We start from the raw sequence: 50,851 nt of genomic DNA on the forward strand, positions 1-50,851 counted from the left end.
CCGGAGGATGCGGCAGAGCGCATTGGCTGTCTGACTCTGTATACAGACGGAGTGGGCGGAGAGACCTGCTATCTGCAGAAAATCCCGTCTGCCGGGGAGAACGGAGGAGAAAGTCCGGGAAGCAGCCAGAATGCAGAGACGAGAGCAGCGGGTGCCCCGGAGGCGGATGCAGCGGCAGAACCGGCAAAATGGGAGATCGGCATCGACTTTAATGATGCGATGACGGAAAATGGAAGGTTCCGTGACCAGACAGAGACAGCGCGGATGCTTGTTCGCCTGTACGGGCAGATTCTGGAACAGGAAGATCCGGCGCGGTATCGGGATTCCTTTGAGGCAGAGACGGCCGGAAGTGTCCAGACGGAGGCCCAACAGGGACTTAAAATCGGGGAGGCGCCGGGAGATTTCACTGAGGAACTGCCGCCGCCCCCGGATTTTGAGGACAGTTTCTGGATGTATGTGCTCACGGACTGGCAGAAGGAGAACGAATCGGCGGAGGCTGAGGGCGGACCGACGAGAGAGGTGCCCCAGACAGATCTCTGGGAGAAACGGATCCGGTATTTTGACCGTTTTCCGGAGCTTTCGGCGTACCGCAGACATGTGCGCACGGCGCTGAAACTGGATCTGACGGAGGAAGGCGTAAGTCAGGGTTTGGCGGAAGAAAACGGGAATACCGGAGAGACCGAGAGCGGGAAAAGCGGGGAATAAAAACGCAGAGAGTAAGAGTGCAAAGGGTATGGTGGAATAACGGAACAACCAGAATAAACCAGAATGTTATGCGGTCAGAGTGTGAGATGTGAGATCAGAAGGGAGAAACGGAATGCTGGAAAAGATTGATCTGTACAGAAGTGTGGAGAAAGCGGTTTACCGTCAGGAGCATGAGGAGTATCAGGAACGTCTCGGAGCGGTGCAGCGCAGGTTGAAAGAGGCGGGAATTCCGGTCATCATTCTTTTTGAGGGACTCGGTGCAGCGGGAAAGGGCGTTCAGATCAACCGGCTGATCCAGGCACTTGACCCGAGAGGGTTTGATGTGTATGCGAGCAGCAGGCCGACGGAGGAGGAGGCGATGCGCCCATTCCTCTGGCGGTTCTGGACGAGAACACCGGAGAAGGGGCGGATTGCAGTCTTTGATCGAAGCTGGTACCGCCGTGTCCAGATTGACCGTTTTGACGGCATCACGAAGAAGAGTGAACTGCCGGAGGCATACCGCGACATCTGTTCGTTTGAGAAACAGCTGACGGATGACGGGGCTGTGATCATCAAACTCTTTCTTCTGATTTCGCAGAAAGAGCAGAAGCATCGCTTTAAGAGGCTGGAAGACTCGGAGGAGACTTCCTGGCGTGTGACAGAGGGAGACTGGCGCAGAAACCGTGAGTATGATGCCTATCTGAAAATCAATGAGGAGATGATTGAGAAGACGGATACTGGATATGCGCCGTGGAATATCATTGAGGCGACAGACAAGAATTATGCGACGCTCAAGATCATCCGCTGCGTGACAGAGACGCTTGAGCAGGCACTTGAGGCTCACGGTGCTCACGGTGACAAGAACTGCGTCAAGGCGGCACCGGGGGATACGTCAGATACGGCAGAAAAAGAAGCAGATGAGGAAAAGGCCGAGACAGGTTTTGATCAGCGCTACCAGAATGGAGTGCTCTCCGGCGTGGATTTGACAAAGACTCTCGACCGCGATACCTACAAGCAGAAGATCGATCAGCTGCAGAAGAGGCTTGAGATCTTGCACAGTGAGATTTACCGGCTGAGAATCCCGGTGGTTTTGGGATTTGAAGGCTGGGATGCGGCGGGAAAGGGCGGTGCGATCCGCCGCCTGACGAGTCATCTCGACCCGCGCGGTTATCAGGTCTGCCCGACTGCGGCTCCGAATGATATTGAAAAGCGTCACCACTATCTGTGGCGGTTCTGGAACCATATGCCGAAGGAAGGCCATATCGCTGTCTTTGACCGGACCTGGTATGGCAGGGTTATGGTGGAGAGAATCGAGGGATTCTGTACGCAGGAGGAATGGCGCAGGGCGTATCAGGAGATCAATGAGATGGAGGCCCATCTTGTCAGCTCTGGTGCCGTTGTGCTGAAATTCTGGCTTCACATCGATAAGGATGAGCAGGAGCGCCGTTTCCGTGAGAGGATGGAAAATCCTGACAAACAGTGGAAAATCACGGATGAGGACTGGAGAAACCGCGAGAAGTGGGACCAGTATGAGCTTGCAGTCAATGAGATGCTTGTGCGCACGTCGACGACATATGCGCCGTGGATTGTTGTTGAGGGAAACAGTAAGTACTATGCGCGTGTGAAAGTGCTTGAGACGGTTGTCGAGGCACTTGAGAGAAAGATCCGGGAAGTGAAAGAGAAAAAGCAGTAAAAAAATGCGCTGCAGAATATGAAAAATGCGAAAGCATGAAAAGAAAGATGAGAGATAAAAAGATGGAGGACGAACGATGAGCCGTGTGGCAGTAATCGGAGGCGGTGCGGCCGGAATGATGGCGGCGATTGCCGCGGCAGAGGCCGGGCATGAGGTGAGCCTGTTTGAGAAGAATGAGAAACTGGGAAAAAAGCTGTTTATCACAGGAAAGGGACGCTGCAACGTCACGAATGCCTGTGCGACTGAGGAACTGTTTGACCATGTCGTCACAAATCCCAAGTTCCTTTATAGCAGTTTTTACGGATTTACGAATTATGACATCATGGACAAAGTGGAACAGTGGGGCTGTTCACTCAAGACGGAGAGGGGAGAGCGCGTTTTTCCGGTTTCGGACAAATCTTCTGACGTGATTCGGGCATTCAGCTCTCATCTGCGCGATGTGGGAGTGTCGGTTCATCTCTATGCGGAGATAGAAGGAATCGACGTGAGAGACGGGCATGTGAGCGGGGTCCGCTTAAAGAAGGAGAGACGGACTGTTCCGGCAGATGCCGTGATTGTCGCAACCGGCGGAATGTCTTATCCGACGACGGGATCGACCGGGGACGGATATGAATTTGCGAAGAGGGCAGGTCACAAGGTGACGGAACTTTCCCCGGCTCTCGTGCCGTTTGTCGTCAAAGAACAGCAGACAGTCAAGCAGCTTCAGGGACTTTCTCTGAAAAATGTGAATGTCTCGATTCAAAAAGGGGAAAAATCCATCTATGAGGAATTCGGCGAGATGCTCTTTACGCATTTTGGTGTCAGTGGACCGGTGCTTCTGTCAGCGAGCAGTTACGTTGCAAAGACCTTGAAAAAAATGCCGCTTGTGCTCTCAATCGATTTAAAACCGGCGCTCTCGAGGGAACAGCTCGATGCGAGAATTCTGCGCGATTTTGATGAGATCAAGAACAAGCAGTTCAAGAATGCCTTAGTTCACCTTCTGCCGAGCAAGCTTGTTCCGGTGATTGTGGAGAGAAGCGGAATTTCTCCGGAAAAGCAGGTCAACGAGATCACGCGCGCGGAGCGCGAGCAGATCGTGGAGGCAATGAAGAATTTCTGCCTGACACTGACCGGACTGCGCGATTTCAAGGAGGCGATCATCACGCAGGGAGGAGTCAGCGTCAAGGAGATCAATCCGTCGACGATGGAGTCCAAACTGGTTGGCGGTCTCTATTTTGCCGGGGAGGTCTTGGACCTCGATGCCGTCACGGGAGGATTCAATCTGCAGATTGCGTGGTCGACCGGACATCTTGCAGGCATCTCGATCGAGTAAAAGTGGGAATAAAATGAAATGAGAGGAAAGGGAAAGGAAGATAGAAAAAATGGAAAATACAAAGGCATTTAATATTGCGATTGACGGACCGGCAGGTGCGGGAAAGAGCACAATCGCACGCTTGGCGGCAGAAAAGCTGGGATTCGTCTATGTCGATACCGGGGCAATGTACCGTGCAATCGCGCTGTATATGCTCAGAAACGGGGTGGAAGCGACGGATAAGGAGAAGGTGGCGGCAGCGGTCAAGGACGTTGCCATCACGATTCGCTATGAGGAGGGCTCCCAGCGTGTTCTTCTTAACGGTGAGGATGTGTCGGGCCTGATCCGCACGGAAGAGGTCGGAAATACCGCTTCTCTGGTCAGTGCGGTTCCGGCTGTGCGCGAGCATCTCTTAAAGCTTCAGCGCGAGCTCGCCGCTTCCACCAATGTGATTATGGACGGCAGAGACATCGGCACCTGCATCCTGCCGAATGCGGATGTAAAGATCTTTCTGAGTGCAAGCTCAGCCGTGCGCGCGAGACGCCGCTATAAGGAGCTGACCGAGAAGGGAGAGGTGTGTAATCTCGAGAAAATTGAGCAGGATATTATCAAGCGCGATGAGCAGGATGCAAACCGCCCGATCGCCCCGCTAAAGAAGGCGGAGGATGCAGTCCTGATCGACAGCTCAGAGATGACGATTGCCGAGGTGACGGGGGCAATTTTTGCCGAGGCACAGAAGAAGGGACTCAGACTGCCGGAAGGAGTGCTCGAGAAATGAACCTGACAGTGGCAAAGACAGCGGGCTTCTGCTTCGGGGTCAAGCGCGCCGTGGACCGCGTGTACGAGCAGATTGAGACGGCGGATAAGCAGGTCTACACGTTCGGCCCGATCATTCACAATGAGATGGTTGTCGAAGATCTTGCGAGACATGGTGTGAAGGTCATCGACTCGGAGGAGGAGCTTCGCAAACTTGATGACGGTGTGGTTGTGATCCGCTCACACGGAGTCGGAAAACGGGTCTACGACATCCTGAATGAGAGAAATGTCACGATCGTGGATGCAACCTGCCCGTTTGTGAAGAAGATCCATCTGATTGTCCAGAAGCAGAATGCCGAGGGACGCCGCGTGCTGATCATCGGAAATCCGACTCACCCGGAGGTCGAAGGCATCCGCGGATGGGGCGCAGAGGACACTCTGGTCGCAGAAAATGCGGAAGAACTTGAGAATCTGCCCTTAAAAACAGGCGAAAAACTGTGTGTCGTAGCCCAGACGACATTTAATTACAATAAATTTCAAGATTTAGTTGAAAAATTGACAAAAAAGGGTTATGATATACTTGTTTTAAATACGATTTGCAATGCAACACAGGAAAGACAAGTGGAGGCTAGGCGTATTGCTTCTGAGGTTGACGCTATGATTGTCATAGGAGGCAGGAATAGTTCCAATACACAGAAATTGTACGAAATATGCCAAAAGGAATGTAAGAACACTTACTTTATCCAGTCACTCGGCGATTTCAATCCTGAATGTGTGAATTCTGTGAGCAGCGTAGGTATTACAGCAGGGGCTTCGACCCCAAATCAAATAATTGAGGAATTGAGGAGGTTCATACTAATGCCAGAATTAAGTTTTGAGCAAATGTTGGAGGAGTCTTTAAAGACAATCCGGACAGGAGAAATCGTCACCGGTAAAGTGATTGACGTAAAAGAAGATGAGATTGTCTTAAATATAGGCTATAAGTCCGATGGTATCATCCCGAGAAGCGAGTATACCAACGAGGCAAATGTGGATCTGCGCACCCTGGTTCAGGTTGGCGACGAGATGGAAGCAAAGGTCGTTAAGGTAAACGACGGTGAGGGTCAGGTTGCTCTGTCCTACAAGAGACTTGCTGCTGATAAGGGCAACAAGAGACTGGAAGAGGCTTTTGAGAACCATGAGGTTCTGACTGCAAAGGTAGCACAGGTTCTCGACGGTGGTCTGAGCGTTGTTGTTGATGAGGCTAGAGTCTTCATCCCGGCAAGCCTGGTATCCGATACTTACGAGAAGGATCTGAGCAAGTACGCTGGTCAGGAGATCGAGTTCGTTATCACCGAGTTCAATCCGAAGAGAAGACGTATCATCGGCGACAGAAAGCAGCTGATGGTTGCTAAGAAGGCTGAGATGCAGAAAGAGCTGTTCGAGCGCATCCACGTTGGCGATACCGTTGAAGGTACTGTAAAGAACGTTACCGATTTCGGTGCATTCATCGATCTGGGTGGCGCTGATGGTCTTCTGCACATCTCCGAGATGTCTTGGGGCCGTGTAGAGAACCCGAAGAAGGTATTCCACTCTGGCGATAAGGTAACCGCTCTGATCAAGGATATCAGCGGTGAGAAGATCGCTCTGAGCTTAAAGTTCCCGGAGCAGAATCCGTGGGTAAACGCAGCTGAGAAGTATGCAATCGGCAACGTTGTTGAGGGCCGTGTTGCACGTATGACCGATTTCGGCGCATTCGTTGAGCTGGAGCCGGGCGTAGATGCACTGCTTCATGTATCCCAGATCTCCAGAGATCACGTTGACAAGCCGTCTGATGTTCTGAAGATTGGTCAGGAGATTCAGGCAAAGGTTGTTGATTTCAACGGCGAAGACAGAAAGATCAGCCTGAGCATCAAGGCTCTGCAGGCAGATCATCAGGATGATACCGACGCAGCAGATCAGAACTAAGAATAAACACGTTTCAGGATGAATGGCATAGGGCATCGGACCGTAAGGTCCGGTGCCTTTTTATTGCGTACTTGGCGCAAAATAGCAACTATGTAAAAACATAGTATTGCATTCCGGATAAAACGCGTTATAATCGGTATATACCGGAAATAAAAAGGAGGGGGAGGAAAGATGCCAAGACCACAGCGGTGCAGGAGAATCTGCTGTGAACCGGAGACAGACGGATTTGTCCCGGAGGGGAAGGCGGATGGAACACCGATCGTGCTGACTCTGGATGAGTACGAGGTGATCCGTCTTGTCGATCTGGAGAAGAAGACGCATGAACAGTGTGCGGTGCAGATGGATATCTCGCGCTCTACCGTGCAGGAAATCTATGAGAGTGCCCGTGAAAAGATTGCGGCGTGCATCGTTCACGGGCGGAAGCTGTTGATTGCCGGTGGAAATTATCGCGTCTGTGGAGAGCAGGAGGAGCGTCGCTGTGCTTTCTGCTGGAAACAGAATCAGGAGGCAGCTCTCCCTGAGAAAAGCACTCATCTTATCAAGAATGGAAAAGGAGAAGGAACAATGAAACTTGCAGTAACTTATGAGAATGGACAGATTTTTCAGCATTTTGGCCACACAGCCCAGTTTAAGATCTATGAGGTTGAGAATGGAGCGGTTGTGAAGAGCGAGGTAGTTGACACAAACGGAAGCGGACATGGCGCACTTGCCGGATTTCTGATGCAGCGCGGTGTGGACACCCTGATTTGCGGCGGAATCGGCGGAGGCGCGCAGATGGCGCTTGCCGAGGCAGGAATCAAGCTTTATGGCGGCGTCAGCGGAGATGCAGACGAGGCAGTGAAGGCACTGCTTGCCGGAAATCTGGGTTATGATCCGGATGTCCACTGCAATCATCACGACCATGAGCACGGAGAGGGTGCACATGCCTGCGGAAATCATGGGTGTGGAGAACACAGCTGCCACTAGAAAAATTAAGTCGGTCTGAAAAGAAAAACAGAAGAAAAAATGAAAAAAGAGAAATCTGCTGCGTGTGTCTGCGGGCGGATTTCTCTTTTTTATGCATACATTTCACGCGGCGAAAAATTTCTTGACAGCGCATATTATATGATGTATAGTATAAACAGAAACAATATTATATATCATATAATATTAATTCAAAAATAAGATACGACAGAGTACGGGAAGAAATGGGGAGGGTGAGACAGAGATGGTATTTAATACCGGAGCTGCACTTCTCGATGCGATCGTTCTGGCAGTTGTTTCCCGCGAAGCGCAGGGAACTTATGGATACAAGATCACACAGGATGTCCGGGAAGTGCTTGAGATTTCAGAATCGACTCTGTATCCGGTGCTTCGCCGTCTGCAAAAAGATGACTGTCTGGAGACGTATGATCTCGCGATTGACGGCAGAAATCGAAGATATTACCGGATCACAGAGAGCGGCAGAGCTCAGTTGAATCTGTATCGCGGAGAATGGAGCAATTACGTGCAGAAAATATGCAGGATATTGGAGGATGAGACATGACGCGGAGAGAATTTTTGAAACAGCTCGAATATCTGCTTCAGGACATCCCGGATGAAGAGCGGGAAGAGGCCATCGCTTACTACCGGGATTATCTCGAGGAGGCCGGGGACGACGGCGAGGAAGAAGCCCTGAGGGAGTTTGGAAGCCCGGAGCGGGTTGCAGCGATTATTCGCAGTGATCTGAATGGAAATCTTGAGGATGGAGGAAGTTTTACGGAGAGCGGGTATGAGGATGAGCGCTTTCGTGACCCGAACACCCAGATGACAGAGCGCAAGGATCTGCCGGATGCAATTGATGTGGAGTGGACGGAGCATCAGGGAGAAGAGAGGCAGGATGCCGGATCAGAGGCTTATGACAATATGAGATTCCATGACTTTTCGGATCTCAATGAGGACAAGGAGACGGGGGCGGAGGATTCCGTATCGCCGAAAGAGCGGAGACAGCGCTTCTTGAAGGTGGGAATTCTGATTGCGATTCTTGCGGTGCTCTCCCCGATGATTCTGGAAATCGGAAATGTTTTCTGGAGGGTGGTGTTTGCAGCTGTGATGTCAGTTTTGGTGGTTCTCATCGGAGTTGGAATTTTGACAGCTTCCGTATTTGTCGGGGCAGTGATCTGTTTTGTAGGAGGAATCGGAACGGGATTCTTTCATCTCGGAGCCGGAATGCTGATTGTTGGAACCGGAATTTTCCTTTTAGGACTTGGACTGATCGGATTTGTGGTCTCATGGCTGATGTATATGCGTTTTCTGCCATGGTGCCTGCGCGGATTTGTAAATGTTGTCAGCCGGTTCCTTCACAGGGAAGGGAGAAGAGTGAGCAGATGAAGATGAGCAGATGGATGAAGTGGATGATGATTGCAGGGGTTGCCTGCTGCCTGATTGGGGTTGGCATTATGACCTGCGGGGTGATGATGGGTGGCTTTCAGCATGCGGGGATTTTGTTGCATAAGGTGATCTAAACTGTGATCGGAACAAAGAAAAACAGCCGACAAGACAAGAAAGGAATAGATATGGACATGAATCGGAAATTATATCGGTCTTCAACAAACAGAATGATTTGCGGAGTCTGTGGAGGAATCGGGGAGTACCTCGGTGTGGATGCGACTCTGGTGCGACTGCTCTGGGCAATTATTGCCTGTTCCGGAACAGGACTGCTCGCCTACATTGTGGCGGCAGTGATCATTCCGGAGCGTCCGGGAAGCGGATATTAAAAGGAATCTCATGGAACAGTCACGAATAGAGTTGCAAGAAAGCGGGCATACTCCAAGCGAAAGGAGTGTGTCCGTTTTTTATGTCGAAAAAAAAGAAACAGGAAAAAAATATATTTGATCCGGAAAAGATGACACAGGAAGAACTGCTGAAATTTGAGATCGCGGAAGAACTGGGACTAAAGGAGAGGGTTCTCTCCGGAGGCTGGAAGGCACTTACCTCGAAGGAGAGCGGGCGAATCGGGGGGCTGATGACGAAGCGAAAGAGACAGCTCAGAGAAGAAAGTCTCCGAAAAGAGGAAGAGGCGGGGGAGAAATGAGGACGCTGCCCGGACTCTGGTGCCGCTTGCGGATCGGAAGTTTTGAAACGGAAAATCCCGAGTTTTCTTGCAAAAAGGAGTAAAATTCCTTATAATAGAGCCAGTAAAAAAGCGGAGGACGATATGGGAGAGAAGAGACTGCGGAGCGGATTTACCACAGGGGCATGTGCGACGGCTGCGGCAAAGGCTGCAGCCGTTTTTCTATTGAGCGGAAAACTGCCGCAACAGGTGGAAGTGGTACTTCCGGAAGGCCAACATGCTGTCTGGAAACCGGAGTATCAGGAAGAAGAACCCTGTCAGGGATATGTGCGCGTCCAGAAAGATGCCGGTGATGACCCGGACGTGACGCACGGCTCCTGGGTCTATGCGCGCGTGCAGGTGCTTGAGGAGACAGAGCTTGAGGAGAAAAGACAGACGGGAAGCGGGTACTGGCTGGAAGAGGAGCCGCAAGTCTACCTCGATGGCGGAGTTGGAATCGGAATTGTGACAAAACCGGGGCTTTCCTGTCCGGTCGGCCATTACGCGATCAATCCGGTTCCAAGAAAAATGATTCTCTCTGCGGTGGAAGAAGAGCGGGTCCGGCTGGGATTTCGCGGTTGTCTGGGAGTTCAGATTGCGATTCCGAGCGGAGTGGAACTTGCGGCAAAGACTTTCAATCCGAAACTTGGAATTCAGGGAGGCATCTCGGTTCTCGGGACAACGGGAATCGTAAAGCCGATGAGCGAGGAAGCGCTTCTTGCGACGATCCGCCTCGACATCCATATGAAAGCCGTTGCGGGCGATGGAGCCCTTCTGATGGCACCCGGAAACTATGGGGAGACTTTTTTGCGGGAGACGATGGGAATCCCGATGGGCGAGGCGGTTCTCAGCAGCAACTTTGTCGCGGATGCGATGCAGATGCTGAGGGAGGAAAACGTCAAAGAGGTGCTGTTTGTGAGCCATATCGGAAAGCTGATCAAGGTCTCCGCCGGAATCCCGAATACGCATTCCAAGTATGGGGATGGCAGGATGGAGGAGATGGCGCGCCTGACGGCTCTGAGACTGGAAAAGCATGGAGGTGCGCAGAAAACGGAAGATCTGCTTGAACAAATTCTGGGATCAAATACGACCGATGAGGCTCTTGAATATCTTGACAAGGCGAAAAAGGGACTTGCAGAGCAGATCCTCACCGACGCCGCAGAATCCGCAAAAGTGCATTTGGAGAGCTGGGCGGGCGGAGCACTCCATGTGGAGGTTGTAACATTCTCCACAGCGCTTCAAATTACCGGAAAGAGCCGTGGCGCAGATAGCCTGTTTGAGAAGTGGAAGAGTGACAGAAAAACATGCATATGACAGTGTGGCACAGCACAGATAAAGGAAAGCGCTTAAATACATAGAAAACATAGATAAAGCAGAACAGAAATGGAATCGGGAAGAGAGAAATGAGAGTTGCAGGGATCAGTTTTACGAGGGCGGGCAGTGAGCAGTTGCGAAAAATCCTTGGTGGGTTGCAGAATGATGGCGAAGAGTGTAAAGGTTACATAGCAGAACGTTTTCTTACAGAGCCAGAGGCACCATGGATTTATGCGAGGGATGGTTCTGTCGGAGCCTGGACGGCAGATCATTTCGAGCGTGCAGATGCGCTGATCTATGTCGGGGCAGTGGGGATTGCAGTCCGGGCGATTGCTCCCTGTCTGAAAGATAAGATGACAGATCCGGCAGTGCTTGCAGTCGATGAGCAGGGACATTTTGTGATCTCACTCTTGTCCGGCCATGTCGGCGGTGCAAACCGTCTGACAGAGAGAATCGCAGACATGATAGGCGCACAGCCGGTTGTCACGACGGCATCGGATGTACAGGGAAAGACGGCGATAGATGAGTGGGCGAAAGAGAGGAATCTTGTGATCTCAGACCGGGAGCTTGCAAAGGAAATTGCAGGCGCAATCGTGGATGGAGAAAAGGTTGGATTTTTCAGCGATTTTCCGGTTGAAGGAGGATGTCCGGATGGGTATGAAAACCAGATTGAGTGTAAGAGAAATGTCTGGGTGACGGATCATGTAAATCAAACTTGCACGCCTCATTTAAATCCAGTTTCCACGCTTCGCCTGATTCCGCGGTTTGTGACGCTCGGAATCGGATGCCGGAGAGGGACGCCGCTTGAGGCGATCCGGACGGCGGTGACACAGACTTTACAGGAGGAGAATCTTGATCTTTGCAGTGTCATGCAGATCGCAAGCATTGATTTAAAGAGCGGGGAGGAAGGGCTGCTTGCGTTTGCAGGAGAGCAGAAGATTCCGTTTGTCACCTATTCGGCTGAGGAACTCTTGGGCGTCGAGGGGGATTTTTCAGAATCCGCCTTTGTGCGTCAGGTGACCGGAGTCGGAAATGTCTGCGAGCGCTCTGCAATTCTTGGTGCAAGCCGGTTTGCCAAAGCTGTGGAATCTCAAAATAAAAAACGGGAAAATCAGGAAGACAGCAGAGAAGGCAGGCACGATGATCAAGGAAAAGCGGAGCTTGTGATTCGCAAGACCGCGTGTCATGGGGTGACGGTCGCAGCCGCCAGAGCAGAGCTGCCGATTCTGACTGTGTGCAGGTAGAAAATAAGAGGCGAAAGGATTCGTTTTTGTATGGATTGTATGGAAAAAAACGGAAGAATTGTGATATTCGGAGGGACTTCGGAAGGACGGGAACTTGCAGAGGTGGCGCAGAACAGTCGGGTACCGGTTCTTGTCAGCGTGGTTTCTGAGTACGGAGAGAGTCTTTTGACGGAAAGTGAATGGGTTGAGGTTCATCAGGGAGCTCTCGATGCAGATGGAATGAGAGCGTTGCTCAAAGACGAGAATCCTCCGTTTGTGCTCGATGCGACGCATCCGTATGCGAAGGTTGTGACGGCACAGGTTCAGGCGGTCTGTGAGGAACTTCATCTCACCTGCTATCGCGTGCTCCGGGAAGAAGAACAGATGGAGGACGGAATGTACCGCGTGGCGTCGGCGAAGGAGGCGGCAGATTTTCTTGAGAGACAGGATGGGAATGTTCTGCTCACGACAGGAAGCCGGGAACTTCACGTGTTTGCCGAAAAAGAAACTCTGCTTGCGCGCCTTTTTGCAAGAGTGCTTCCGGACAGTAAAGTTCTCGCCCAGTGCGAGGAGATGGGCATTAACGGTTTTCATTTGATCGCAATGCAGGGGCCGTTTTCGGTCGAGATGAATCAGGCGCTTCTGCATCAGACGGGCGCTGCGTGGATGGTGACGAAAGAATCCGGTGCGCGGGGCGGGTTTCAGGAAAAATGGCAGGCATCAAAGAAATGTGGGGTAAAATTTCTTGTGATCAGCCGTCCGGAAGACGAGAAGGGGATCTCACTCGCCGAGGCAAAACAACTGTTGGAGAAGAATGCGGATCTGAAAAATACGACAGCGCAGGTTTCTCAGAGTGATCGGACTGCCGGTGAATTATTTCTGATCGGAATGGGAATGGGTGGTGGATTAGACCTGACAGTCAGGGCAGTTCGGGCACTTGAGAGCTGTGAGGTGGTCTTTGGTGCGCCGCGAATGTTGCAGGATGTGGAAACGTATGCAGTTCGGGCAGAGAAAATTCCGCTTTTTCAGGCATCTGCGATCGCTGACTGGCTCTCTAAGCACGCAGAATGCGGAAATGTGGCAATCAAAAAGGCGGCAGTGATTCTCTCCGGCGATACCGGGTTTTACAGCGGAAGCAGTGCGCTTGTGGAGCAGTTTTCTGAGAGCAGATGGAAGATCTGTGTGCTTGCCGGAATTTCTTCTCCGTCAGCGCTGGCGTCCCGTATGCAGACGAGCTGGGAGAACTGGTATCTGTCGAGTGTGCACGGGCGAAGCTACGAGGCGGAAGATTTGAGAGAGATGCTGGGTGTCCATGAAAAAGTATTTCTGCTTCTCGGCGGAACGGGAAGCTTTCTCCATGAAGTCTGCAAGAAACTGGTGGAAGTCGGCTATGCGCAGGCACGGATCACGGCAGGCATCCGCATGGGATACGAGGATGAACGTCTGATTTCGGGGAGTGCAGAGGAACTTCAGACTCAGGAGATCAGGGAGTTAGCTGCCGCGTTGATTGAGCGATAAGAAAAGAAAAATTGAGAGAGAAAATAAATGGAACCAGAGATGATGGGGAAAGGAAATACGAAGAATCGATGAGAGACGAATGGTTTGTGCGCGGAAAGATTCCGATGACAAAGGAAGAAGTGAGAGCAGTCTCGATTGCAAAACTGGAACTGAAAGAAGACAGTGTGATCTACGATATTGGTGCGGGAACCGGATCTGTCACGGTGGAAGCGATCTGCATGGCAGGCAGAGGGCAGATCTATGCGTTTGAGCAGAAGGCGGAAGGCTGTGAGCTGATCCGTGAGAATTTGGAGCGTGCCAAGATCCCGGCGCAAAGGGCAGTTGTCGTGGAGGGAAGGGCACCGGAATGTCTTGCAGGTTATCCGGCACCAGACCGGGTCTTCATCGGCGGCAGTGGAGGAAACCTCCCGGAAATTCTCGATCTCTTATTTGAGAAGAATCCTTCCGTGCGCATTGTCATCAACATGATTGCACTTGAGAGCCTCAACCAGGTGACGGAGTACTGTGCGCGCCGGGGACTGATTCCCGATGTAACCTGTATTCAGGCATCCCGTGCAAAACAGCTCGGCGCTTATCATCTGATGCAGGGAATGAATCCGGTCTATGTGATCACGCTTGACGGGAGAGAGCAAAGAGCAAAGAAGCGGGAGGGGATTCCGAGACTTCTTCTTGCGGCCCCGTCGAGCGGCAGCGGAAAGACCGTTATCACCTCGGGACTTCTCGCGCTGTTTTCGAGAATGGGAATCTCCTGCGTCTCATTCAAGTGCGGGCCGGACTATATTGATCCGATGTTTCACCGGTATGTGCTCGGAATTCCCGGAAGCAATCTCGACAGTTTTTTCCTCGACGAGGATGGAGTCAGACAGCTCTTTGAGGAGCGAAGTGATGGCCATGAACTTGCGCTGATTGAGGGCGTGATGGGGTATTATGACGGGGTGGCGGGAACCTCGTTTCAGGCTTCAAGCTACGAGATCGCAAAAATCACGGACACACCGGTTATCCTTGTCGTCGACGGAAAGAAGAGCAGCCGCTCGATCGCTGCGCTGATCAAGGGATTTTTGGAGTATCAGAGGGACAGCAGGATTGTCGGCGTCATCTTAAACCGGACTTCCCCGATGATGAGAGAACGCTTGAGGCCGTTGATTGAGGATCTGGGAGCAAAGCTGATCGGTACTGTGCCGGAGTGCCCGGAGGCACGGCTTGAGAGCCGCCATCTCGGACTCACACTGCCAGATGAACAGGAGAAACTTCGCAGCCATATGGAGGCACTCGCAGACCGTCTTTGGCAGTGTCTGGACATTCCAAAACTGCTCTCCCTTGCCGGAATCAGAATCGAGGAAGAAACAACGATGGAGAACCATCCAGTGAGCGGGATGGAGAGAGCGGCAGAGTCCGGTGGAAAGACAGATTTTTCTGAAAAGCTTTTTGAAAGACCGGGGAGAACTTCCCGCCGGATCGGGGTGGCGCAGGATGAAGCATTCTGCTTTTATTATCAGGAAAATATGGAACTGCTCAGACAAAGTGGCTGGGAGATCGTGAGGTTCAGTCCTCTGCATGATGCGGCTCTTCCGGAAAATCTCGATGCGCTTCTTCTTGGCGGCGGGTATCCGGAGCTGTATGCGAGAGAACTTTCCGAAAACCGCTCGATGCTTGAGAGCATCCGAAGTGCAAGTGCAGGCGGAATCCGGATTCTGGCGGAGTGCGGAGGTTTTCTCTATCTGCACCGGACATTAGAAGATCCGGACGGCAGAAAATGGCAGATGGCAGGACTTCTCGATGCCGATGCATTCCGGACGGAAAAACTTTCAAGGTTTGGATACATCACCCTGACAGAGCATGTGGTGGATAAAATAGAAGGTGGCTCTTCAGACAACAAGAAATTAAAGATAGAAAACAGAACAGATAACCAAACAGAAAATAAAAACAGAACTAGGAAAAAAGTGGAGATTCGCGGACATGAGTTCCACTATTGGGACAGCACGGATCCGGGAGATGATCTTCTTGCCCAGAAACCGCTCTCTTCGAGAAACTGGACCTGCATGCATGTGAGTGACCGGATGATTGCAGGTTTCCCGCATATGTATTACCGCTCTGATCCGGAGTGGATCCTGAATTTCTTGGACGGAGGCGAGAGTAAGAGATGATTCATCTGATTACCGGAGGAAGCGGAAGCGGGAAATCCGCTTTTGCGGAGGACTGCGCGATGAAGTCCGCTGCGTCTGAGCGGTTTTACATCGCAACGATGAAAGTCTGGGGCGAAGAGGGGCAGAGACGGGTAAAAAAACACCGGGAAATGCGTAAGGGAAAAGGGTTTGTGACAGTTGAGTGTGAGACAGATTTAAAGTTACTCTGTCTGCGCGGGTATTCCGGGCAGAGTCGGGATCCGCAGCCATCGTCCCCGGCTCAGATCCCAGATTCCCCGGCTTTGGCTTTTGCTGCACTTTTGGAGTGTATGTCAAATCTTGCGGCAAATGAGATGTTTGAGAAGGGCGGGACGGAGCAGGAAATCTGTGAGCGAATTTTGGATGGCGTGAATCATCTTGCCAAGCAAACCACAGATCTTGTGATTGTCACAAATGAAATTTTCTCCGATGGCTGTGAGTATGATGCGGACACCATCCGCTATATAGATCTGCTGGCAAGGATCAACAGGGAGCTTGCTGAGATTTCCGATGAAGTGACGGAAGTGGTATTTGGAATTCCGGTCTGTCTGAAACCGGGACGGAACAGTCCGGAGAAGATGGAAAAAATGAAAGAAAAATAAAAAATAAAAAGACGAATGGAATGAAGAGACGAAAGATATAAAGGAAATCAGGAAAAATGGCGGGATAAAAACAGACATGAAAAATTCCGAGAGTACATGAGATGGGAGGCAGAAGCGGAATGGAAGAACAACGGGATGAGAGAGACGGAGAGGAGAGGACTGAAAAAAGGGAGACAGCCGGAAAAAGAAAGAAAGGAAACTGGCTGGAGAGTTTTGTGATCGCATTTTCGATGTATTCGAGGATTCCGATGCCGCGAATGGAGTGGACAGAAGCGGGAATGCAGTATGCGCTCTGCTTTTTTCCGATGATCGGAATTGTGATCGGAGCGGCTGTGTGCGCATTTGTCTGGATTTCTGATCGTGCCGGTCTGGGAAAGATTGCCGTCTGCTGCATCGGAACGGCGCTTCCGCTTCTGATTACGGGGGGAATCCATATGGATGGATTTCTCGACACGACAGATGCGCACAGCTCTTTTGCGGACAGGGAGAAGAAGCTTGAGATTCTGAAAGACCCGAACACGGGAGCATTTGCAGTGATCGGCTGTGGCGTCTATCTGCTTCTCTATGTTTCGGCATGGTCAGAGCTTCGGGCAGGGGCATTTCCGGCAGCGGGAAGCATCTATGTGATGACGAGGGCGCTGAGCGGCTGGTCGGTCGTCGGATTTCCGAAAGCGAGAAAAAATGGACTTGCGAGCACGTTTGCGTCCGGGGCGAGAGAGCGCACGGTGAAGAGGACCATGATTTTGTGGTGGATTCTCGGGATGGCGTTTCTTGTGTATTTTGCGGGCTGGATCCCGGCTGTTTTGCTGGCAGCGGCGGAACTTCTTGTGTTCTGGCACTATCACCGGATGGCGATGAAGGAATTTGGCGGAATGACCGGGGATCTTGCGGGATATTTCTTGCAGTCGGCAGAGCTTGTGATGTATCTGGTACTTGCAGGATATGGACTGCTTGTCCGATAAAGGAAAACGATCTTATAAAGAAGGCGTTTAAGAGAGATCTGGTGCTTGAAGGGAGATTGGAGGAAGAAAGGAAGCAGAGTGATGATTTTAGTGGTCGGAGGACATGGGCAGGGACAGGAAACCTATGCGAGGATGTGCCTGAAAGAATTCGATGAGCAACAGAATATAAAGAACGAGAAGAATAAGAAGAATGAGAACAAGGAGACAAGGGAGAAAGAGGATACAAAACAGGATGGAACTTTAGGAAAAACGAGAGTTGAGATCCGGATCGCAGATGGTGAGACGGATGATGCCCCCAAGGAGGCAATTGGGGCGGATCTTGTACTGAATCTTCATGCATTTGTGAGAAAAGTTATGGAGGCGGGGGAAGATCCGCAGGAATTTGTCACAGACCTTCTCCGCTCAGCCCCGAGAGCAGTCACCATCGATGAGGTGGGCTGCGGGATTGTTCCGATCGACGCGTTTGAGCGAAGATACCGGGATGAGGCGGGAGTGGCAGGACAGCGCTTTGCCGCTCAGGCAGACCGGGTGATCCGCATGATCTGCGGAATTCCGCAGAGAATCCGTTAATCAGATTACTTGATTGATAGAGACAAGAATGAAGAGACAAGAACGATAGAGAGATAGAGATAAGAGGAAAAAGAAATTATGGGAATACGGGAGATACTGGAAAGAATTCCGGAGTATGCGGGAGTTCTCTGTGCCGGGGCGGTGATCGATCTTTTGGTTGGGGATCCGCAGGGCTGGTGGCATCCGGTGCGCTCAATCGGCTGGCTGATCTCCTTTTTGGAAAAGTGGCTTCGGAAGGGATTTCCGAAGACGGAGAGAGGCGAACTTGCAGCAGGAGGGATTCTTGCAGTGCTTGTTCCGGCGGTGAGCGTATTCTGCGCGTGGGTGGTTCTTTCCGCAGCAGGGTGGATTCATCCAAAATTAAAACTTGCGGTGATGGCGGTGATGTGTGGACAGCTTCTTGCAGCGCGTTCGCTTAAGGATGAGAGTATGAAAGTGTGCCGTGCACTAAAGATGCGGGATGTCGAGGGGGCGAGATATGCCGTCTCGATGATTGTCGGGCGAGACACAAAGCCGCTCTCCGAGGAGGGGATCACAAAGGCAGCCATCGAGACAGTCGCGGAGAATGCCTCGGACGGGGTCATTGCGCCGATGATGTGGATGTTTCTTTTTGGTCCGCTCGGAGGATTCTTTTACAAGGCAGTCAATACGATGGATTCGATGGTGGGATATAAAAATGAGCGTTACCTGTATTTTGGAAGGGCAGCGGCAAAGCTTGATGATGTCGTGAACTGGATTCCGGCACGTTTCTGTGCGCTCTGCTTCGTCGCAGCGGCGTGGATTCTGCCGGGATATGACGGAAAGGGCGCATGGAAGATCTGGCGCCGGGACCGGCGCTGCCATAAGAGCCCGAATTCGGCACAGGGAGAATCAGCCTGCGCGGGGGCACTCGGGCTTCGTCTTGCCGGGGACGCCTGGTATTTTGGAAAACTGGTGAAGAAACCGTTTATCGGGGAGGAGACGCGCCATGCGCAGGCGGAGGATATTATCCGGGTGAACCGTCTGATGATGACGGCGGCGTTTCTTGCACTTGTGGCGGGAGTGGGAGGCATGTTATGGATCAGAGGCTTCATGGCGGGATTTTAAATTATGAGGAGAGACAGAGCGGAGAGTACCTCGATTACTCAGTGAACATCAACCCGCTCGGTTTGCCGGAATTTGTGAAGACGGCGATCATGGAGAGCATCCCGCTGTTAGAGCGCTATCCGGATCCGGAATGCCGGAAACTCTGCCGCCGTCTCGCAGAAGTTCACGGCCATGGGCTTGAGGAGAACCAGATTATATGCGGAAATGGAGCGGCAGACCTGATTTATCAGCTTGTAAACTGCGTGCGCCCGAGACGGGCAATGGTTCTTGCCCCGACGTTTTCCGAATATGAGCTGGCACTTGAAAGCGTCGGCTGCGAGGTGAGACATTTCGTTCTCTCTCGAGAAGAAAAATTTCAACCGGATCTGAAGGCACTCTGCCGGGCAGTGACGAAAGATCTGGATCTGCTTTTTTTCTGTAATCCGAACAATCCGACCGGGATCAGTGTGAGCCGGGAAGCACTCGGGGAACTTGTCGGGACCTGTGAGAAAAACGGAGTGCTTCTCGTCGTTGATGAGTGCTTTCAGGAGTTCCTTGATGAGCCGGAGCGGGCCACGGTGATACCGCTTCTTGGAAAAAACAAAAATCTGTTTGTCCTTCGCGCATTCACAAAAATTTATGCGATGGCAGGGCTTCGGCTCGGCTATCTTCTTGTCTCGGATCCGGTCTGGAAACAGAAACTCCGGGAGCGCAGACAGCCGTGGAATGTCTCGCTGGTGGCACAGGAGGCAGGATATGCGGCGCTTGGAAGTCAGGGCGACGAATATGTGGCGCGTGCCCGCAAGCTGATTTTGAGAGAGCGGGGGAGAATGAGCGCGCGTATGCGGGAACTTGGTTATCTCGTCTATCCATCGGAGGCAAATTTCCTGTTTTTTGAGGTCCCGTGGGAGAAAGAAGAGAATGGGGAGACGCTGTTTTCATTTTGTATGAAGAGGAAGATCCTGATCCGCGACTGTTCGAATTACAGAGGAGTAGAGCAAGGCTCTTACCGGGTCTGCGTGCGGACAGAGAGGGAAAATGAGGTCTTTCTGTCTGTTCTTGAGAAGGCAAAACAGGCGGAAGAGATGAGAAAGAAAAATTGACAGAAGAGTAAACAGAAAAACTGGAAGGAGAACAGGCTGGATGGGGTTATATCGGATTATCCTTGTCGATGATGAGGAGGAAGTCAGAAAGGGAATCATCAAAAAAATCAACTGGGAGGAACTTGGATTTGAGGTCGTCGGGGATGCGGAAAACGGTCAGGATGCGCTTGAGAAGATTGAACAGCTCGAGCCGGAAGTGATTATGACAGATATTCGCATGCCGTACATGGATGGTCTGGAGCTCACCGCAAAGATCCGGCAGAAGTATCCGTCGATGAAAGTGCTGATTTTTTCCGGCTACGATGATTTCGAGTATGCACAGCAGGCGATCAAGTTAAATGTGACCGAGTACATCTTAAAGCCCGTCAATGTCGAGGAACTGACGGAGATTCTCACGCGGGTCCGGGGAAATCTGGATCAGGAGATTGAGCAGAGAAGAAACCTCGATCTTTTGCGGGACAGCTATTTAAAGAGTCTTCCGATTCTCAGGGAGCTTTTTTTGAATGAGCTGATCAGCGGAAACAGCAAGGACGGGGAGGACACAAAAAAGCGCTTAAGAGAGTATGAGATTGATCTTCTCGGTGCACGCAAGTGGGTGACGGCCGTGGTAGGAATTGAGCTGGAGGCAGGTCCTCTCGCGCATCATCAGGAGCTGATTCCGATCTCGGTGCGCCGTCTGATCGAGGACAATTTAAAGCCGTATTGCCGGGCAGCGGTCTTTGCCACCTCGGAGGGATTAGCGCTTATCGCGGCGATTGACGATGACAAGACCCAGACAGCGCTCATCGATCAGCTTGGAGACATCTGCAAGGAGTGCCGCAGAATTCTTGAGGTCACGATCACGATCGGAATCGGACACAGCAGCCAGAGCCTCGAAGCACTCGGCGCTTCCTACCAGTCAGCAGTGGATGCGCTCGGATACAAGGCGATTGTGGGAACGGGAAGCACGATCTACATCAATGACATGGAACCGGTCAGCAGAGGAAAACTCCAGCTTGATGCGAAGGAGGAGGCAGAGCTGATCGCGGCGATCAAATTTGGGGGCAAAGAGAAGATCAGGGAGATGGCCCACCAGATCACGGCCCGGATGGAGGATGCGAAGGTTCATGTGCGCCAACAGCAGATTTACATGATGGCGGTGATCAACGCGCTGATGCGCCTGATCCAGCAGTATGACCTGAATGCGTCCGAAGTTTTGCAGGTGCCAGAGAAATATCAGGAGATTCCCGATGCGATGCAGAACCGGGAGGAATTTGAGGAGTGGCTGATCCGGACAGCGTGCAGGATCAGTGAGATGATGGGATTAGAGCGGGACAACACGGCAAAGCGCATGATTCTCGATGCAAAACAGTATATTCAGGAGAATTACCAGAATCCGGATCTGTCCGTCGAAATGGTCTGCCGTCAGCTTCACCTGAGTCCGGCGTATTTCTCCACAATGTTTAAGAAGGAGACCGGCCAGACCTATGTGGGATATCTGACCGAACTTCGTCTCGACAAGGCGGTGGAACTCTTAAACACGACGGATGACAAGACTTACATCATCGCCCAGAAAGTCGGTTATCAGGAGCAGAATTATTTCAGCTATGTGTTTAAAAAGCGTTTTGGCGTCTCACCGACCCGTTTCCGTCAGGCACAGTAAAAAGATGGGGGAAAAGAGAAATTTATGAAAAAAAGAGAACGCAGCGGGCGATGGGAGGATCTCGGTATCCGGAATACGATCTATCTGTATTTTACAGTCAGTGCGCTCGCGGCAATGATTCTGATCGGAGTCTCGCTCTACGGGCGTCTGTCCGGTCAGATGACGGCGACGATTCTGGAAGAAAATCAGGGAATGATCACGATGGTGAACCGCTCAGTCGACTCCTATCTGCGCACAATCATGAAGCTGTCCGATTCGCTCTATTACGGGGTGATCAAGAATGCGGACGTCACTTTAGACACGATGAACCGGGAAATGACGATTCTCTATGACAGCAACAAGGATACGGTCTTAAATATTGCCCTGCTGTCGCGGGAGGGAGAACTGCTTCAGGCGGTTCCCGCCGCAAGGCTCAAGACCGATCTGGATGTGACGGGGGAGGACTGGTTTCAGGAGACGCTTGAGAGGACGGACAATGTGCATTTTACGATTCCCCATGTGCAGTATATTTTTGACAACAGTGAAAATCAGTATCGCTGGGTCATCACGGTGTCCCGTGCAGTGGAGATTACAAGGGGAACCTCGACGGAACAGGGAGTCCTTCTCCTTGATGTCAGCTACGGAAGTCTTCAGCAGCTTCTCGACAACATCACGCTCGGAAATCAGGGATACCTCTACATGATAGGAAATGCGGGGGAACTGATTTATCATCCGCAGATGCAGTTGATTGAGTCCGGGATTGCCCAGGAAAATCTTGAGTCAGCATCCGCTTACCGGGATGGGGCTTTTCGGGAGACGTATCTCGGGGAAAAGAGGGAGATCACTGTCAAGAGCGTCGGCTACACCGGATGGAGAATCGTCGGAGTCACTCCGGAACACGGAATCACACTCAATGTGATCAAGACCAATCTCTTCTTGATTTTTATTCTTGCCTTTTTCCTGTTTGTCCTGATTGTCATCAACAGTTTTATCTCCTCGCGGATCACGACGCCGATTCAGGAACTGGAAAAATCTGTCAATGCGCTGGAGGCGGGAGAACTCGACACGAAAGTCTATGAGGGTGGATCATATGAGATCCGTCACCTCGGAAGATCGATCAGAAGCATGGCAAAACAGATCCGGGTGCTTATGGATGACATTGTGGCGGAGCATGAGTCGAAGAGAAAGAGTGAGTTTGACACCCTCCAGTCGCAGATCAACCCACACTTTCTCTACAACACGCTCGACATCATCGTCTGGATGATTGAAAATGAGCAGAAGGCGGAGGCGGTGAAGGTGGTGACGGCGCTTGCGCGGTTTTTCCGGATCAGCCTGAGCAAGGGAAGAAGCATCATCCCCGTGAAAGACGAACTGGAACATGTGAGAAACTATCTGATGATCCAGCAGATGCGCTTCAAGAACAAGTTTACTTACAAGATTGAGGCGGATCCCGGGACACTTGAGATGGCGAGCTTGAAGCTGATGCTTCAGCCCCTCGTCGAAAATGCAATCTATCACGGAATGGAATTTATGGACGGGGACGGAGAGATTCTGGTGGGCGTGAAAACGGAGGAGAGCGGACTCTGCTTTACGATTGAGGACAATGGTCTCGGAATGACGCAGGAGCAGGCACAGAGCCTTTTGACTTCCACAGCGCCGCATGTCTCCTCAAAGCGGGGATCCGGAATCGGTGTGAAAAATGTGAATGAGCGGATCCGCCTTTATTTCGGCGAGGATTATGGGCTTGAGATCGAATCAGAGCCGGATGAGGGAACAACGATCCGGATTCATCTTCCGGCAATTCCGTATTCGGAGATTCTTGAGAAGGAGAATGAAAAGGAGAAGAAAGGATAAGAAAGATGAAAACAAGAGAAAAATTGTTTGTGGCGCTCTATGTGCTCTTTCTCGTCTTCTTGTATCTGCTCTCCTCGACCGATCTGATTATCAAAGAGCGGAGGCAGGAAGTCTGTCCGGTCTCGATCGTGGCAGACACGACGAGTGACGAGTACTATGTCAACTTTAAGAAAGGCATGGATCAGGCGGCGATGGAATTCCATGCGGATGTACGTTTTGTGACGCTCTATGAGGAAAATCAGGCGGATCAGCAGATTGAGATGCTGATGCGGGAACAGCAGGACGGGGCGAGGGCGCTTGTCGCGGCGGCAGTCGATGAGACGAGGCTTGAGAAGGCACTTGCGGACAAGCAGATTTCCGTGCCGATTGTGCTTGTCGGGACGGAGCTTCCGATGGATAAAGTCGCTGCGGTCCTGATGACGGACACCTATGAGATGGGAAAGACGCTTGCACAGAAAGCGATTGATGAGAATGATCCGAATGTGATGTTCTATGTGTTTGGCGGAAAGAAAGAGAATTCAAAAGTCAGACGTTTTTACGATGGCATCACGTCTGTGCTTGAAAAAGAGGGGAGGACGATGGTCCGGGTCAATGATACGGAGGAGGGGGAGACTTTCCGGAGTACGATTGAGTCCCTTGTCTATCCAAAGAGCATGGAGGCGGTGATTCTCGCGCTTGACCCGAGAAGTTTAGAGACGACGGCAGATATTCTGGCGGGGAGTAGTGTCTACCAGACGTATGTGAAAGGACTTTACGGCAGGGGAACGACCGTGAAAATCTTAAATGAGCTGGACCGGGGAATCATTCGCGGAATCTGTGTCACGGATGAGTTCAGTCTCGGATATTTAAGTGTGCGTCAGGCGGTTGCAGCGGCGAAAAATCAGACGATGCAGGATCCGCTCATCCTTCCGAATTACTATATCGAGAAGGCGGATCTTAGAAATCCGGAGTATGAGAAAATGCTGTATCCGATCGAGTAGTCTGTTTTTTACCTGGCGTGAGTGTCAGAAACAGACAGAAAAAACAGGGTAGACAGGAATGTGTGGGGAGGATCAGGGAGGAGAGACAAGATGATGGGATTGACAAGAAAAGAGAAACAGAAAAAAGAACAGAAAGGGGAACGGAAAGAGGACTGCACAGAGCAGACATTTAAGAAAAAAACAGGGATGACATCGATCGTGTGTCTTTTTCTCTTAGTCGTGCTCCTCCTTTCGGGATGTACACCGTCGAGGGAGAAGGCAGATCAGAAGACCGCCATCCGGATCGGAGTCAGTCTTTACAGCGCAGAAGATACATTTATCAACAATCTGCGGAGTGAACTTGAGGAGTGTGCAAAATCCTACGAGCAGGAAAGCGGAATCAAGGTGACTTTGGACATCCAGTCGGCAAAGGGAAACCAGAATACGCAGAACAATCAGGTGGAACGATTTCTCTCTCTCGGGTGCGATGCGCTTGTGATCAATCCGGTTGACCGGACGGCGGCATCCGCAATCATTGACAAGGCGATGACGGCAGGAATTCCGACCATCTTTTTCAACCGTCAGCCGGTGGAGGAGGACATGAACCGCTGGGATCAGCTCTACTATGTCGGAGCGGATGCGAAGGAGAGCGCTGTGCTCGAGGGGAAGATTATCTCGGACCAGTATCAGAAAGATCCGGCAAGCATTGACCGCAACCGGGACGGTGTTGTCCGCTACGTGCTTCTCGAGGGGGAGAGCAGTCATCAGGATTCCCTGATCCGGACGGAGTGGTCGATCCAGACGCTCAAGGACGCTGGGGTTCCGATCGAGAAAGTGACGGGGGGAATCGCAAACTGGGAGCGCAGTCAGGCTTCCGCGCTGATGGAACAGTGGCTGGAGCAGTATCCGGGAGAGATTGAGCTTGTGATCAGCAACAACGATGATATGGCACTCGGGGCAATCGATGCGATTGAGCGCGCAGGCGTGTACGGGATCACGGTTGTCGGGATCGATGCGACAACTGCGGGGATGGAGGCTGTCCGCGCCGGGAAAATGCTCGGAACCGTGTCGTCGGATAAAGAAGAATATGCGGGGGCAATCATGAAACTGGCGATTGTGAAGGCACTCGGAGAAGAAATTCCGTCAGATATGGAACTGGAAAATGGTAAATATTACTGGAGCAAACAGAGAATTTTTACCGAAAAATAGTGAAAAAGATCACAAATCGAAAAAAATCCATAAAACCGAAAAGAAAATCTTATAGAAAAATACACATATGGGGGCTATAATATAGGTGTCGATGAGGCAAAGTAAACAAAATTCGACAATGATTTCATTTATGTAGAGGGAGGATTTACACTATGAGATTAACGAAGAAAGTAACTGCAATGGCAATGGCATCTGCAATGATTCTGTCCATGACCGCATGTGGCGGATCTACTTCCAGCAGCGCAACCACCGCAGCACCAACCGAGGCTGCAAAGACTGAGGCAGCAGCAACCGAAGCAGCAAGCACAGCTGAGGCAGTAAAAGAGGCAGCAGGAGATGTTGATCTTTCTGATAAGAAAGTCGGCATCAGCATTTATAAATTTGATGATAACTTCATGACTCTGTACAGAACCGAGTTACAGCGTTACCTGACCGAGGATTTAGGATTCAAGGCTGAGAACGTTGTTATCCAGGATGGTAAGGGCGATCAGGCAGAGCAGACCAACCAGATTCAGAACTTCATCACCCAGAAGTACGATGTTCTGATCCTGAACTTAGTACAGGCTTCTTCCGCACCGGAGATCACCGATATGTGTAAGGAAGCTGGAATCCCGGTTGTATTCATCAACCGTGAGCCGGATGCAGCTGAGGAAGAGAGATGGGGCAACGATAAATTACAGGCTACCTACGTAGGTTGTGACGCTAGACAGTCTGGTACCTATCAGGGCGAAGAGATCCTTGAGACCGAGAACAAGGGCGATATCAACGGAGATGGCAAGGTTTCCTACATCATGATCCAGGGCGATCCGGAGAACGTAGATGCTCAGTACAGAACCGAGTTCTCTGTAAAGGCACTGACCGATGGCGGCATGGAAGTTGAGGAGCTGTTAAAGCAGCGTGGTGACTGGGATCAGGCAAAGGCTCAGCAGATCGCACAGGATGCTTTGAACCAGTATGGCGACAAGATCGAGGTTATCTTCTGTAACAACGATGCAATGGCACTTGGTGCTCTGCAGGCAATCGAGGCAGCTGGACGTACCGTCAACGAGGATATCTACCTGGTAGGTGTTGATGCTCTGACCGAGGCAGTTCAGAACGTTATCGACGGCAAGCAGACCGGTACCGTATTCAACGATCACTTCGCTCAGGCAAAGATGGCTGCTGACTGTGCAGTAAGCTACTTAAAGGGTGAGGATGTTGATCCGGTAAATATGGTTGACTACATCAAGGTTACCAAGGACAACGCTCAGGAGATTCTGGACAAGCTTAAATAAATTGGAACCTCTTTGAAAGGAACCGGGTGTGTCCACGGACACACCCGATTTTTCTGAAAAATGGCAGTAAGGAAAGGAGTTAAACGGGATGGCAGAACAGTACAGACTGGAAATGGTTGGAGTGAGCAAGTCCTTCCCTGGCGTTAAGGCTCTGGACGGAATCAGCTTGAAAGTGCGTCCCGGAACCGTTCACGCTCTGATGGGAGAGAACGGAGCAGGAAAATCGACCCTGATGAAATGTCTTTTCGGTATCTACAAGATGGATGAGGGAAAGGTATTTATTGACGGAGAAGAGGTCAACATCGCAAACCCGGATGAGGCACTCAAGAAGGGTCTTGCGATGGTGCATCAGGAGCTTCAGCCGATCCCGGAGCGGTCTATTGCAGAGAATATGTATCTGGGAAGATACCCGATGAAGGGTGTCGGTCCGCTTCGCATGATTGATCACAAAAAGATGAACGAGGAAGCGGAGAAATGGCTGAGAAACGTAAAGATGGATTTTGATCCGAAGATGAAACTCGGAACTCTTTCCATCGGACAGATGCAGTCCGTTGAGATTGCAAAGGCAGTCAGCCAGAATGCAAAGATTGTAATTCTTGATGAGCCGACTTCTTCCCTGACGGATAATGAGGTTGAGGCGCTGTTTCGGATCATCCGTGATCTGAAATCGAGAGGCGTTTCGATGATCTACATCAGCCATAAAATGGCAGAGCTTCGTCAGATTTCTGATGACATCACAATCATGCGAGATGGAACGTATGTCGGTTCCTGGAAGATGGCAGAGATTTCTGATGATGAGATCGTAAAGCAGATGGTAGGCCGTGAGCTGACGAATGTATATCCGCCGAAGGCAGACTGCCGGACGGATGAGACCGTTCTGAAGGTAGAACATTTGAGCAGCATCCATGAGCGCTCCTTCCAGGATTGCTCGTTTGAACTCAAGCGTGGTGAGATTCTTGGATTTGGCGGACTTGTCGGAGCACAGCGTACCGAGCTGATGGAGGCAATCTTCGGAATGCGCCATATCGCGAGCGGAAAGATTGAAGTTCTCGGCAAGGAAGTGACGATCAAGCGCCCGGAGGATGCGATTGATGACTCCATTGGAATGATCACAGAGGATCGTCGAGGAACCGGTATTCTCGGATGCTTAAGCATCAACGACAATACTGCCATTGCTTCTTACAGGCGTTACACGAACGCTGGCGTGATTGACCAGAAGAAAGTCGATGCAGTTGTACAGGACAGCATCAAGAAACTGAACATCAAAACTCCGAGTGGCAAGACTCTGATTCAGTCGCTTTCAGGTGGTAACCAGCAGAAGGTAATCATTGCCCGCTGGCTGGCAAATAACCCGGATATCCTGATCATGGACGAGCCTACACGAGGAATCGATGTAGGTGCAAAGTATGAGATTTATCAGATTATGATCGATCTGGTAAAACAGGGCAAATCCATCATCATGATCTCATCAGAGATGCCTGAGCTGATCGGTATGTCAAACCGTATCATTGTAATGTGTAACGGTCACATCACCGGAGAGCTTGAAGGCGAAGAGGCAACTCAGGAGCGGATCATGGCATGCGCAACGCAGTTTGATCTTCGAGGAAAATCAACTGAAAAATAATCCTTACAGTTCACACGGAATTTTCCGCCCGGAGGGTTCCTATCGGTGAATGGTAATAAGTAATCCAGTCAGGAGGGTTCAATCATGACAGCAAAAAAATTTAATGCGAAAGATTTCCTTATCAATAACGGAATCATTGTTGTGCTGGTATTGCTGGCACTCTATACCGGCATCATGCAGCCGACATTCTTCTCACCGAGTAACATCAAGAACGTATGCTTAAACGTAGCACCGCGATTCATCATCGCCTGCGGCGTTTCCGGATGTCTGATCACAAAAGGTACTGACCTGTCTGCTGGACGTATGGTAGGTCTGGCAGCCTGCGTTGCAGGTACCCTGCTTCAGAAAGCTGATTACAGCGGCAAGTTCTTCCCGAACCTTCCGTTCTTCGGAACATGGTGGGTACTGGCAGTTCTGCTGATCTGCGTAGCAATCTGCTGTGTATTCGGTGCAATCAATGGTCTTGTAATTTCTTACCTTCAGGTTCCGGCATTCATCGGTACCCTGGGTATGCAGCTGATCGTTTACGGTGTCTGCCTTGTTTACACAAACGCAACCCCGATCGGTGGTTATCGTCCGGCTTACACGGAGGTAGCAAAGGGACAGCTCTTTGGCGTTATCCCGTATCTGTTCATCATCGCACTTGCAGTTGGTCTTGCAATGTGGTTTGTTTACAACAAGATGCCTCATGGTAAATACATGTACGCAATCGGTGGTAACGAGCAGGCAGCAGAGGTTGCAGGTGTTAACACCAAGAAGACGAAGATCCTCATCTACATCACCGCAGCAGCTTGCTATGCACTGGGTGGTTTCCTGGTAGGCGCAAAATCCGGTGGTTCTTCCGTAAACATGGGTTACGGCTGGGAGCTGGAGGCAATCGCAGCATGTACAATCGGTGGTGTATCTGTAAACGGTGGTATCGGTAAGATCTCCGGCGTTCTGATCGGCGTTCTGGTATTCGAGATCTTAAAGACCTGCTTACAGTATCTGGGCGTAGATACAAACTACCAGTACATCGCACAGGGTATCGTTATCGTCGTTGCAATTGCTCTGGATATCAGAAAGTACATTGCAAAGAAGTAATCGAGAAATCGAGAAGATTTCGATACGTCGTTTGCATTGCATGAAATGAGTTGCATTGCATAAAAACATATTAAAACATAGTGATTTTTCCATAAAGCATTTCGGTCTGAGAGGGCTGGAATGCTTTATGTATTTTTGTCTATCGCTGTGTAAATTTGTCAATTTGGCATACGAGTGAAAATTTAAATAAATTGGAAAAAAGGGAAGGTAAGAGAGATGACAGAAAAAGAGCAAGGCTCAAAGATAATGATGGATGAGGAAGCAATTGGAATGTCAGACATGACAGTAAGTGAGGAATATGATCCGAAATCAGGTGGGAATTTCAGTGAAACCGTTATTGAAAGTATAAATGAAAAATCGGATGAGATGGAGATGTCAGAACTGGAGCGGGAAAATCAACGTCTCAGAGAAGAAAACCAGCGCTTAAAAGAGTATCGTGCATCTCTTCCACCGAAAGAACGGCTTTACGATCGGATTCCGCTGACGGTGAAGCAGCTGGATATGATTATTGCAGGGCTTGTAGTTTTGTTTTTGGTTGTCTGTGTGATGGGAATGATGCATCACTAAGGGAGAAGGGCTCTTCCGGTGGAATAAGTCGTGCAAACACGCTCTCGCTCCGGGTTCAGCGTAGCGGTGCATAAGGTCGCAAAAAGCGCGACCTAAACACCGACGCTTCACACGGGTTTGCCCTGCCTTTTCCACCATCGGAGCCCTGCCAAGGTTATAGGAATTTTCTAAATCTAGTTGATTTTTTGCAGTCCTTTACTCAACTTACTGTTTTGATATTCTCCGGTGAAAGTAACATCTCTGCCGAACCATGCGGGCGGAGTAAAGGCGAGGGCTTCCTCCTCTGTCTGGAATTCTACTTCTGCAAGAATCAATCCCTGATAATCCCGTTCAAAAATATCAAGTTCGATTGTGAGGGAAGTTCCCTCGATTGGAATGCGGTATCTGCGTTTCCTAAGAATGATTCCATCTGCTTTTTCGAGAAGATGCAGGTAGGCAGTCTCATTCAAAGGAAGATTGTACTCTTCGCGTGCGAGAAGACCATGGGATTTGTATGTCATGTAATATTCGTCCCCATCGCGGCGGACACGGACGACGGGATCCGTGCAGAGATAAGCCTGTTCAATCATCCGGGAAGGAAATTTTTCGTATCCTTCAGGAAGTGTCTCGATCTTATATTTTCTTTCAATTTCCATATTCAAAATCCTCCGAGTAAAAAAGTATATATTTTCCATAACCGTTGTCTATCTGCATATTGAAAATATGTGAGATAAAAAATCTTTAATGAAAATAGCTTAGCAACAGTATACCAGATTTTAGATCGAATTGCTTATAAAAGAAAAAATTTAAGGCAATGTTCGCGGAGACTGGATGCGTGATTTTGGTTAGCTTTGCTGACATCTTCTTATCAGAATCACTGCGCATCCCATCTGGAAAATTGCTTTGGATGAGATGTTATAGTTTGAGAATATGCGAGGCGACGGAATGCGAGAAAGTCAGGGCAAACCCGTGTGAGACGTCGGTGTTTAGGTCGCATTTTTTGCGACCTTATGCACCGCTACGTCGAGCCCGGAGCGAGAGCGTGTTTGCACGACTTATCTCGCTGGAGGAGCCGATAACAGAATGAAACAGGAGAAGTTAATCAATCAGAAACGCAAATGTCCAGAAATTTGAAAAAAACTCAAAAACAGCGTATTTTCGCGGAAAAGAGCGCATATTTAGGCAAAAATAGGGCTAGTAATTAAGAAAACACTATGCTATAATGGTAACTTGAAGTGTGGCGCCCTGCCGTGACGACCATACATAGATTTAAGGAGGAACCCATAAAATGAGTTTACAGGTAGAGAAGTTAGAAAAAAACATGGCAAAACTGACCGTAGAAGTATCGGCAGAGCAGTTCGAGAAGGCTCTTACCGCTTCTTACAACAAGAATAAGAACCGGTTCAACATTCCTGGTTTCCGTAAGGGAAAAGCACCGCAGGCAATGGTTGAGAAGATGTATGGCGTCGGCGTTCTGTACGAGGATGCAATCGAGGAAGCTCTGGATGCAACCTACGGTGATGCTGTAAAAGAGAGCGGACTGGAGATCGTTTCCAGACCGGAGATCGGCGTTGAGCAGATCGAGAAGGGCAAGCCGTTCATCTACACCGCAACCGTTGCAGTTAAGCCGGAAGTAACCCTGGGCGAGTACAAGGGTGTTGAGGTTGAAGGCGCAAAGGCTGACGTAACCGATGAGGATGTTCAGAACGAGCTGAAGAAAGTTCAGGAGCAGAACTCCCGTCTGGTAGCAGTTGAGGATCGTCCGGTAGCTGACGGAGATCAGACCGTGATCGATTTCGAGGGATTTGTTGACGGAACTCCGTTCGAGGGCGGAAAGGCTGAGGATTACACTCTGGTAATCGGTTCTCATTCCTTCATCGACACCTTCGAGGATCAGCTTGTTGGCAAGAACGCAGGCGACGAAGTAGAAGTAAACGTAACCTTCCCGGAGGAGTACCATGCAAAAGAGCTGGCAGGAAAGCCGGCTGTATTCAAGGTAAAGATCAAAGAGATCAAGAGCAAAGAGCTTCCGGAGCTGAACGATGAGTTCGCAAGCGAAGTTTCCGAGTTCGAGACTCTGGACGCATACAAAGAGGATCTGCAGAAGAAGCTGGCTGAGACCAAAGAGAAGCAGGCTAGCGCTGAGAACGAGAACAAGGTAGTTCAGAAGGTTGTTGATAATGCAACCATGGACATCCCGGCTCCGATGGTAGATCAGCAGGTTACCAACATGATCAACGATTACGCTCGCAGAATGCAGAGCCAGGGTCTGTCTCTGGATCAGTATCTGCAGTTCACCGGCACCACTCTGGACCAGCTGAAGGATCAGATGAAGCCGCAGGCTGAGAGCCGTATCCGTGCTCGTCTGGTACTCGAGGCAGTTGCAAAGGCTGAGAACATCGGGGTATCTGAGGAGACCGTTGAGGCTGAGCTGAAGAAGATGGCTGAGACCTACAAGATGGAAGTTGAGCAGGTTAAGAACATCATGGGCGAGGACGGCTTAAAGCAGATGAAGGAAGATATGGCTGTTCAGGAAGCAGCTGATTTCCTGGTAGCACAGGCAAAGCTGGTTTAATACGCTCATACACAGATGATGATAGAGTAGGGATGGAATAGCCCGAACTTAACGCCTATGGACATTTTGTAAGACATCTGGTGTGTCCGTGCATCAGATGCAGGAGTGGATGAGATAGGAAGCTCTGGCTTTCACAAGCTGGGGCAATTCATTTGAAGAAAAAAGCGGAAGAGGATTCCGATCCGCCGTTTCCGCATAAATCCGGATATTTGCGGGTATAGTTAAAAGGGCCGGGATGCAGTGCGCCTGGCAAGGGAAGCATGAAACTGCATTCCGGTCCGTTTTGTATGGAGGATTTGACGATGGCATTAGTACCTTATGTGATTGAGTCAACCAGCAGAGGAGAACGTTCTTACGATATTTATTCCCGATTATTAAAAGAGAGAATTATTTTCCTTGGCGAAGAGGTGACTGACGTATCAGCGAGCCTGATCGTGGCACAGCTTCTTTTCCTGGAATCTGAGGATCCGGGCAAGGATATTAATTTATATATCAACAGTCCGGGCGGTTCTGTGACTGCCGGAATGGCAATTTATGACACGATGAATTATATCAAGTGCGATGTTTCCACAGTCTGCATCGGTATGGCAGCCAGCATGGGCGCATTCCTGCTCGCAGGTGGCGCAAAGGGCAAGAGATTTGCACTTCCGAATGCGGAAGTCATGATCCATCAGCCGTCCGGCGGTGCCAGAGGACAGGCAACCGAGATTCAGATTGTGGCAGAGAATATCTTAAAGACCAAGAAGAAACTCAACGAGATTCTTGCGGCTAACACAGGTCAGTCTTATGAGACGATCTGCCGGGATACAGAGCGCGATAATTATATGAGTGCAGAGGAAGCAATGAACTACGGGTTGATTGACCGTGTGATTGCAAACCACTAAAATTCAAATGGCGAAAAAGATTTTTTCGTTATGCGCAGGGGTGTGTTTGAAAAAGTTGATTTCAGATATGCTCTAAGATCAAGGAAAGGATAGAGGTGTAGCGATATGCCCAACAGAACAGATGACAGAGTCAGATGCTCGTTTTGCGGAAAGACTCAGGATCAGGTAAAGAAGCTGATTGCGGGTTCCAACAATGTGTTTATCTGCGATGAGTGTATTGACCTTTGCGCGGAGATTCTGGAAGAAGAATTTGACGAGCATGACAATGCGGGACTGGATTTAAGCAGCATCAACCTGCTCAAGCCGAAGGAGATCAAGGAGTTCCTTGATGAGTATGTCATTGGACAGGATGCCGCAAAGAAAGTGCTGTCTGTTGCCGTGTACAACCATTACAAGAGAATCACATCCGGCAAGAACATGGATGTGGATGTACAGAAGAGCAACATTCTTCTTCTCGGACCGACCGGTTCCGGAAAGACCTATCTGGCACAGACACTGGCGAAAATTCTGAACGTGCCGTTTGCGATTGCAGATGCGACCGCACTGACGGAGGCAGGATATGTCGGTGAGGACGTGGAGAACATTCTTCTGAAACTGATTCAGGCAGCAGATTACGATATCGACCGGGCACAGTACGGTATCATTTACATTGATGAGATCGATAAGATCACAAAAAAGTCGGAGAACGTTTCTATCACCAGAGATGTTTCCGGCGAGGGAGTTCAGCAGGCACTCTTGAAAATTCTCGAGGGAACGGTTGCAAGTGTTCCGCCTCAGGGAGGAAGAAAGCATCCGCATCAGGAGCTTCTGCAGATCGATACGACCAATATCCTGTTCATCTGCGGTGGTGCGTTTGATGGCCTTGAGAAGATCATTGAGAGCCGTCTGAGCGCCGGTTCCATCGGTTTCAATGCGGAGATCGTGGAGAAGAACAAGGCAGACATCGACGAACTGCTCAAGAAGGTAGAGCCGCAGGATCTCGTGAAATTCGGACTGATTCCGGAGTTTATCGGACGTGTTCCGATCACGGTTTCTCTGGATCTGCTCGACGAACAGGCGCTGGTACGGATTCTTTCCGAGCCGAAGAATGCACTGATCAAGCAGTATCAGAAGCTGTTTGAGTTAGACGATGTGAAACTGGAGTTCACACCGGAAGCACTCGAGGAAGTTGCAAAATTTGCAGTGGAGAGAAAGACCGGAGCAAGAGGTCTGCGCTCCATTATGGAAGGTGCGATGATGGATCTGATGTATGAGATTCCGTCTGACAACAATGTTGGAATCTGCACCATCACAAAAGATGTGATCGACCGGACCGGAGAACCGGAACTGGTATACCGTGATACGAATGTACCGCGCAAGAACATGTCTCAGAGAATCAAAAAAGAAAAATCAGGTGAGATCGCATAAGTCGGTCTGCCGGTATGAAGGGGCTGTTGCAGAGTAGATCCGTCGGCGAAACCGAGTCTGCTCTCTTGCGACGGCCCATTCTTATATCATGGAAACCTGTTTTCATGAGGGATTTTTGACAGGAAAGGTACATCCTTTCTTGTATGTATGGAAAGATTTTATAGATCTGCAGGAAATATAGAAACAAAGAAAGATAGAAAGATAACGGAGAAAAGATAAAATATGGAAGATACGATAATGACGATGCCGGTGATTGCCCTGCGTGGGCTGACGGTTCTTCCTCATATGACGGTCAGCTTCGATATCAGCCGGCCAAAGTCCATCGCCGCTGTGGAAAAGGCAATGGTGGGCGACCAGAAGATCTGTCTGGTGACCCAGAGAGATCCGGAGGATCAGGATCCGACACTTGAGCAGCTCTATCACATCGGAACCGTGGCGCTGATCAAACAGCTTGTCAAGATGCCGGGCGGAATTGTCCGCGTAATGGTTGACGGTCAGGAGAAAGTGGAACTCCTTGCACTTGACCAGACAGAGCCGATGCTTGTCGGTGAGATTATGGAAACTGAGCCGGAGGAAGCGCCGGAGTATGTTGTGGAGCAGGCGATGCTCCGTGTACTGAAGGAGAAGACGGAGGCGTACAGCCATCAGCACGCAAAATTTGCAAAGGAGATTCTTCCGGGTCTTCTCGCAATGAAGGATCTTGAGCCGTTAATGACCCGTCTCGCAAGCGAACTGCCGTGGGAATACGTCGTTCGTCAGGAATACCTTGAGGCGATGAATGCGGAGGGACGATACGGTGTTCTCGTGAAGAACCTTGCAAATGAGGTGGAGATTGCCGAGATTCGCCGGGAATTCCAGCAGAAGGTAAAAGAGAGCATTGACAAAAATCAGAAGGATTACATTCTCAGAGAGCAGATGAAGATTATCCGCGAGGAACTCGGCGAGGATCCGATCTCGGATGCAGATGAATATGAGAAGCAGATCAAAGCTTTGAAGGCAAACAAGGAAGTCAAGGAGAAATTAAAGAAAGAACTTGACCGTTTCCGCAATATGCCGGGTGGAAGCCAGGAGGCAAATGTGCTTCGTACATATGTGGAGACACTTCTCGAACTTCCGTGGAACAAGATGTCTCGTGACAATAACGACATCCACCATGCGGAGGAGATCTTGAATGCCGATCACTATGGACTCGAGAAGGTAAAAGAGAGAATTCTTGAGTATCTTGCAGTCCGCGTGCTGACGAAAAAGGGAAGCAGCCCGATCATCTGTCTCGTCGGACCGCCAGGAACCGGAAAGACCTCGATCGCCCGCTCTGTTGCGCGTGCGCTGAACAAGAAGTATGTGCGCATCAGTCTCGGCGGTGTCCGCGATGAGGCAGAGATCCGCGGTCACAGAAAGACGTATGTCGGAGCAATGCCGGGCCGTCTCGTCGATGGTCTGCGCCAGGCAGGAGTCTCCAATCCGCTGATGCTTCTCGATGAGATCGACAAAGTCAGCAGTGATTACAAGGGAGATACTTCCTCTGCGCTCCTCGAGGTTCTCGACGGTGAGCAGAATGTGAAATTCCGCGATCACTATGTCGAGGTGCCGATTGATTTGTCCAACGTGCTCTTCATTGCGACGGCAAACACGACGCAGACGATTCCGGGACCTCTGCTTGACCGTATGGAAGTCATCGAGGTCAACAGTTACACGGAGAATGAGAAATTCCACATCGCAAAAGATTATCTGCTCGGAAAGCAGCTTGAGAAGAACGGACTGACTGAGAAAGAGCTTACAGTCAGCGATGACGCCCTCAGAAAGATCATCCACAACTACACACGAGAGGCGGGAGTGCGAAATCTGGAGCGCCGGATCGGTGACATCTGCCGGAAAGCGGCGAGAGAATTCCTCGACAACCGGGATCAGGTGATTTCCGTGACGGAGAAAGATCTTGAGCGCTATCTCGGAAAAGAGAAGATCACTTATGAGGATGCCAATGAGACCGATGAGGTCGGAATTGTGCGCGGTCTTGCATGGACAAGTGTCGGAGGCGATACGCTTCAGATTGAAGTCAATGTGATGCCGGGCAAAGGAGAACTGAAACTGACCGGACAGCTCGGAGATGTGATGAAGGAGTCCGCACAGACGGCGCTGACCTTTGTCCGCTCGATCTGCCCGAAGTATGAGGTTGCAGACGATTATTTTGCAAAACATGATATGCACATCCACATCCCGGAAGGTGCTGTGCCGAAGGATGGCCCGTCCGCGGGAATCACGATGGCGACCGCAATGCTCTCCGCTGTGATAGACCGCAAGGTCAAGGCAAGTGTCGCAATGACCGGAGAGATCACCCTGCGCGGGCGCGTTCTGCCGATCGGCGGTCTCAAGGAGAAGATCCTTGCAGCAAAGATGGCACACATGAAGACGGTGCTTGTGCCGGATAAGAACCGCCCGGATATCGCAGAGCTTTCCGCAGAGATCACGGATGGACTGAAGATTGTGTTTGTGAAGACGATGGAGGATGTCGTGAAAGAGGCGTTTGCAGAACCGCAGGAGGAGAAAGCAGAATGATTATCAAAAAAGCAGAACTTGAGACCGTTTGCGGAATCACGAGCAAACTTCCGGAGAATGAGAACCCGGAGTTTGCCTTTGCAGGAAAGTCGAATGTCGGAAAATCTTCCCTGATCAATGCGCTGATGAACCGAAAGTCTCTCGCGAGAACTTCCTCTCAGCCGGGAAAGACCCAGACGATCAACTTCTACAACATCAACGATGCGCTCTACTACGTCGATCTTCCGGGATACGGATATGCAAAGGTGTCCGTGGAGGTCAAAGCAAAGTGGGGAAAGATGATTGAGCGTTATCTTCAGAAGTCCCCGATGCTTCGGTGTGTCTTCCTTCTGATTGATATCCGCCATGAGCCGTCCGAGAACGATAAACTGATGTATGACTGGGTAGTCTCAAACGGCTACCATCCGGTCATCATCGCAACAAAACTCGATAAGCTCAAGCGCAGTCAGATCCAGAAGCATGTAAAGATGGTCAGAGAGGGACTCGGAATTCCGAAAGAGGGACTTGTGATCCCGTTCTCCGCGGAGACGAAGCAGGGAAGAGAGGAGATCTGGGCCCTGATTGAGTCGATGATGATGCCGAAGGAGGAGTCTGCTGACGAGGCTGAAGGTGATGAGGTGGAGACTGAGGGAGAAAATTAAGCAGAGCAAAAGCTATCCCATGTTTCAAAAATGGTTTCTGTCCACACATTGCCTGCATAAATAGAAACAAAAATGTCCATAAAAGTTTACAGAAAATTTGCTTGTTCTGGCTTTTTACCTGTGCTATGCTGAGACGGAGAGCAAAGATTTTTACCTGTGAGAGGTCGCTTGATTTCTGCGCCGATCGCTTGAGCGAGAGGAAGACGGGAAAGAATGTTTGCTCAGGGAGAGTTCCTTGCATTCAAAAATTCTTAGAGAGACAGGAGAGAGAAAGAATGGCAGAGGCATATGTTACTTTTAAGATTGGAAAAAAGAAAAATATTGCTCTGATTGCGCATGACAATGAGAAGGCAAAGCTGATTGACTGGTGTCGGGAGCATCAGGATGTGCTGGCAAAGCATAACCTGTGCGGAACCGGAACGACGGCGAGAATGATCACCGAGCATACCGGACTTACGGTCAAGGGATACAACAGCGGTCCTCTTGGAGGAGATCAGCAGATCGGTGCCAAGATTGTGGAAGGACGAATTGACTTTGTGGTATTCTTTTCCGACCCGCTGACCGCACAGCCGCATGATCCGGATGTGAAGGCGCTGATGCGAATCGCACAGGTCTATGACATCCCGATGGCAATCAATAAGGCAACCGCGGATTTTATGATCACTTCCTCCTTCATGGACAGTGAATACAAGCATGAGGTCATCAATTTCAAGCGCCAGATCATTGAGCGCGCAGAGAGTCTGTAGGAAAAACCTGTAAGAAAAGCCAGACTTTCAGGAGGGAAACTTTACCCGGAAATAAAGGCCGTATATGAAAATAGAGAAGCATTCTGTGAGATCATTTACAATGATTTTACAGGATGCTTCTTTTTGATTTTACAAAGTCTCCATAAAATAATATTGTATACAAAATGGAAGAACGAAATGAAGGAGACGAGAAAAATCAAATGGCAAATGTATCGTTGGTAAATGTGGAGAAGACGTATCCCAACGGATTCCAGGCGGTGAAACGGTTCAATCTGGATATCCGGGACGGGGAGTTTATCATTTTTGTCGGACCTTCCGGATGCGGAAAATCCACAACCATGCGCATGATTGCAGGGCTTGAGGAGATCAGCTCCGGGGAACTGTGGATTGACGGTCAGCTTGCAAATTTTCTGGAACCGGGTCAGCGGGAACTCTCGATGGTTTTTCAGAATTATGCGCTGTATCCTTATATGAGTGTCTATGAAAATATGGCGTTTGGCCTCAGAGTGCATAAAGTGGAGCGCTCGGAGATTGACCGGAAAGTAAGAGAGACGGCAAGGATGCTTCAGATCGATCACCTGCTGGACCGCAGACCGGCGGCATTGTCGGGAGGCCAGAAGCAGAGAGTTGCGATCGGAAGTGTGCTTGTGCGGGAGCCGAAACTTCTGTTGATGGATGAGCCTCTCTCCAATCTCGACGCAAAGCTCAGAAGCCAGATGCGCGAGGAGCTTGCAAAGATTCACAGAAGATTTTCTTCAACCATCGTCTATGTCACGCACGACCAGGTCGAGGCGATGACACTTGCAGACCGGATTGTGGTGATGAAAGAGGGCGAGATTCAGCAGATCGCCTCTCCGAATGAGATCTATAACAATCCGGTGAATCAGTTTGTCGCAGGCTTTATCGGATCTCCGTCGATGAATTTTCTGCCGGTTCGCTCCGGTGTGGAGAATGGAAATTACTTTTTGCAGGCCGGAGAGAGCCGTCTTGCGATACCGGCACTGCTTGCGAAAAGGATCAAGGACCAGGGTGGATTTGGAAAAGAGCTGATTCTTGGAATCCGGCCGGAGGATCTGCACAGAAAAAAGGAAATGTCTGAGAGTGCGGGGCAGACGGGCGGAGAACTTCAGATGAAGGTGATGGTCAGAGAAGGACTTGGCGCCGAGGTTCTGCTTCACGGGGAGATTGCGGGAGAGAATGCGTGCGTCAAACTGGATCCGTCGTGCGGGACGAGACCGGGTGAGACGATCGCCCTTGTTCCGGATATGACAAAAATCAAACTGTTTGATGCGCAGACCGGGGAGAACCTTTTGTACCTGAGTCTGAAGCGATGAGAGGAAGAAAAGAGGAACATCATGGAGACGAAAAAAGAGAAAAGAAATCTCGGGGCATACGGATATCTGATTCCGTCGATGCTGATTTTTGGAGTATTTCTGTTTTATCCATTTTTCAAGACGATTTATCTGAGTCTGTATAAGACGAACAAGATGGGAGAGGCAAAACTCTTTGTCGGAGCGGGAAACTATGTGGACCTTCTGACCTCGCCGTCTTTCTACAACAGTCTGGTGGTCACCGCAATTTTTGTTCTGATTGTTGTGGCCGGAGGCATGGCGCTTGGGCTTCTCGGGGCGGTTCTGTGTAATCAGGCATTTCCGGGAATCCGGATTTTCAGCACAGCTTATGCGCTTCCGATGGCGATTGCATCAAGCTCGGCGGCAATGATTTTCAAGATCATGCTTCATCCGTCAATCGGAATTGTAAATAAGATTCTGGGACTCAATATCAACTGGATCAACGATCAGAGGTATGCACTGGTGTGCGTGGCAATCCTGACGGCCTGGCTCAACAGCGGAATCAATTTCCTGTATTTTTCTGCGGGACTCAGCAACATTGATGAGAGTATTTATGAGCGTGCATCGGTGGACGGGGCAAATGCAGTGCAGAAGTTTTTCCGCCTGACTCTTCCGGGACTCAGCCCGATCATGTTTTATACGCTTGTGGTCAATATCATTCAGGCATTCCAGTCATTCGGACAGGTGAAGGTGTTGACGCAGGGAGGCCCCGGAGAGTCCACAAACCTGATTGTGTATTCGATTTACCGGGATGCATTTTTTAACTATCGCTTCGGAAGTGCGGCAGCGCAGTCTGTGATTCTGTTTCTGATTATCATGGCGCTGACCCTCCTCATGTTCCGGGCAGAGAAGAAAGGGGGTTCGTACTGATGAGCAGACAGGAACTGACAGTGATGAGAGAAGGTTTAGACGCCGGACAGATTAGAGACATGCAGATGGAGGCAAACCGGCGGGCAGCGGCAAAGAAAAATTTGAGAAAAGGAATCCTGATCGGGCTCAACACGATCGTTGCGTTCCTGATTCTGCTCCCGCTGCTGTACGCGTTCAGCGTCGCATTCATGCCGTCGAGCGAGCTTTTCACGACGGAGATGAATCTGATTCCGAGACAGCCGACACTTGAAAATTTTCGCCAGGCGCTCGTGAAAGTACCTCTGATTCGTTTTGTGATAAACTCCTTTCTCGTGGCAGGATGTATCACGATCGGGCAGATCATTTCCTGCTCCCTGGCAGCTTTCTCCTTTTCCTTCTTAAAATTTAAGGGAAAACAGGTGCTGTTTATGATTGTGATGGCGACAATGATGATTCCGGGAGAGGCGACGATTATCTCGAATTACCTGACAGTCAGCAAACTCGGCTGGCTCGATTCCTACCCGGTACTCATTGTGCCGTATCTGACATCCGCGATGGGAATCTTTCTGTTTCGGCAGTTTTACATGAGTTTCCCGATCTCGCTTTATGAGTCCGCAAAGATGGATGGATGCTCCAATCTGCGCTTTATCTTTCAGATCCTGATTCCTCTGACAAAATCAGCGATCGGAGCGATGGCAGTTTACACGTTCATCAATGCGTGGAATATGTATATGTGGCCGCTTCTTGTGACCGGTTCTTCCACTTACCGTACCGTACAGATCGGAATCGGTATGCTCGACAGCGTGGACTCCCAGTCGATCACGCTGATGATTGCGGGCGTTGTCATGATCATCGTCCCGTCGATCTCAATCTTTATCATCGGACAGAAACAGCTGATCCGCGGAATGTTCTCCGGAGCGGTCAAGGGATAGCGAAAACAGAGAGTTGCTGCATATTCTCAGGTCCGCGTGGGGGAGGACCTGTTGAAGATAGAGAAGTTAAAGCTAAGTTAATAGAGATAAAAATGAACTTGCAAAGACCGGAAGAAATCTGGTCAAGTGCAAGGCCGAATGGAATGGAGGAAACAAAAAAATGAAGTTAAAGAAGACAAAGAGAGCGATGGCAGCCGTGATGGCTGTGCTGATGACTGCGGGCGTGAGTGCCTGTGGAAAGAGCGGGGAGACTTCAAACACGGCAGATTCTGCGGGAACAGAGTCCACTGCAAGTGCGGCAGCCTCGAGTGCGGCGGCAGATTCCAAATCAGAGTCAGCCGGAAATGCTTCGGGGGAGGGACAGACAATCACGTTCTGGCATTCGATGGGTGGTGTCAACGGCGAGGCGATCGATTATCTCGTCAAGAAGTTTAATGAAGAGAACACCAAAAATATCAAGGTAGATGCGCAGTATCAGGGCAGCTACGACGATGCGATCAATAAGTTAAAGAGTGCGCAGATCGGAAATATGGGGGCAGATCTCGTGCAGATCTATGACATCGGAACCCGCTTTATGATCGATTCCGGCTGGGTGATCCCGATGCAGGATCTGATCGATGCAGATGGATGGGATGCGACTCAGATTGAGCCGAATATTGCGGCATATTATACCGTGGATAACAAGCTGTACTCCATGCCATTCAACTCTTCCACACCGATTCTCTATTACAACAAAGATATGTTTGAGAAGGCAGGAATCACAGAGATTCCGGACAGCCTGCCGGGGATCGAGGCAGTCAGTGAAGATCTGATCACAAAGGGCGGCGCAGGAGAGGCAATCTCTCTTGGAATTTATGGATGGTTCTTTGAGCAGTTCACGGCAAAGCAGGGCAAAAATTACGTTGACAATGGAAATGGCCGCGAGGGTGCGGCGACTGCAGTGGAGTTCGACTCTAACGGTGCAGCCCTGAATACACTGACGGCGTGGAAGTCCCTTGCCGATAAGGGATATGCTCCGAATGTGGGACGCGGAGGAGATGCAGGTCTTGCCGATTTCAGCTCAGGAAAGTCTGCGATGACCCTTGGTTCCACCGCATCCTTAAAGCAGGTTCTCAACGATGTCAACGGAAAATTTGAGGTCGGAACTGCATACTTCCCGAAAGTTTCTGAGTCTGATCAGGGCGGTGTCTCCATCGGAGGAGCATCCCTGTGGGCACTGAACAATGAGGATGAAGAGAAGCAGGCAGCAGTCTGGGAGTTTGTAAAGTTTTTGGTATCCCCGGAGAGTCAGGCATACTGGAATGCGCAGACCGGATATTTCCCGGTGACGGTGACTGCACACGAGGAGCCGGTCTTCAAGGAAAATTTGGAGAAATATCCGCAGTTTGAGACGGCAATCGATCAGCTCCATGATTCGACTCCGGAGTCTGCCGGCGCTCTCTTAAGTGTCTTCCCGGAGGCCCGCACGATCGTGGAGACGGAGATTGAGAATATGATCAACAAGAACGAAAACCCGGAGGATGTTGTGAAGACAATCGCAGACCAGATCAACAAGTCGATTGAGGATTACAACCTTTTGAATGAGTAAGGTGTAAAGTTGCGTAAGCGTAACGGTAGCGCCAAAGAATAAAAGAATAATTCAGAGAAGCATTCTGTGAAATCGAATCATTTACGATGATTTTACAGGATGCTTCTTTTTGATTTTACAAAGACTTTGTAGAATAAAGAAGAACAAAGAAAAAGAGGAAAAGTTGAAAACAAAGTCCCTGCGTTGAAAACAGGTTACTGTACACAGGGAGCGAAAAAGGAGGAATGATAAATGATTCGATTGGTGGCATCAGATATGGATGGAACTTTACTGGGACGGGATGGAAGAATCTCGGATCGGACGGCGCAGACAATCCGGCAGATGAGAGCGTCAGGCTGTGAGTTTGTTGTCTGCACAGGCCGCGGTTACGAGGATGCGAGACGGCCGCTCGCGGAGCAGGCAATTGACTGTGATGTGATCTGCATGAACGGTGCAGCGGTCTGCGACAGGACGGGAACGCCAATTTTTAAGCAGGAACTTTCTTATGAACAGGTGAAAACCGTTCTCGCGTGCAGAGAGCCGGGGATGCTGTTTGACTTTATGACAAATGAGGGAAGCGTGACGATCAGCACAAGAGAAGAATTTCGCAAGGGATTTGCGGATGGAATCCTTCTTCCGATGGCGGGCGGAATTTCGTTTGAGATCATTGAGAGCCGCTTTTGCTTTATCCCGGAGGAAGAGCTGTTTTGCAGAGATCTTGAATTTTTCAAGATGTCCGTGATGAGTGAGGATGGCAGTGCCTTAGAGAGAGTCAGACAGACCCTGCGGAAAGATCCCTCGTTTGCGGTTGTCTCCTCGGATGAGACAAATCTGGAGATCACGAACTCGTCGGCGCAGAAGGGGATTGCCCTGTTAAAATATGCTGAGAGCCATGGAATCAAGATGAAAGAGATCCTTGCGGTCGGGGACAGTGAGAATGACAGATCGATGCTTGAACTCCCGCTCGGCTACACGCTTGCGATGGCAAACGGAATGGAGCTCGCAAAGAAGACTGCGCGCTGCCAGACGCGCTCAAATGCAGATGACGGAGTGGCATATGCGATTGAGACGCTTGTTCTTCCATCCTGATGATCCTGGTAACACGCTAAAAATAAAATAGTTTAAGTTCTGATTGTCCGTGCATGAGTGAAGTCTCGTGTGACGGATTTTTTTATTTTATGGGAAAAGATGTGCATGTGCATCTGATAGGATGGCATCGGGGTGATTTGCAGAGATGTGATTTTTGAAAGGATCTTTGATCGGAACAGGCAAAAAACTCGCAATTCCGACACATTCTAAACACAAAATGAACACAAACTTCTATTATGATTACTTTAACATCAGAGAGGAGTTTGAAAAAGATTATGAGAAAAAGGGGAAAGATCGCGGCGGCTATGGCGATTGTGACAGCGACATCAGCCGTTCTGCCCGGAATTGCGCAGGCAGCAGACAACAACATGGACTACCGCAGAAAGGTAGTCGGCATTGCTGGAATCATGAGTGTGAGCAGTGATCTTGCGACATCGGTGACCAGAGGAGAATTTGCTCAGATGCTTGTGAAGGCATCGACTTACCGGGATTATCTGACGAGCACGAGCAATGTCTCCGTGTACTCCGATGTCCCTGCGACACACACCTATGCCTCAAGCATTCGGATGGCAGCGGAGAAACAGTGGATGGTCGGCTATCTGGGCGGACAGTTCAAGCCGGATCAGGCGATCACCCTTCAGGAGGCGGTCAGAGGTCTTCTCGCCCTTCTCGGATACACGAATGAGGATTTTGCGACGAATACCGTCGGAGCGCGGATGGCGATGTATTACAGCCTTGAACTCAATGATGAGGTGGATCGTCAGCAGACGGAGATCCTGAATCGTCAGGACTGCATCAATCTGTTTTACAATCTCTTAAAGACTGACAGCAAGACGACCGGTAAGGCATATGCGACCGTGCTTGGCTGTGAGCTGAACTCGGACGGAGAGGTCAATCCGATGGGACTTGCAGACACCGACTTAAAGGGACCGAAGCTGATTCCGAAGGGCAGTGTGCTCGGAAATTACATTCCGTTCAACGTCCAGCAGGCGAGTATCTTCATCGACGGCGAAGCGTCGAGTTATGAGATCCTCAAACAGCATATCTCGAATGGTTATGTTGTCGTCTACTACAACACGACGGCGAAGACGATCTGGGCGTATGTTGCGGACTCGGCGGATGAGATCCAGAGCGGGCGCTGCGCAATCCGGGGAACGGTCGAAAATATTTATTACAGTTCGAGTGATGTGATGACACCGACCTCGATCACGCTTGACGGGGATGACAATGAGTACAAATTGACAAATTCTCAGATGCAGTTTGCATTTTCAATCTATGGTTCGCTGCGTGTGGGCGATACCGTGACGCTGATCTGTGAGAAGACAGTGAATTCAAACGGAGATGCGACGTACACGATTGTTGATTATGTAGAAGACTGACAGGAGAGATAGAGATGTTGAAAAAGCTGACAGACAGACTGACAAAGAAGAGTCCGGATGCGGGGACAAAGAAAACTCCGAGAAAATCCGGAAAAAAGAAATGGATTGTCGCGGGAATCCTTGTGGTTGCCGTCGCAGGCGGGGCCTTCTATATGCAGAACCAGAAGAAGCAGGCGAGGATGGCAAGCGCGGATGCGGGAAACAAGAATACGGCGGAGGTCACAAAGGGAGATCTGATTTCCTCTCTCTCTTCTTCCGGAACGATCTCTGCAAAGGATACCTATGAGATCACCTCTCTCGTCGAGGGCGAGGTTGTGGAGGCAAATTTTGAGGAGGGCGATCAGGTTGAGAAGGGACAGGTGCTCTACCGCATCGACGCTTCTTCCGTAAATTCCCAGCTGAGTTCTTCCCAGAATTCGCTTGAGCGCGCAAATAAGAAGTATCAGGAGGCGCTTGATGATTACAATGAGGCGGTGAGCGATTACAGCGGAGACACTTACAAGTCGACGCGCACAGGATTTATCAAGTCGCTGAATGTGGAGGCAGGAGACAAGGTCTCGAACAACACGGTTCTCGCCTCGATTTATAACGATCAGACGATGAAGATCAAGGTTCCGTTTCTCTCGACGGAGGCGGCTTCGATCGCGGAGGGTGCACAGGCAGTGGTGACTCTGACTGACACCGGAGAGCAGATCACTGGAACGGTGACTGCCGTCAGCAACATGGATGAGGTGCTTGACGGGGGACGCATGGTGCGCTATGTGACGGTAGAAGTTGAAAATCCGGGCGGACTCAGCTCCCAGTACACGGCAACGGTTGCGGTCGGAGAGTTTCTCGGAAGCGGGGAAGCGACATTCAGTGCGGCGACTGACACGACAATGGCGGCAAGCCTTTCCGGTGTCAACGGAAGTGTTGAGATTGAGAGCATGCTCGTCCATGAGGGAGACTATGTGACGGCCGGCACGCCGATCTTTAAGATCAAGAGCAAGGATGTGCAGGATATCCTGCAGAGTTTTGAGGATTCTGTGGACTCGGCAAAGGCACAGGTGGAACAGGCACAGTCGAGTCTTGACAGTACGCAGGACAACGTCGACAACTACACGATCACGGCACCGATTTCCGGACAGATCATCACAAAGAGTGTCAAGGTCGGCGACAAGATCACCCGAAATTCCGGAAGCTCGGATACTTCCCTCGCGACGATCTATGATATGTCGGAGCTGACATTTGAGATGTCCGTCGATGAGATGGATATCTCGAGTGTTGCGGTTGGCCAGTCGGTTTCCGTGACTGCCGATGCGTACAGCGACCGCACATTCAGTGGAACGGTCACAAATGTCAGTCTCAAGGGAAGTCAGTCAAACGGTGTCACGAACTATCCGGTCACGGTAACGCTCGACTCCGATGCGAACGGGGTGCTTCTTCCGGGCATGAATGTCGACGGTGTGATCACAGTCGGGGAGTCTAAGGATGCGCTGATGGTTCCGTCAGGAGCATTGATGCGCGGAAACCGCGTCTACGTCAAGGATGATTCCGCAGATACTTCCAATACGCCTCAGAAAGGCGGAGTTCCGGCAGGCTTCAAGGCGGTCGAGGTCGAGGTCGGACTCAGCAACGATGATTTTGTCGAGATCAGGAGCGGTGTCTCCGAGGGAGATACGGTTTACGTCGAGGAGTCGTCTGGAAAGAGCACAGACATGTTCCAGATGGGCGGCCCCGGAGGCGGAATGGGCGGTCCTGGTGGAGGCCCGGGCGGTAACAGCGGTGGCGGTGGCCAGCGCGGAGGCGGCGGAATGCCGTAAGCCTGCGTGATACGCAGAATATCCATTCAGAAAAGAAAAAGGGGAGGATGAGATGGGAGAGCCACTAATTGAGTTAAAAGACATCTACAAGATCTATCAGATGGGATCCGAGGAGGTGCGTGCAAACGACGGGATCTCCCTGACGATCAACCGGGGCGAGTTCGTCGCGATCGTCGGAAAATCGGGAAGCGGAAAGTCGACGCTGATGAACATCATCGGGGCGCTCGATGTCCCGACTTCCGGAAGCTACCGGCTCGGCGGCGAGGATGTCGCCCAGATGAGCGATGACCAGCTCGCAGATATAAGAAACCGGATGATCGGATTCATCTTTCAGCAGTACAATCTGCTCCCAAAGTCGAATCTTCTCGAGAATGTGGAACTGCCTCTTCTGTATGCGAAAGTGCCGAAGGAGGAGAGAGCAGAGCGGGCGATGCGCCAGCTTGAGCGGGTCGGACTTGCGGACAAGTGGCGCAATCTTCCCAAGCAGCTCTCCGGAGGTCAGCAGCAGCGAGTTTCGATTGCGAGAGCCCTCGCGGGAGATCCGTCGCTGATTCTCGCAGATGAGCCGACTGGAGCTCTCGACTCGAGAACGAGCCGGGAGGTGCTCAACTTCCTCAAGGAACTTCACTCTGAGGGAAACACGATTGTGATGATTACCCATGACAATTCCATCGCCGTTGAGGCAAAGCGCGTTGTGCGGATCATGGATGGAAAAATTAATTTTGACGGAGACGTGGAAGATTATGCAGCAATCATTTAAGCTGGCGATTAAGAGTATCTGGGGCAACAAAATGCGTTCGTTTCTGACAATGCTTGGAATCATCATCGGCGTGTCCGCCGTGATTATTCTTGTCAGCGTTGTCAGCGGTTATCTCTCCTACATGACAGAGAGTTTTTCAAGCCTTGGAGTCGATCAGATTACGCTCAACATCATCAATCTGCCATCGCGAAATGTCAGCGTGGATGAGATGTATGAGTTTTACGATGAGAATACAGAACTGTTTAAGAGCATGACTCCGACGATTTCGATCCGCGGAGTTGCAAAGAATGGAAATGATTCGCTTGACTCGACGAGCATTACCGGTGTCAGCGAGGATTACCAGGAGATCAAGGACTGGGATCTCGAGTACGGGCGTGGGCTTCAGTATATCGATATGTCGGCGCGCCACAAAGTCTGTGTGGTCGGAATGTATGTGGCAAATGAGCTTTACGGGGGCGCGGAGAAGGCGTGCGGGGAGACCATCAAGATCAATGGAACCGCATTCACAATTGTCGGTGTCATCGAACAGCAGAACAAGGAGGAACTGAGTGAAGGCGGTACAGATGATTTCGTCTGGATTCCGTACACCTGCGCGACAAAACTGGCGAGAAATGCTTACGTAAACAACTACATCATCACGGTGAATGATCTCGATCAGGTGTCCGAGTGCAAGACTGCACTCAAAAATTTCCTCTACGAGAAGATGAAAAATGAGGATCTGTACACCGTTGAGGCGACGAGCGATATGCTCGATGAGATCAATTCGCTTGTGACGACGGCGTCGGTCGGACTCGGTGGAATCGCAGGCATCTCGCTTCTCGTGGCCGGTGTCGGCGTCATGAATATCATGCTTGTGTCCGTCACGGAGAGAACCCGCGAGATCGGTATCCGGAAGGCACTCGGCGCGAGAAGAAGTGTGATCCTGCAGCAGTTTGTGATTGAGGCGGCTGTGACAAGCTCGATCGGCGGAGTGATCGGAATTGTGATTGGCTGCGGAGTGATTGTTCTGATCAACAAGTTCAACACGACGTTTCAGTCGACCCCGACGTTCTCCGCGATTGCGGTATCGTTTGCGGTCTCCGTCGGAATCGGACTGCTGTTCGGTTACATGCCGGCAAGCCGTGCCTCAAAGCTGAACCCGATCGATGCACTCAGAAGTGAGTAAGATTCACAGCAACTCTTTTTTATGAGAGGTTCTCCAAATCGTGAAGCAGGATTGTGACGGCGAGCAGGTCTGCACATCCGCCCGGACTTAAGTGGAGGCGGATGAATTCCTCATTTAAGAGAGACAGTTCTGAGAGACCCTGCCTGGTAAAAGCCCCGCCGAGATCAAGGATGCGCTTTGCAGCCTCCTTCTCGTAGAGGAGCATCTCCGGGCCGGTCCGGATCAGGACGTTCGTGTCGTCGACTTCGGCCATCAGGGAAAGCAGGGTATTTAAGCGTGCGGCATTTTGAAGCGCGTTGAAGTCATAGGAGTCACCGGAAAGATCAATACGATCGCCAAATACATAGTCTGCCTGATCATTTACCTGATCTGGACAAAATGGAGGAGGACCCGGGATTATGAGAGTGCCAGTTGGACCATTCGGGTAGACTTCCGCAAAGGCTTCCCACGCCTGCTCTGTAAGTTCTGGATCGGAAAAACGGCGCAGTGCCGGAAGGGCAATCTCCCGGATCGAGGGAAAACCTTTGGCGGCTTCCCCGCGGATTCCCTTCACACCGAATCGGACATAAAGAATTTCCCCGTGTGTGCGGGGATTTTTTTTGTCAATTTTTTGGAAATCTTCTTCGAGAAGATCCCGGCAGAGACGTCCGGAAGTCTCAAGAATCGCTTCTGCGTCAAAGTGCTGTGTCTTTGCGAAGAGAAAACCGGCAGCTGCGGCGATGATTCCCATCGAGAAAATCATTCCCTTGTGCGTGTTGACGCCGCCTGTCGCCTCAAACATTGCTTTCTCTGCCTCGATTCCGAGGGTGCGGATGGCTGGAAAGAGTCCGTCTCCATTTGGATTTGGCCAGAAAAGTCCGGTCTCGAACATTCGTGTGATCCACGGTGCAATGGCATCGGAACTTGCCGCGAAGGTGTCGAAATCCATGTCCGAGTGTGCCCCGCTGTCGTGCTGGTCCACAAGTCCGGGTTTCGGGGTGGCGGAGACTTCCGCCATCAGTGCGTGGTGGCAGAGGAGAA

Annotated in this window: 45 protein-coding genes; 43 read left to right on the plus strand and 2 right to left on the minus strand. The window is 50.6% G+C overall.

Going from position 1 to position 50,851, the window contains the following annotated elements:
- The 28 genes from ACR0QE_RS06780 to ACR0QE_RS06915 form a co-directional block, all read left to right on the plus strand.
- Nucleotides 1-705: hypothetical protein (locus ACR0QE_RS06780; protein WP_432627606.1), on the plus strand; the 705-nt coding region annotated here is incomplete at its 5' end.
- A 112-nt stretch (nucleotides 706-817) separates the two neighbouring features.
- On the plus strand, nucleotides 818-2,377 hold the full coding sequence (locus ACR0QE_RS06785) for a phosphate--AMP phosphotransferase (RefSeq protein WP_432627607.1): 1,560 nt from the start codon (nucleotides 818-820) through the stop codon (nucleotides 2,375-2,377).
- 76 nt (nucleotides 2,378-2,453) lie between these two features.
- Nucleotides 2,454-3,689, plus strand: coding sequence for an NAD(P)/FAD-dependent oxidoreductase (locus ACR0QE_RS06790; RefSeq protein ID WP_432627608.1), 1,236 nt, complete (start codon nucleotides 2,454-2,456; stop codon nucleotides 3,687-3,689).
- A gap of 49 nt (nucleotides 3,690-3,738) precedes the next feature.
- Nucleotides 3,739-4,446: a (d)CMP kinase gene (gene cmk / locus ACR0QE_RS06795; protein ID WP_432627609.1), complete on the plus strand. Its 708-nt coding sequence runs from the start codon at nucleotides 3,739-3,741 to the stop codon at nucleotides 4,444-4,446.
- Nucleotides 4,443-6,371: a bifunctional 4-hydroxy-3-methylbut-2-enyl diphosphate reductase/30S ribosomal protein S1 gene (locus ACR0QE_RS06800; RefSeq protein ID WP_432627610.1), complete on the plus strand. Its 1,929-nt coding sequence runs from the start codon at nucleotides 4,443-4,445 to the stop codon at nucleotides 6,369-6,371. Before cmk ends, ACR0QE_RS06800 begins: the two co-directional genes overlap by 4 nt.
- Before the next feature lie 171 nt (nucleotides 6,372-6,542).
- A complete protein-coding gene (locus ACR0QE_RS06805; RefSeq protein WP_432627611.1) occupies nucleotides 6,543-7,337 on the plus strand; it encodes a DUF134 domain-containing protein in 795 nt (264 codons plus the stop codon).
- Nucleotides 7,338-7,578: 241 nt separating this feature from the next.
- Entirely contained in the window at nucleotides 7,579-7,896 is a 318-nt protein-coding gene (locus ACR0QE_RS06810) for a PadR family transcriptional regulator (protein ID WP_432627612.1), read from the plus strand.
- On the plus strand, nucleotides 7,893-8,720 hold the full coding sequence (locus ACR0QE_RS06815; protein ID WP_432627613.1) for a DUF1700 domain-containing protein: 828 nt from the start codon (nucleotides 7,893-7,895) through the stop codon (nucleotides 8,718-8,720). Before ACR0QE_RS06810 ends, ACR0QE_RS06815 begins: the two co-directional genes overlap by 4 nt.
- Nucleotides 8,717-8,854, plus strand: coding sequence for a hypothetical protein (locus ACR0QE_RS06820; protein ID WP_432627614.1), 138 nt, complete (start codon nucleotides 8,717-8,719; stop codon nucleotides 8,852-8,854). Before ACR0QE_RS06815 ends, ACR0QE_RS06820 begins: the two co-directional genes overlap by 4 nt.
- Nucleotides 8,855-8,911: 57 nt before the next feature.
- Nucleotides 8,912-9,106, plus strand: coding sequence for a PspC domain-containing protein (locus ACR0QE_RS06825; RefSeq protein WP_432627615.1), 195 nt, complete (start codon nucleotides 8,912-8,914; stop codon nucleotides 9,104-9,106).
- Nucleotides 9,107-9,186: 80 nt separating this feature from the next.
- Complete coding sequence (locus ACR0QE_RS06830; RefSeq protein ID WP_432627616.1) at nucleotides 9,187-9,423, plus strand: small, acid-soluble spore protein, alpha/beta type; 237 nt, start codon at nucleotides 9,187-9,189, stop codon at nucleotides 9,421-9,423.
- Between the two features lie 123 nt (nucleotides 9,424-9,546).
- Nucleotides 9,547-10,755: a cobalt-precorrin-5B (C(1))-methyltransferase CbiD gene (cbiD, locus tag ACR0QE_RS06835; protein ID WP_432627617.1), complete on the plus strand. Its 1,209-nt coding sequence runs from the start codon at nucleotides 9,547-9,549 to the stop codon at nucleotides 10,753-10,755.
- Nucleotides 10,756-10,844: 89 nt separating this feature from the next.
- On the plus strand, nucleotides 10,845-11,999 hold the full coding sequence (locus tag ACR0QE_RS06840) for a cobalt-precorrin 5A hydrolase (RefSeq protein WP_432627618.1): 1,155 nt from the start codon (nucleotides 10,845-10,847) through the stop codon (nucleotides 11,997-11,999).
- A gap of 30 nt (nucleotides 12,000-12,029) precedes the next feature.
- Nucleotides 12,030-13,496, plus strand: a complete 1,467-nt coding sequence (gene cobK / locus ACR0QE_RS06845) for a precorrin-6A reductase (protein ID WP_432627619.1) — start codon at nucleotides 12,030-12,032, stop codon at nucleotides 13,494-13,496.
- A 68-nt stretch (nucleotides 13,497-13,564) separates the two neighbouring features.
- A complete protein-coding gene (locus tag ACR0QE_RS06850) occupies nucleotides 13,565-15,640 on the plus strand; it encodes a cobyrinate a,c-diamide synthase (RefSeq protein WP_432627620.1) in 2,076 nt (691 codons plus the stop codon).
- Entirely contained in the window at nucleotides 15,637-16,260 is a 624-nt protein-coding gene (locus ACR0QE_RS06855; RefSeq protein WP_432627621.1) for a bifunctional adenosylcobinamide kinase/adenosylcobinamide-phosphate guanylyltransferase, read from the plus strand. The genes ACR0QE_RS06850 and ACR0QE_RS06855 overlap by 4 nt, the downstream gene beginning before the upstream one ends.
- A gap of 119 nt (nucleotides 16,261-16,379) precedes the next feature.
- Nucleotides 16,380-17,222 carry an adenosylcobinamide-GDP ribazoletransferase gene (locus ACR0QE_RS06860; RefSeq protein WP_432627622.1) on the plus strand — a complete coding sequence of 281 codons (843 nt, stop codon included), beginning with the start codon at nucleotides 16,380-16,382 and terminating at the stop codon, nucleotides 17,220-17,222.
- A gap of 81 nt (nucleotides 17,223-17,303) precedes the next feature.
- Nucleotides 17,304-17,792, plus strand: a complete 489-nt coding sequence (locus ACR0QE_RS06865) for a bifunctional adenosylcobinamide kinase/adenosylcobinamide-phosphate guanylyltransferase (protein ID WP_432627623.1) — start codon at nucleotides 17,304-17,306, stop codon at nucleotides 17,790-17,792.
- 78 nt (nucleotides 17,793-17,870) lie between these two features.
- A complete protein-coding gene (gene cbiB, locus ACR0QE_RS06870; protein WP_432627624.1) occupies nucleotides 17,871-18,878 on the plus strand; it encodes an adenosylcobinamide-phosphate synthase CbiB in 1,008 nt (335 codons plus the stop codon).
- Nucleotides 18,848-19,960: a pyridoxal phosphate-dependent aminotransferase gene (locus ACR0QE_RS06875; RefSeq protein ID WP_432627625.1), complete on the plus strand. Its 1,113-nt coding sequence runs from the start codon at nucleotides 18,848-18,850 to the stop codon at nucleotides 19,958-19,960. Before cbiB ends, ACR0QE_RS06875 begins: the two co-directional genes overlap by 31 nt.
- 40 nt (nucleotides 19,961-20,000) lie before the next feature.
- The gene (locus tag ACR0QE_RS06880; RefSeq protein WP_432627626.1) at nucleotides 20,001-21,602 is read left to right on the plus strand and encodes a response regulator; all 1,602 of its coding nucleotides are present in this window, start codon (nucleotides 20,001-20,003) and stop codon (nucleotides 21,600-21,602) included.
- A 24-nt stretch (nucleotides 21,603-21,626) separates the two neighbouring features.
- Nucleotides 21,627-23,435 (plus strand): sensor histidine kinase, encoded by a 1,809-nt coding sequence (locus tag ACR0QE_RS06885; protein ID WP_432627627.1) that lies wholly within the window; start codon nucleotides 21,627-21,629, stop codon nucleotides 23,433-23,435.
- Nucleotides 23,436-23,440: 5 nt separating this feature from the next.
- Nucleotides 23,441-24,415 (plus strand): substrate-binding domain-containing protein, encoded by a 975-nt coding sequence (locus ACR0QE_RS06890; protein WP_432627628.1) that lies wholly within the window; start codon nucleotides 23,441-23,443, stop codon nucleotides 24,413-24,415.
- Between the two features lie 90 nt (nucleotides 24,416-24,505).
- Nucleotides 24,506-25,603 (plus strand): galactose ABC transporter substrate-binding protein, encoded by a 1,098-nt coding sequence (locus ACR0QE_RS06895; RefSeq protein WP_432627629.1) that lies wholly within the window; start codon nucleotides 24,506-24,508, stop codon nucleotides 25,601-25,603.
- A gap of 152 nt (nucleotides 25,604-25,755) precedes the next feature.
- Nucleotides 25,756-26,877: a galactose ABC transporter substrate-binding protein gene (locus tag ACR0QE_RS06900; RefSeq protein ID WP_432627630.1), complete on the plus strand. Its 1,122-nt coding sequence runs from the start codon at nucleotides 25,756-25,758 to the stop codon at nucleotides 26,875-26,877.
- Between the two features lie 88 nt (nucleotides 26,878-26,965).
- Nucleotides 26,966-28,501: a sugar ABC transporter ATP-binding protein gene (locus ACR0QE_RS06905; protein WP_432627631.1), complete on the plus strand. Its 1,536-nt coding sequence runs from the start codon at nucleotides 26,966-26,968 to the stop codon at nucleotides 28,499-28,501.
- An 84-nt stretch (nucleotides 28,502-28,585) separates the two neighbouring features.
- Nucleotides 28,586-29,584 (plus strand): galactose/methyl galactoside ABC transporter permease MglC, encoded by a 999-nt coding sequence (locus tag ACR0QE_RS06910; RefSeq protein ID WP_432627632.1) that lies wholly within the window; start codon nucleotides 28,586-28,588, stop codon nucleotides 29,582-29,584.
- 216 nt (nucleotides 29,585-29,800) lie between these two features.
- Nucleotides 29,801-30,151 (plus strand): hypothetical protein, encoded by a 351-nt coding sequence (locus tag ACR0QE_RS06915; protein ID WP_432627633.1) that lies wholly within the window; start codon nucleotides 29,801-29,803, stop codon nucleotides 30,149-30,151.
- A 173-nt stretch (nucleotides 30,152-30,324) separates the two neighbouring features.
- Here the strand turns inward: ACR0QE_RS06915 and ACR0QE_RS06920 are convergent, their stop codons facing one another.
- Complete coding sequence (locus ACR0QE_RS06920) at nucleotides 30,325-30,786, minus strand: CYTH domain-containing protein (RefSeq protein ID WP_432627634.1); 462 nt, start codon at nucleotides 30,784-30,786, stop codon at nucleotides 30,325-30,327.
- Nucleotides 30,787-31,418: 632 nt separating this feature from the next.
- On the opposite strand from ACR0QE_RS06920, the gene tig reads away from it, so the two are divergent.
- The 15 genes from tig to ACR0QE_RS06995 all read left to right on the plus strand — a co-directional run bounded on the left by tig (nucleotide 31,419) and on the right by ACR0QE_RS06995 (nucleotide 49,831).
- The gene (gene tig / locus ACR0QE_RS06925) at nucleotides 31,419-32,705 is read left to right on the plus strand and encodes a trigger factor (RefSeq protein WP_432627635.1); all 1,287 of its coding nucleotides are present in this window, start codon (nucleotides 31,419-31,421) and stop codon (nucleotides 32,703-32,705) included.
- A 302-nt stretch (nucleotides 32,706-33,007) separates the two neighbouring features.
- The gene (clpP, locus tag ACR0QE_RS06930) at nucleotides 33,008-33,589 is read left to right on the plus strand and encodes an ATP-dependent Clp endopeptidase proteolytic subunit ClpP (protein WP_177976872.1); all 582 of its coding nucleotides are present in this window, start codon (nucleotides 33,008-33,010) and stop codon (nucleotides 33,587-33,589) included.
- A 105-nt stretch (nucleotides 33,590-33,694) separates the two neighbouring features.
- On the plus strand, nucleotides 33,695-34,996 hold the full coding sequence (gene clpX / locus ACR0QE_RS06935) for an ATP-dependent Clp protease ATP-binding subunit ClpX (protein ID WP_432627636.1): 1,302 nt from the start codon (nucleotides 33,695-33,697) through the stop codon (nucleotides 34,994-34,996).
- Nucleotides 34,997-35,218: 222 nt separating this feature from the next.
- On the plus strand, nucleotides 35,219-37,549 hold the full coding sequence (gene lon / locus ACR0QE_RS06940) for an endopeptidase La (protein ID WP_432627638.1): 2,331 nt from the start codon (nucleotides 35,219-35,221) through the stop codon (nucleotides 37,547-37,549).
- Complete coding sequence (yihA, locus tag ACR0QE_RS06945; protein ID WP_432627639.1) at nucleotides 37,546-38,190, plus strand: ribosome biogenesis GTP-binding protein YihA/YsxC; 645 nt, start codon at nucleotides 37,546-37,548, stop codon at nucleotides 38,188-38,190. Before lon ends, yihA begins: the two co-directional genes overlap by 4 nt.
- A 275-nt stretch (nucleotides 38,191-38,465) precedes the next feature.
- Nucleotides 38,466-38,936 (plus strand): methylglyoxal synthase, encoded by a 471-nt coding sequence (locus ACR0QE_RS06950; protein ID WP_432627640.1) that lies wholly within the window; start codon nucleotides 38,466-38,468, stop codon nucleotides 38,934-38,936.
- Nucleotides 38,937-39,136: 200 nt separating this feature from the next.
- A complete protein-coding gene (locus tag ACR0QE_RS06955) occupies nucleotides 39,137-40,270 on the plus strand; it encodes an ABC transporter ATP-binding protein (RefSeq protein ID WP_432627641.1) in 1,134 nt (377 codons plus the stop codon).
- 21 nt (nucleotides 40,271-40,291) lie between these two features.
- Nucleotides 40,292-41,158 carry a carbohydrate ABC transporter permease gene (locus tag ACR0QE_RS06960; protein ID WP_432627642.1) on the plus strand — a complete coding sequence of 289 codons (867 nt, stop codon included), beginning with the start codon at nucleotides 40,292-40,294 and terminating at the stop codon, nucleotides 41,156-41,158.
- On the plus strand, nucleotides 41,158-42,069 hold the full coding sequence (locus ACR0QE_RS06965; protein WP_432627643.1) for a carbohydrate ABC transporter permease: 912 nt from the start codon (nucleotides 41,158-41,160) through the stop codon (nucleotides 42,067-42,069). The genes ACR0QE_RS06960 and ACR0QE_RS06965 overlap by 1 nt, the downstream gene beginning before the upstream one ends.
- 160 nt (nucleotides 42,070-42,229) lie before the next feature.
- Complete coding sequence (locus ACR0QE_RS06970) at nucleotides 42,230-43,657, plus strand: ABC transporter substrate-binding protein (protein ID WP_432627644.1); 1,428 nt, start codon at nucleotides 42,230-42,232, stop codon at nucleotides 43,655-43,657.
- Nucleotides 43,658-43,888: 231 nt separating this feature from the next.
- The gene (locus tag ACR0QE_RS06975; RefSeq protein ID WP_432627645.1) at nucleotides 43,889-44,725 is read left to right on the plus strand and encodes a Cof-type HAD-IIB family hydrolase; all 837 of its coding nucleotides are present in this window, start codon (nucleotides 43,889-43,891) and stop codon (nucleotides 44,723-44,725) included.
- A 275-nt stretch (nucleotides 44,726-45,000) separates the two neighbouring features.
- On the plus strand, nucleotides 45,001-46,104 hold the full coding sequence (locus ACR0QE_RS06980) for an S-layer homology domain-containing protein (protein WP_432627646.1): 1,104 nt from the start codon (nucleotides 45,001-45,003) through the stop codon (nucleotides 46,102-46,104).
- Nucleotides 46,105-46,118: 14 nt separating this feature from the next.
- Nucleotides 46,119-47,906 (plus strand): efflux RND transporter periplasmic adaptor subunit, encoded by a 1,788-nt coding sequence (locus ACR0QE_RS06985; protein ID WP_432627647.1) that lies wholly within the window; start codon nucleotides 46,119-46,121, stop codon nucleotides 47,904-47,906.
- 52 nt (nucleotides 47,907-47,958) lie between these two features.
- On the plus strand, nucleotides 47,959-48,666 hold the full coding sequence (locus ACR0QE_RS06990) for an ABC transporter ATP-binding protein (RefSeq protein WP_432627649.1): 708 nt from the start codon (nucleotides 47,959-47,961) through the stop codon (nucleotides 48,664-48,666).
- A complete protein-coding gene (locus ACR0QE_RS06995) occupies nucleotides 48,650-49,831 on the plus strand; it encodes an ABC transporter permease (protein ID WP_432627650.1) in 1,182 nt (393 codons plus the stop codon). The genes ACR0QE_RS06990 and ACR0QE_RS06995 overlap by 17 nt, the downstream gene beginning before the upstream one ends.
- Before the next feature lie 19 nt (nucleotides 49,832-49,850).
- Here the strand turns inward: ACR0QE_RS06995 and ACR0QE_RS07000 are convergent.
- Nucleotides 49,851-50,851, minus strand: a 1,001-nt coding sequence (locus ACR0QE_RS07000; protein ID WP_432627651.1) for a triphosphoribosyl-dephospho-CoA synthase, incomplete at its 5' end; no start/stop codon positions are given.

The sequence above is a fragment of the Brotaphodocola sp. genome (assembly GCF_050873065.1).
Lineage (GTDB): Bacteria > Bacillota > Clostridia > Lachnospirales > Lachnospiraceae > Brotaphodocola.

What these genes read in the sequence shown, in the direction of transcription:
- ACR0QE_RS06785 (WP_432627607.1), top strand. Translation starts at nt 818, where the DNA reads ATGCTGGAAAAGATTGATCTGTACAGAAGTGTGGAGAAAGCGGTTTAC.
- ACR0QE_RS06790 (WP_432627608.1), top strand. Translation starts at nt 2,454, where the DNA reads ATGAGCCGTGTGGCAGTAATCGGAGGCGGTGCGGCCGGAATGATGGCG.
- cmk (WP_432627609.1), top strand. Translation starts at nt 3,739, where the DNA reads ATGGAAAATACAAAGGCATTTAATATTGCGATTGACGGACCGGCAGGT.
- ACR0QE_RS06800 (WP_432627610.1), top strand. Translation starts at nt 4,443, where the DNA reads ATGAACCTGACAGTGGCAAAGACAGCGGGCTTCTGCTTCGGGGTCAAG.
- ACR0QE_RS06805 (WP_432627611.1), top strand. Translation starts at nt 6,543, where the DNA reads ATGCCAAGACCACAGCGGTGCAGGAGAATCTGCTGTGAACCGGAGACA.
- ACR0QE_RS06810 (WP_432627612.1), top strand. Translation starts at nt 7,579, where the DNA reads ATGGTATTTAATACCGGAGCTGCACTTCTCGATGCGATCGTTCTGGCA.
- ACR0QE_RS06815 (WP_432627613.1), top strand. Translation starts at nt 7,893, where the DNA reads ATGACGCGGAGAGAATTTTTGAAACAGCTCGAATATCTGCTTCAGGAC.
- ACR0QE_RS06820 (WP_432627614.1), top strand. Translation starts at nt 8,717, where the DNA reads ATGAAGATGAGCAGATGGATGAAGTGGATGATGATTGCAGGGGTTGCC.
- ACR0QE_RS06825 (WP_432627615.1), top strand. Translation starts at nt 8,912, where the DNA reads ATGAATCGGAAATTATATCGGTCTTCAACAAACAGAATGATTTGCGGA.
- ACR0QE_RS06830 (WP_432627616.1), top strand. Translation starts at nt 9,187, where the DNA reads ATGTCGAAAAAAAAGAAACAGGAAAAAAATATATTTGATCCGGAAAAG.
- cbiD (WP_432627617.1), top strand. Translation starts at nt 9,547, where the DNA reads ATGGGAGAGAAGAGACTGCGGAGCGGATTTACCACAGGGGCATGTGCG.
- ACR0QE_RS06840 (WP_432627618.1), top strand. Translation starts at nt 10,845, where the DNA reads ATGAGAGTTGCAGGGATCAGTTTTACGAGGGCGGGCAGTGAGCAGTTG.
- cobK (WP_432627619.1), top strand. Translation starts at nt 12,030, where the DNA reads ATGGATTGTATGGAAAAAAACGGAAGAATTGTGATATTCGGAGGGACT.
- ACR0QE_RS06850 (WP_432627620.1), top strand. Translation starts at nt 13,565, where the DNA reads ATGAGAGACGAATGGTTTGTGCGCGGAAAGATTCCGATGACAAAGGAA.
- ACR0QE_RS06855 (WP_432627621.1), top strand. Translation starts at nt 15,637, where the DNA reads ATGATTCATCTGATTACCGGAGGAAGCGGAAGCGGGAAATCCGCTTTT.
- ACR0QE_RS06860 (WP_432627622.1), top strand. Translation starts at nt 16,380, where the DNA reads ATGGAAGAACAACGGGATGAGAGAGACGGAGAGGAGAGGACTGAAAAA.
- ACR0QE_RS06865 (WP_432627623.1), top strand. Translation starts at nt 17,304, where the DNA reads ATGATTTTAGTGGTCGGAGGACATGGGCAGGGACAGGAAACCTATGCG.
- cbiB (WP_432627624.1), top strand. Translation starts at nt 17,871, where the DNA reads ATGGGAATACGGGAGATACTGGAAAGAATTCCGGAGTATGCGGGAGTT.
- ACR0QE_RS06875 (WP_432627625.1), top strand. Translation starts at nt 18,848, where the DNA reads ATGGATCAGAGGCTTCATGGCGGGATTTTAAATTATGAGGAGAGACAG.
- ACR0QE_RS06880 (WP_432627626.1), top strand. Translation starts at nt 20,001, where the DNA reads ATGGGGTTATATCGGATTATCCTTGTCGATGATGAGGAGGAAGTCAGA.
- ACR0QE_RS06885 (WP_432627627.1), top strand. Translation starts at nt 21,627, where the DNA reads ATGAAAAAAAGAGAACGCAGCGGGCGATGGGAGGATCTCGGTATCCGG.
- ACR0QE_RS06890 (WP_432627628.1), top strand. Translation starts at nt 23,441, where the DNA reads ATGAAAACAAGAGAAAAATTGTTTGTGGCGCTCTATGTGCTCTTTCTC.
- ACR0QE_RS06895 (WP_432627629.1), top strand. Translation starts at nt 24,506, where the DNA reads ATGATGGGATTGACAAGAAAAGAGAAACAGAAAAAAGAACAGAAAGGG.
- ACR0QE_RS06900 (WP_432627630.1), top strand. Translation starts at nt 25,756, where the DNA reads ATGAGATTAACGAAGAAAGTAACTGCAATGGCAATGGCATCTGCAATG.
- ACR0QE_RS06905 (WP_432627631.1), top strand. Translation starts at nt 26,966, where the DNA reads ATGGCAGAACAGTACAGACTGGAAATGGTTGGAGTGAGCAAGTCCTTC.
- ACR0QE_RS06910 (WP_432627632.1), top strand. Translation starts at nt 28,586, where the DNA reads ATGACAGCAAAAAAATTTAATGCGAAAGATTTCCTTATCAATAACGGA.
- ACR0QE_RS06915 (WP_432627633.1), top strand. Translation starts at nt 29,801, where the DNA reads ATGACAGAAAAAGAGCAAGGCTCAAAGATAATGATGGATGAGGAAGCA.
- ACR0QE_RS06920 (WP_432627634.1), bottom strand. Translation starts at nt 30,786, where the DNA reads ATGGAAATTGAAAGAAAATATAAGATCGAGACACTTCCTGAAGGATAC.
- tig (WP_432627635.1), top strand. Translation starts at nt 31,419, where the DNA reads ATGAGTTTACAGGTAGAGAAGTTAGAAAAAAACATGGCAAAACTGACC.
- clpP (WP_177976872.1), top strand. Translation starts at nt 33,008, where the DNA reads ATGGCATTAGTACCTTATGTGATTGAGTCAACCAGCAGAGGAGAACGT.
- clpX (WP_432627636.1), top strand. Translation starts at nt 33,695, where the DNA reads ATGCCCAACAGAACAGATGACAGAGTCAGATGCTCGTTTTGCGGAAAG.
- lon (WP_432627638.1), top strand. Translation starts at nt 35,219, where the DNA reads ATGGAAGATACGATAATGACGATGCCGGTGATTGCCCTGCGTGGGCTG.
- yihA (WP_432627639.1), top strand. Translation starts at nt 37,546, where the DNA reads ATGATTATCAAAAAAGCAGAACTTGAGACCGTTTGCGGAATCACGAGC.
- ACR0QE_RS06950 (WP_432627640.1), top strand. Translation starts at nt 38,466, where the DNA reads ATGGCAGAGGCATATGTTACTTTTAAGATTGGAAAAAAGAAAAATATT.
- ACR0QE_RS06955 (WP_432627641.1), top strand. Translation starts at nt 39,137, where the DNA reads ATGGCAAATGTATCGTTGGTAAATGTGGAGAAGACGTATCCCAACGGA.
- ACR0QE_RS06960 (WP_432627642.1), top strand. Translation starts at nt 40,292, where the DNA reads ATGGAGACGAAAAAAGAGAAAAGAAATCTCGGGGCATACGGATATCTG.
- ACR0QE_RS06965 (WP_432627643.1), top strand. Translation starts at nt 41,158, where the DNA reads ATGAGCAGACAGGAACTGACAGTGATGAGAGAAGGTTTAGACGCCGGA.
- ACR0QE_RS06970 (WP_432627644.1), top strand. Translation starts at nt 42,230, where the DNA reads ATGAAGTTAAAGAAGACAAAGAGAGCGATGGCAGCCGTGATGGCTGTG.
- ACR0QE_RS06975 (WP_432627645.1), top strand. Translation starts at nt 43,889, where the DNA reads ATGATTCGATTGGTGGCATCAGATATGGATGGAACTTTACTGGGACGG.
- ACR0QE_RS06980 (WP_432627646.1), top strand. Translation starts at nt 45,001, where the DNA reads ATGAGAAAAAGGGGAAAGATCGCGGCGGCTATGGCGATTGTGACAGCG.
- ACR0QE_RS06985 (WP_432627647.1), top strand. Translation starts at nt 46,119, where the DNA reads ATGTTGAAAAAGCTGACAGACAGACTGACAAAGAAGAGTCCGGATGCG.
- ACR0QE_RS06990 (WP_432627649.1), top strand. Translation starts at nt 47,959, where the DNA reads ATGGGAGAGCCACTAATTGAGTTAAAAGACATCTACAAGATCTATCAG.
- ACR0QE_RS06995 (WP_432627650.1), top strand. Translation starts at nt 48,650, where the DNA reads ATGCAGCAATCATTTAAGCTGGCGATTAAGAGTATCTGGGGCAACAAA.